This is a genomic window from Streptomyces sp. NPDC002776 (genome assembly GCF_053592195.1).
Window position 1 is genome coordinate 1 of record NZ_JBSFVG010000028.1, and the last position, 43,350, is coordinate 43,350.

At 71.9% G+C, this 43,350-nt stretch carries 28 protein-coding genes and 1 pseudogene; 17 read left to right on the forward strand and 12 right to left on the reverse strand.

The annotated features are described in order from the left end of the window. The first annotated feature begins 420 nt into the window (after nt 1–420). Both ACWD11_RS33220 and ptsP read left to right on the forward strand, forming a co-directional pair. Nucleotides 421–870 (forward strand): PTS sugar transporter subunit IIA, encoded by a 450-nt coding sequence (locus ACWD11_RS33220; protein WP_451287570.1) that lies wholly within the window; start codon nt 421–423, stop codon nt 868–870. A gap of 79 nt (nt 871–949) precedes the next feature. Next, the gene (gene ptsP / locus ACWD11_RS33225) at nt 950–2,620 is read left to right on the forward strand and encodes a phosphoenolpyruvate--protein phosphotransferase (protein ID WP_451287572.1); all 1,671 of its coding nucleotides are present in this window, start codon (nt 950–952) and stop codon (nt 2,618–2,620) included. Between the two features lie 70 nt (nt 2,621–2,690). Here the strand turns inward: ptsP and ACWD11_RS33230 are convergent, their stop codons facing one another. Together ACWD11_RS33230 and ACWD11_RS33235 are read right to left on the reverse strand one after the other, a co-directional pair. Next, a complete protein-coding gene (locus ACWD11_RS33230; protein WP_451287574.1) occupies nt 2,691–3,584 on the reverse strand; it encodes a hypothetical protein in 894 nt (297 codons plus the stop codon). Between the two features lie 132 nt (nt 3,585–3,716). Next, complete coding sequence (locus ACWD11_RS33235) at nt 3,717–5,684, reverse strand: acetoacetate--CoA ligase (protein WP_451287576.1); 1,968 nt, start codon at nt 5,682–5,684, stop codon at nt 3,717–3,719. 212 nt (nt 5,685–5,896) lie between these two features. On the opposite strand from ACWD11_RS33235, the gene ACWD11_RS33240 reads away from it, so the two are divergent. Continuing rightward, complete coding sequence (locus tag ACWD11_RS33240) at nt 5,897–8,263, forward strand: glycoside hydrolase family 31 protein (protein ID WP_451287578.1); 2,367 nt, start codon at nt 5,897–5,899, stop codon at nt 8,261–8,263. Nucleotides 8,264–8,265: 2 nt separating this feature from the next. On the opposite strand, the gene ACWD11_RS33245 is transcribed toward ACWD11_RS33240, so the two are convergent. Continuing rightward, entirely contained in the window at nt 8,266–8,802 is a 537-nt protein-coding gene (locus tag ACWD11_RS33245) for an NUDIX domain-containing protein (RefSeq protein WP_389420609.1), read from the reverse strand. Between the two features lie 159 nt (nt 8,803–8,961). Between ACWD11_RS33245 and ACWD11_RS33250 the strand changes: the two genes are divergently transcribed. From ACWD11_RS33250 to glpK, 5 genes are all read left to right on the forward strand, one after another. Then, nucleotides 8,962–9,384 carry a Zn-ribbon domain-containing OB-fold protein gene (locus ACWD11_RS33250; RefSeq protein WP_451287608.1) on the forward strand — a complete coding sequence of 141 codons (423 nt, stop codon included), beginning with the start codon at nt 8,962–8,964 and terminating at the stop codon, nt 9,382–9,384. 4 nt (nt 9,385–9,388) lie between these two features. Next, nucleotides 9,389–10,579, forward strand: a complete 1,191-nt coding sequence (locus tag ACWD11_RS33255) for a lipid-transfer protein (RefSeq protein WP_451287580.1) — start codon at nt 9,389–9,391, stop codon at nt 10,577–10,579. Between the two features lie 119 nt (nt 10,580–10,698). After that, nucleotides 10,699–12,351: an EAL domain-containing protein gene (locus ACWD11_RS33260; protein ID WP_451287582.1), complete on the forward strand. Its 1,653-nt coding sequence runs from the start codon at nt 10,699–10,701 to the stop codon at nt 12,349–12,351. A gap of 329 nt (nt 12,352–12,680) precedes the next feature. Then, the gene (locus ACWD11_RS33265) at nt 12,681–13,406 is read left to right on the forward strand and encodes an MIP/aquaporin family protein (RefSeq protein WP_451287584.1); all 726 of its coding nucleotides are present in this window, start codon (nt 12,681–12,683) and stop codon (nt 13,404–13,406) included. A gap of 22 nt (nt 13,407–13,428) precedes the next feature. Then, a complete protein-coding gene (gene glpK / locus ACWD11_RS33270) occupies nt 13,429–14,940 on the forward strand; it encodes a glycerol kinase GlpK (protein ID WP_451287586.1) in 1,512 nt (503 codons plus the stop codon). 76 nt (nt 14,941–15,016) lie between these two features. Here the strand turns inward: glpK and ACWD11_RS33275 are convergent, their stop codons facing one another. The 5 genes and pseudogenes from ACWD11_RS33275 to ACWD11_RS33295 form a co-directional block, all read right to left on the reverse strand. Continuing rightward, on the reverse strand, nt 15,017–15,622 hold the full coding sequence (locus ACWD11_RS33275) for a GTP-binding protein (protein ID WP_389420614.1): 606 nt from the start codon (nt 15,620–15,622) through the stop codon (nt 15,017–15,019). Then, nucleotides 15,603–19,221: pseudogene (locus ACWD11_RS33280) on the reverse strand (hydantoinase B/oxoprolinase family protein). The gene ACWD11_RS33275 and the pseudogene ACWD11_RS33280 overlap by 20 nt, the downstream one beginning before the upstream one ends. Before the next feature lie 24 nt (nt 19,222–19,245). Next, nucleotides 19,246–19,641 (reverse strand): DUF742 domain-containing protein, encoded by a 396-nt coding sequence (locus ACWD11_RS33285; protein WP_389420615.1) that lies wholly within the window; start codon nt 19,639–19,641, stop codon nt 19,246–19,248. Nucleotides 19,642–19,650: 9 nt separating this feature from the next. Beyond that, the gene (locus ACWD11_RS33290) at nt 19,651–20,088 is read right to left on the reverse strand and encodes a roadblock/LC7 domain-containing protein (protein ID WP_389420616.1); all 438 of its coding nucleotides are present in this window, start codon (nt 20,086–20,088) and stop codon (nt 19,651–19,653) included. Next, nucleotides 20,085–22,925, reverse strand: coding sequence for a nitrate- and nitrite sensing domain-containing protein (locus ACWD11_RS33295; protein WP_451287589.1), 2,841 nt, complete (start codon nt 22,923–22,925; stop codon nt 20,085–20,087). Before ACWD11_RS33295 ends, ACWD11_RS33290 begins: the two co-directional genes overlap by 4 nt. Nucleotides 22,926–23,345: 420 nt before the next feature. Here ACWD11_RS33295 and ACWD11_RS33300 point away from each other — a divergent pair, with 420 nt between their 5' ends. Beyond that, nucleotides 23,346–23,930, forward strand: a complete 585-nt coding sequence (locus ACWD11_RS33300; protein ID WP_451287591.1) for a hypothetical protein — start codon at nt 23,346–23,348, stop codon at nt 23,928–23,930. Between the two features lie 45 nt (nt 23,931–23,975). Here ACWD11_RS33300 and ACWD11_RS33305 read toward each other — a convergent pair whose 3' ends face one another. After that, entirely contained in the window at nt 23,976–25,160 is a 1,185-nt protein-coding gene (locus ACWD11_RS33305; protein ID WP_389420618.1) for an NAD(P)/FAD-dependent oxidoreductase, read from the reverse strand. A gap of 73 nt (nt 25,161–25,233) precedes the next feature. Continuing rightward, complete coding sequence (locus ACWD11_RS33310; protein ID WP_389420619.1) at nt 25,234–25,557, reverse strand: bifunctional 3-phenylpropionate/cinnamic acid dioxygenase ferredoxin subunit; 324 nt, start codon at nt 25,555–25,557, stop codon at nt 25,234–25,236. 383 nt (nt 25,558–25,940) lie between these two features. On the opposite strand from ACWD11_RS33310, the gene ACWD11_RS33315 reads away from it, so the two are divergent. The 8 genes from ACWD11_RS33315 to ACWD11_RS33350 all read left to right on the forward strand — a co-directional run bounded on the left by ACWD11_RS33315 (nt 25,941) and on the right by ACWD11_RS33350 (nt 37,633). Continuing rightward, nucleotides 25,941–26,771 (forward strand): IclR family transcriptional regulator, encoded by an 831-nt coding sequence (locus ACWD11_RS33315; RefSeq protein WP_389420620.1) that lies wholly within the window; start codon nt 25,941–25,943, stop codon nt 26,769–26,771. A 268-nt stretch (nt 26,772–27,039) separates the two neighbouring features. Continuing rightward, nucleotides 27,040–28,125 (forward strand): S-(hydroxymethyl)mycothiol dehydrogenase, encoded by a 1,086-nt coding sequence (locus ACWD11_RS33320; protein ID WP_389420621.1) that lies wholly within the window; start codon nt 27,040–27,042, stop codon nt 28,123–28,125. 29 nt (nt 28,126–28,154) lie between these two features. Further along, nucleotides 28,155–30,644 carry a GcvT family protein gene (locus tag ACWD11_RS33325; protein WP_451287594.1) on the forward strand — a complete coding sequence of 830 codons (2,490 nt, stop codon included), beginning with the start codon at nt 28,155–28,157 and terminating at the stop codon, nt 30,642–30,644. Between the two features lie 9 nt (nt 30,645–30,653). Continuing rightward, nucleotides 30,654–31,808: an N-methyl-L-tryptophan oxidase gene (gene solA, locus ACWD11_RS33330; RefSeq protein WP_451287596.1), complete on the forward strand. Its 1,155-nt coding sequence runs from the start codon at nt 30,654–30,656 to the stop codon at nt 31,806–31,808. A 43-nt stretch (nt 31,809–31,851) separates the two neighbouring features. Further along, the gene (locus ACWD11_RS33335) at nt 31,852–32,979 is read left to right on the forward strand and encodes an aromatic ring-hydroxylating oxygenase subunit alpha (protein ID WP_451287610.1); all 1,128 of its coding nucleotides are present in this window, start codon (nt 31,852–31,854) and stop codon (nt 32,977–32,979) included. Next, nucleotides 32,960–34,429, forward strand: a complete 1,470-nt coding sequence (locus ACWD11_RS33340; protein WP_451287598.1) for an aldehyde dehydrogenase family protein — start codon at nt 32,960–32,962, stop codon at nt 34,427–34,429. Before ACWD11_RS33335 ends, ACWD11_RS33340 begins: the two co-directional genes overlap by 20 nt. Before the next feature lie 80 nt (nt 34,430–34,509). Beyond that, on the forward strand, nt 34,510–36,063 hold the full coding sequence (locus tag ACWD11_RS33345; protein WP_451287600.1) for an APC family permease: 1,554 nt from the start codon (nt 34,510–34,512) through the stop codon (nt 36,061–36,063). Further along, nucleotides 36,050–37,633 carry a GMC family oxidoreductase gene (locus tag ACWD11_RS33350; protein WP_451287602.1) on the forward strand — a complete coding sequence of 528 codons (1,584 nt, stop codon included), beginning with the start codon at nt 36,050–36,052 and terminating at the stop codon, nt 37,631–37,633. The genes ACWD11_RS33345 and ACWD11_RS33350 overlap by 14 nt, the downstream gene beginning before the upstream one ends. On the opposite strand, the gene ACWD11_RS33355 is transcribed toward ACWD11_RS33350, so the two are convergent. Both ACWD11_RS33355 and ACWD11_RS33360 read right to left on the reverse strand, forming a co-directional pair. Further along, nucleotides 37,584–42,320, reverse strand: a complete 4,737-nt coding sequence (locus tag ACWD11_RS33355; RefSeq protein ID WP_451287604.1) for a hypothetical protein — start codon at nt 42,318–42,320, stop codon at nt 37,584–37,586. The genes ACWD11_RS33350 and ACWD11_RS33355 overlap by 50 nt on opposite strands. Nucleotides 42,321–42,358: 38 nt before the next feature. Continuing rightward, nucleotides 42,359–43,249, reverse strand: coding sequence for a hypothetical protein (locus ACWD11_RS33360; RefSeq protein ID WP_451287606.1), 891 nt, complete (start codon nt 43,247–43,249; stop codon nt 42,359–42,361). Between the last annotated feature and the right edge of the window lie 101 nt (nt 43,250–43,350).

Below are 43,350 nucleotides of genomic sequence, written 5' to 3' on the forward strand. Positions count from 1 at the left end.
ATCTGGCGTTGACTTTTGGCACGCTGTTGAGTTCTCAAGGAACGGTCGCTTCCTTTGTACTCACCCTCTCGGGCTTTCCTCCGGGCTTCCCTTCGATCTTGCGTTTCCGACTCTATCAGGGTTTTTCCGACCCCCTGACCACCGCCCTGCAGGCATGCAGAAAGTGATCCAGAGATAGGATCTGACAAGTTGGATGCTGCCGGGCAAAGACGCTTGGTGTGCGTCACTCAGCCTCAAGCAGGAGTACGACTGTACACGGGGCCGCGGAGCGGGTGCAAATCGTTTGGGGTTATGGTCTAGACCACCAGACGGCTTGCTCATGCGGAACCGGTACTTCATATGACATACCCTGCTGAACAGTGCGCCGTCCGGTACAGGCAGTGACGGCCCATCTAGATCTCCACCCCTGGGAGGCTTCCCATGACCACCGTGACGTCCCCGCTCGCCGGACGCGCCATCGGACTGGCCGCAGTGCCGGATCCGGTCTTCTCCGGGGCCATGGTCGGCCCGGGTACAGCGATCGACCCCGTCCGCGAGCCATCCGAGGCCGTATCCCCGGTGGACGGAGTCATCGTTTCCCTTCACCCGCACGCGTTCGTAGTAGTGGACGAGGAGGGCCACGGAGTCCTCACTCACCTCGGCATCGACACCGTGCAGCTCAACGGCGAGGGCTTCGAGCTGCTCGTGAACAAGGGCGACACCGTCACCCGTGGTCAGGGCGTGGTGCGCTGGAACCCGGCCGCCGTCGAGGCCGCCGGAAAGTCCCCGGTGTGCCCGATCGTCGCTCTCGAGGCCACCGCCGAGGCTCTTGCCGATCTCCGTGACGAGGGCGATGTGAAGGCCGGCGACAGCCTCTTCCTCTGGAAGTGACGCCGGTGCCGTCCCGTGACGGCACGTAGGGACAACCACCGCGGCGGCGGGACCCGCCGCACTAACGGAGACGGGTGAGATGGAGACAACGCTGCGAGGCGTCGGCGTGAGCCACGGTGTGGCGATCGGCGAGGTTCGGCACATGGGCACGGCGGTCCTCGAACCGCCGGCCAAGCAGATCCCGGCACAGGACGCGGAGCGTGAACAGGGGCGCGCCCGCAAGGCCGTGGAGGCTGTGGCTGCCGACCTGCTGGCGCGCGGCAATCTGGCCGGGGGCGAAGCCCAGGCGGTTCTCGAGGCCCAGGCGATGATGGCCCAGGATCCCGAGCTGATGGTGGACGTCGAGCGCCGTATCGCCGTCGGCAGCACCGCGGAGCGGGCGGTGTACGACGCCTTCGCCGCCTACCGCGAGCTGCTGGCGAGTGCCGGTGAGTACCTGGCGGGTCGGGTGGCCGACCTCGATGACGTGCGGAATCGTATCGTCGCCCGTCTGCTCGGGGTGCCGATGCCAGGCGTCCCAGACAGCGACGAGCCTTACGTCCTGGTGGCCCGGGACCTCGCGCCGGCCGACACGGCGTTGCTGGACCCGACCCTGGTGCTCGGCTTCGTCACCGAGGAGGGCGGCCCGACCAGCCACAGCGCGATCCTGGCGCGTGCTCTCGGTGTACCGGCCGTGGTGGCACTCCCCGGTGTCGGTGAGCTCGCCGAAGGCACGATGATCGCCGTCGACGGCAGCACCGGCGAGATCTTCGTGAACCCGAGCGAGGAGAAGAAGGGGCAGCTCGAAGCGGCAGCCGCCGAGCGCAAGGCCGCACTGGCGGCCTCGACCGGTCCCGGGGCCACGGCCGACGGTCACAAGGTGCCGCTGCTGGCGAACGTCGGTGGCCCGTCGGACGTGCCGGCCGCGGTCGAGGCCGGTGCCGAGGGTGTCGGTCTGTTCCGTACCGAGTTCCTCTTCCTCGACGACAGCAAGAACGCTCCGTCGGAGGAGAAGCAGGTCGAGGCCTACCGTCAGGTGCTCGAGGCCTTCCCCGAGGGCCGTGTCGTCGTACGGGTACTGGACGCGGGCGCGGACAAGCCGCTGGACTTCCTCACTCCGGCCGACGAGCCGAACCCGGCGCTGGGTGTGCGCGGTCTGCGGACGCTGCTCGACCACCCGGAGATCCTGCGCACCCAGCTGACGGCGCTCGCCAAGGCGGTCGAGGGCCTGCCGGTCTACCTCGAGGTGATGGCCCCGATGGTTGCCGACCGCGCCGACGCCAGGGCGTTCGCGGACGCCTGCCGTGCGGCCGGGCTCCAGGCGAAGTTCGGCGCGATGGTGGAGATTCCGTCGGCGGCGCTGCGGGCTCGCTCGATCCTCCAGGAGGTCGAGTTCCTGTCCCTGGGCACCAATGACCTTGCCCAGTACACATTCGCCGCCGACCGTCAGGTGGGCGCGGTGTCCCGTCTGCAGGACCCGTGGCAGCCGGCGCTGCTGGACCTGGTGGCGCTGTCCGCGGAGGCGGCGAAGGCGGAGGGCAAGAGCTGTGGCGTCTGCGGTGAGGCCGCGTCCGACCCGCTGCTCGCGTGTGTGCTGACCGGTCTGGGTGTCACCTCCCTCTCCATGGGTGCGGCGTCGATTCCTTATGTACGGGCGACCCTCGCCAAGTACACGCTGGCGCAGTGCGAGCGGGCCGCGGCGGCCGCGCGGGCGACGGACAGCGCCGAGGAGGCGCGCAGCGCGGCGCAGGCCGTGCTGTCCGGCGAGTAGTCGGTCGCTGGGCGCTGTCGCCTGGCCGTAGAGGGGCGCTCCACCTTCGGGTGGGGCGCCCCTCCCCCGTTCAGTGGGTGTGTCCGGAGGCCGTTCCCGTCTCTCCCAGGTCCGGCGGGACGGTGTAGTCGACGTCTGACTCCGGGGAGATGAGTTCGCCGGACTCGACGTCGGTGCAGTAGGCGTCGAAGACCTCCCCTGCGGTCAAGGGTTCGAGGCCGTCTCCGCGCAGGCGCCAGCCGTAGATGGTGTCGGTGGTGCCGGGTGTGCTGGTGCGCATGACGAGTCCGCCTGGGCTCTGGGTGGCGATGCCGAGGGCCAGGACCGTGGTGAATTCGAGGGCTTCGGCCTCGTCGAGTTCTGTGGTGCCGCTCGTGTCCTCGTCGGCGCGGAGGGTGGAGACCAGGGGTTCTGGTGTGCCGGAGACGCTGCAGACGAGATGCCGGTGGCCGTGGCGCGCGGTTTCGAGGATGCGGACCAGCAGTGACGAGGCCCGGGTGAAGGCGGCGCGGCCGATGTCCTCGCCGCAGGTGGCGCAGGCGCCCATGAGGGCCAGGAGGGTGGAGGCGTACTCCCAGGTGGCCTGGCGGACGGCCTCGTCGATGAGGTCCGGGACGAGGTCGGTCAGGGGCCGGCCGTCGTAGGGGAGGCTGGGGCCGGTGGTCGCGAGTTCGGCGGTGAAGCGGGTGCGGGTGGAGGGGATGTCCGGGTCCAGGCCGGTGTCCGTGCAGAATTCGGCGTATTCGAGTGGGTCGAAGAGGGCCACTGTGGTGTGGCTGCCTTGAGAGGCTCGTGTTTTGAGGAGGGCCTCGACCTGTTCGAGATAGGTCGTGTGGTCGTCGAAGGCGAAGCTGCGATAGCGCCGCATGGCGCGGAAGTCGTGTTCGTCGGTGAGCAGGCCGATGGTGCCGGCGATTTCCCGGCGCAGGACGCGTCGCATGGTCTGGTGGTCGGTGTGCGCCATGTTTCCCCCTGTGTGTGCACGGTCGATCTATGCTCACTTACAGTAATCGGCGGCACTGACAATGGCTCTGGCCTCGGACTTTGCCGTCTTGGCGGCGTCCGAGGCCAGGTTGCCGGGGCTGTTGCGCAGGGCTCAGGCGCGCTTGCGGGCGAGGTCCTCGTAGAAGTGCAGGAGGTCGAGGTTGTCGATGGAGCCCGGGTTGACGGCCTTGTCCAGGGGGGTGCCCTGGAGGAGGCGCTTGACGGGTACCTCGATGCGCTTGCCGGTGAGGGTGTGCGGGACGCCCGGTACCTCGATGACCTCGTCGGGGACGTGACGCGGGGAGAGTTGTTCCCGGATGGTCTGCTTGATGCGGTTCAGCAGGGCCTCGTCGAGGACGGCTCCGGGAGCCAGGTGGACGAAGAGCGGCATCCAGTAGCCGCCGTCGGGCTGTTCGATGCCCACGACGAGGGATTCCTTGATCTCGGGGAGCCGCTCGACGACTTCGTAGATGTCGGCGGAACCCATGCGGACGCCCTGGCGGTTGAGCGTGGAGTCGGAGCGGCCGTGGATGACGGCCGAGCCGCGTGAGGTGACGGTGATCCAGTCTCCGTGGCGCCAGACGCCGGGGTAGGTGTCGAAGTAGCTGCCGTGGTAGCGGCTGCCGTCGGGGTCGTTCCAGAAGTGGATCGGCATGGACGGCATCGGGTTGGTGACGACGAGCTCGCCGACCTCGTCGATGAGGGGCTTGCCGCTCGGGTCCCAGGACTGCAGGTCGGTGCCGAGGCCGGCGGCCTGGAGCTCTCCGATGTGCACGGGCACGGTCGGCACGGCTCCCGCGAAGCAGGAGCAGACGTCGGTGCCGCCGCTGACGGAGGCGATCCAGAGGTTCTCGCGGACCTCGTCGTGCAGCCAGCGGAAGCCGTCGGGCGGCAGGGGTGAGCCGGTCGTGGCGACGCACTGCACCGTGGAGAGGTCGAAGTCGCGTCCCGGGTGGACGTCCGCCTTGCGGCAGGCCATGACGTAGGCGGCGGAGGTGCCGTAGAGGGTGGCGCCGGTGCGTTCGGCGATGCGCCACTGGGCGCCGGTGTCGGGGTAGCCGGGGCTGCCGTCGTAGAGGACGATCGTGGTGCCGGTGAGGAGGCCGGAGACGAGGAAGTTCCACATCATCCAGCCGGTCGAGGTGTACCAGAAGAAGGTGTCCTCGGGGCCGAGGTCGCAGTGCAGGCCGAGTTGCTTGAGGTGCTCGACGAGGATGCCGCCCTGCGACTGGACGATGGCCTTGGGCAGGCCGGTGGTGCCGGAGGAGTAGAGCACCCACAGGGGGTGGTCGAAGGGCACCTGCTCGAAGACGGGCTCGGTGTCGGCGCCGGTGAGGGAGGACCATTCCAGGGCGCCATCTGGGGCCTCGGTGCCGAGGAGCGGGATGTGGACGACGGCGCGCAGGGTGGGCAGTTCGCGGCGCAGCTCGGTGACGGTGGCGCGGCGGTCGTGCTCCTTGCCGCCGTAGCGGTAGCCGTCCACGGTGAACAGGACGACCGGTTCGACCTGCTGGAAGCGGTCGAGGACGCTGCGGGCGCCGAAGTCGGGGGCGCAGGAGGTCCAGACGCCGCCCACGGCGGCCGTGGCGAGGAGGGCGACGACGGCCTGGGGGATGTTCGGGAGGTAGCCGCTGACGCGGTCGCCGGGGCGTACGCCGAGCGCACGCAGTTCCGCGGCGAGGGAGCCGACCTGGCGGCGGAGCTCGGCCCAGGTCACCGGGCTCGGTTCGTGGGTCTCGTCGACGTGGAGGAGAGCGGGTTCGGCCGCGCGGGTGGCGGCGGCGCGCAGGGCGTGCTCGGCGTAGTTGAGGGTCGCTCCGGGGAACCACTGGGCGCCGGGCATCGCGCGGCTGCCGAGCACGCGCGTGGGGGGCGTCGAGAACCGTACGTCGAACCACTCGGTGACCGCTTGCCAGAACGTGTCCAGCTCGTCGACGGACCAGCGGTGCAGTGCCGCGTAGCCGCCTTCGGCCGGTGCTCCGTGGCGTTCCGCCGCCCAGGCCTGGAACTTCGTGACCTGCGCGTCGGCGATGCGGTGCGGATCCGGCTGCCAGAGCGGCTCGGGGTTCAGGGTCGACATGGGGCGGCTCCCGGACTGTGCGCGTGGTGTGCGTCGTCCGCGCACGAGCGGGGTGTGCGCGTGACGCGGCTGACACGGACGATGCCATGTGATCGACTCCCGCACCAGGGTGCCCGCCACATAGTCCGCGTCGTGAAGATGTGGTCCCGGCACGGGTGAACGGCAGTTGAACGACACACCCGGGTGGGGCCGCCAATGGCAGGCTGAGCAGCATGGACGGTCGTGACCTGGTGCGTTCGGTGAAGGTGGTCGGTTCTACGGGGGCGGCGCAAGGGTTGCGTGCCGTGCGGGCGGCGTGGCGCAGGCGGCGCGCGGACGCCGCGGGGCTGCCGCCCAAGGGGGCGGAACGCGCGCGCGTGCCCGGTCCCGTGCGCGATGTGGAGCCCGGCCCCGGCGGTGGGGTTCTCCGGTTCAGCAGGACGCGGCTGCGCGTCACGGTGACCGTGAACGGCGCCGTCTTCTGGGGCTGGGACGGGGCGGCGCCGGAGCCGTCGTACGCGCTTGCCGGGTGTTGTCCGGAGCCGGATCCCCGGGTCGTGCTGGAGCCGGACAAGGACGGCGGCTGGCGGGTGGTGGCCGAACGGGTGACGGTGGTGGTCTCGCGGCACGGCGCCGTGGAGGTGCGTACGCCGGGTGGCGTGACCCTGCGCCGGGATCTGCCGCCTCGGTGGTGGGAGCCGGTGGGGGGCGGGCCCGCGCGCTGGATGCAGCGCTCCGCAGTGGCCGCGGACGCGCGCTTCTTCGGGCTCGGCGGGCGGGCGTCGGGGCCCCGGCTGAGGGACGGGACGTACCGCCTGTGGAACACCGACCCCGGTCATGCCTTCGGGCCGGACGCGGATCCGCTGTACATCACGATGCCGGTGCAGATGGTGGTGGCCGACGCGGCCACGCATCTGGTGTTCCACGACACCTCGTGGGACGGCACGGTGACGCTGCGGGAGGGCGAGGAGGGGGCGGGTTCCGGACACGACAGGGCGGGGACCTGCGAGGTGCGCATGGAGGGCGGGCCGCTGCGCTGCTGGGTCATGGTGGGCACGCCCGCGCGCGTGCTGCTCACCTGGGCCTCGCTCACCGGGGCGCCGGCGCTGCCGCCCGCGTGGGCGCTCGGGCACCACCACGCGCGGTGGGGCTTCGGCAGTGAGCAGGAGGTGCGGCGGATCGTTTCGGGGTATCTGGAGCGCGGTCTGCCGCTGGACGCGGTGCATCTGGACATCGATCACTACGACGGCCATCGGGTCTTCACCGTCGACCAGGACCGCTTCCCCAAGCTGCCTCAGCTCGCGGAGGAGCTGCGACAGGACGGGGTCCGGCTGGTCTCGATCGTCGGCCCGGCGGTCAAGGCAGCTGCCGGCAACGTCGTCCACGACAGCGGAGCGGCGGTGGACGCGTTCGTGCGGGATGCCTCCGGCCGTCTCGTCGAGGGGGTCGCCTGGCCCGGGGAGGTGGTGTACCCGGACTTCACGCACGCGCGCGTGCGGCGGTGGTGGGGCGGGCTCTACGAGGAACGGCTGGCGCAGGGGTTCGCGGGTTTCTGGCACGACGTGAACGAACCCACGTCGTTCACCGCCTTCGGGGAGTCGACGTTGCCTCGCTCCGCCCGGCATTCCCTGGAGGGACGCGGCGGGGATCACCGCGAGGCGCACAACGTCTATGCCCTGTGCATGGCCAGGGCGGGGTACGAGGGGCTGCGCGAGCTGGCTCCCCGTGAGCGGCCGTTCGTCTTCTCCCGCTCCGGGTGGGCCGGTCTGCAGCGTTACGGCGGGACCTGGTCGGGGGATGTGGCGACGGGGTGGCCGGGGCTGCGCGTCTCGCTGTCGCTGGTGCTGGGGCTGGGGCTGTGCGGGGTGCCGTACTCGGGGCCGGATGTGGGTGGCTTCGACGGGAGCCCTTCGCCCGAGCTGTATCTGCGGTGGTTCCAGCTGGGCGCGTACCTGCCGCTGTTCCGTACGCATGCGAGTCCGCGGGCGGGGCGCCGGGAGCCGTGGGAGTTCGGCCCGGAGGTGTTGGGGCACGCGCGCGTGGCGCTGGTGGAGCGCAGGCGGCTGCTGCCGTACTTCCTGACGCTGGCGCATCTGGCCCGGCGTACCGGGGCGCCCTATGTGCGGCCGGTCTGGTGGGGCGCTCCCGAGGACCGGGCGCTGCGTGACTGTGAGGACGCCTTCCTGCTGGGGGACTGTCTGCTGGTGGCGCCGGTGCTCGATCCGGGCACGGACCGGCGTGCGGTGCAGCTGCCGCGGGGGCGGTGGTACGACACGGTGACGGAGCGGGTGTACGAGGGTCCGGGTCAGGTGCTGGTCGACGCGCCGCTGTCCCGTATCCCGGTGCTCGCGCGCGCGGGTGCCGTGCTGCCCGTGCGGGGTGAGGACGGCGGGCTGGAGCTGGAGGTGTGGGCGCCTGCCCGGGGCAGGACCGGCGGCGGGCTGGTCGTGCCGGACGCGGGCGACGGCTGGGACGAACCGGAGATCGAGCGGTACGTCGCCCGCTGGGAGGGCCGGCAGGTGGTGGTGGAGCGGGAGGGTGACGACGGCGTGAGCGAGCCGCCCCATCCGGTGCGGATGCGGGGGCTCGCGCAGGCCTGAACTCAGATGTAGCGGCCCTCGAACCAGGCCCGTACCGCGACGGTGTGCAGGGGGAAGGCGAGCTCTTCCGGGCGGCGCAGGAGGTGCCAGCCCTCCGTCTCGTCCGTCTCGGCGGACGCCGGGAGGTTGTCGGCCGGGCGCTCCGGGAGGAGACCGAAGAGCAGCAGATGGCCGTCGGGCGAGCTCATCACGTCCACCAGCCGTACGTCGCGGGCGGCGGCGTCGATGCCGGTCTCCTCCTTGAGTTCGCGGACGAGGGCCTGCCGCCAGTCCTCGCAGTCGTCGAGGTAACCGCCGGGCAGTGCGATGCCCCCGCGCGCGGGGGCGACGGTTCGGGTGATGACGACCAGGGCGGTGCCCTTGGTGTCATACACGGGCTGGAGCGCGACGGCGACCGGGAGCGGGTTGCGGTAGGCCACGGTGCCGCAGACCGGGCAGGTGCGGGGCCAGCCGGTGACGCCCTCTCCAAAGGGCGCTCCGCAGCTCGAACAGTGGGAGCCGGGCGCGGAGTTGGGGTTGGGATGTTGAGTTTCGGACACGCGGCGGACTGTATCCGATCACGGGAAGGACGTCTTCCGGGGGCGGGTGCCGCACAGTGGCGGGCGGACCGCTGCCCTTTCGCGGATGCCCGTGACACACTTCTGACGTTTCGTCAGATCTGCTTGTGGGGAGGGCCTTTGTCGCGTACACGTACGCCCGTGGTCGCCGGGTGGTTCGCCGGGGACGGAGACGGCTTCCGGCTTCTCGGGACGCGCTGCTCCGCCTGCGCCTCGGTCTTCTTCCCCCGCGAGGACGTCCACTGCCGCAACCCCGGGTGCTGCGGGGGCGATCTGGAGGAGGTTCCGCTGTCCCGGCGGGGCCGGGTCTGGTCGTATACGGACAGCCGATATCGGCCACCGTCACCCTATGTGACCAATCCGGAACTTCCGTGGGAGCCGTACACGTTGATCGCTGTGGAACTGGCCGCCGAGCGGCTGGTGGTGCTGGGGCAGGCCGTTCCCGGGGTCACCGTCGGTGATCTCGCGGTGGGCATGGAGGTGGAGGTCGTGCCGGGCGTGCTCCATGAGGACGCGGAGGCCGTCTGGACGACCTGGCAGTGGCGGCCGACGAGGGGGCGGTGAGGACGTGACGGAGGATGTGGCGGTACTGGGGGTGGGCATGCACCCGTGGGGGAAGTGGGGGCGCGGCTTCGTCGAGTACGGGGCGGTGGCCGCTCGGGCCGCGCTGGCCGACGCGGGGGTGCACTGGCGGGACGTTCGGTCGATCGTCGGCGCGGACACCGTACGGGGCGGCTATCCGGGATACGTCTCAGGAGCCACCTTCGCGAAGGCCCTCGGCTGGCAGGGGGCCCGGGTCACCAGCGTGTACGCGGCTTGCGCGTCCGGGGCGCAGGCCATCGGCGCCGCGCGGGCGCAGATCCTGGCGGGCCTCGCCGAGACGGTGCTCGTGGTCGGGGCCGATGCCGCCCCCAAGGGCTTCTTCCGACCGGCGGGAGGGGATCGCCCCGACGATCCGGACTGGCTCCGCTTCCGGGTGCTCGGGGCGACGAATCCGACGTACTTCGGGCTGTACGCGCGCCGGCGCATGGCCGTGCACGGGGACACGCCCGAGGACTTCGCGCGGGTCAAGGTGAAGAACTCCGTCATGGGGGCGCTGAATCCGTACGCGCGTTATCGCAAGCGGGTCACACCGGAAGAGGTGGCCGCCTCCGCGACGGTCGCCGATCCGCTGCGGCTGCTGGACGTCTGCGCGACCTCGGACGGCGGGGCCGCACTGGTGCTGTCCAGCATGGAGTTCGCGCGGCGGCACGGCGTGGCGGAGCCGGTGCGGATCCGCGCCGTGTCCACGGTGACCCCGCGCTTCCCCAACACCGTGCTCGACCTGCCGGACATCGCGACGGACTCAGCGGTCGCGGTGGAGCCGGGCACGGAGTCGTTCCGGGCTTCGATCGCGGCCGCCGCCTACGAGGAGGCAGGCATCGGAGCCGAGGATCTCTCGCTCACGGAGGTCTACGACCTGTCCACCGCACTGGAGTTGCAGTGGTACGAGGATCTGGGGCTGTGCGCCGAGGGCGAAGGCGCGAAGTTGCTGAGGGAAGGGGCGACAGGTCCGGGCGGGCGCATACCCGTGAACACCAGCGGCGGGCTCGCCTCTTTCGGCGAGGCCGTGCCTGCCCAGGCCGTGGCCCAAGTGTGCGAGCTGGTATGGCAGTTGCGGGGGGCCGCGGGCGACCGGCAGATCTCGGGCGCGCGCGTGGGCCTCTCGGCGAACCAAGGGCTGTTCGGGCACGGTTCGGCAGTGATCGCGGTGCGCTGACCCGGTCGGCGGCAGGGGCGTAGGCGGGAGGTTTCCACGCTCTGTGACCGTCCCGGAATGCTGCGTGAACGTCTCATGAACTGGGCTCGGGTGCGCGAAGGGAGGGCGATGATGCTGCCGTGCACTCCTGGTCGGATACGCTCCGCTTCGCCTTTCAGCCGGTGGTCAATCTGACGACCGGTGGAGTGGCGGGGCTGGAGGTCCTTGCCCGCCCGGAGACCGGCGACATCCTGGCCGAGGCCCGGCGGGACCCCGAACTCGACAGCGGCCTCGCCGTATCGGCGGTCCGGGCGGCGGCCCGCAAGGAGACCTTGCTGCCGCTGCACGTCAACGTCTTCGCCGGTACCCTCGCCGACCTCGGCGGACTGGCCCGACTGGCCGAGGCGGTCCGGGAAGTGGGGCGGATGCCCTGGGAGGTGACCCTCGACATCGTCCCGCCGTACACGCACGTGCCGCAGCAGGCGTTGCTGGAGGCGGTGGCCGCGGTGCGGGAGCAGGGCTTCCGGATCAGTGCGGACGGCGTCGGGGACGGTGACGTACCGCTGCGGCTGCTCGTCGATCTGGCGCCGGACCTGGTGAAGCTCGACGCGTCGCTGCTGGCTCGGTCGGCGGGCGTGCGCGCGATGCGGACCCTGTGCGACGCGCTGGGGGCGCTGCTGTGCGTGGAGGGCGTCGAGACCGAACTGCAGTGCGCGGCCGCGGTTTCGGCCGGCGCGCAGCTGGCGCAGGGCGAGCTGTTCGCGCCGCCCGCCCGGCTGCCCGCCGCGGACGTATACGTTCCGCCCCGCCGTCCCGGTGGCGGGGCGCCCCAGCCCTCGGGGCCGGTCGTCCGCGAGTTCGTCCGGCCCGCCGCGCTGCTGCCGGCCACCGCCTCGGCCGGCCAGGTGCGCACCCTGCTGACCGGGTCACCCGAGGTGTCCGGGGTGCTGCTCGTCGACACGCGCGGGGTGCCCGTGCGCTCGGTGCACCGCTCCCGCTTCCTGCTGTCGATGTCGGGGCGCTACGGCCATGCCCTGTACGCCGACCGGCCGGCGTCCAAGCTCGGTGATCCGCCCCGGACGGTCGGCGTCGACGCCACCGTCTGGGAGGTGCTGGACGTCGTGGCGGTGGGCGACCGGGACCGTACCTCCGACGACGTGGCGGTCGTGGACCGGTACGGGCGGTGTGTGGGCGTCGTACGGCTCGCGGACCTCGTGCGGGCGCTGGCCGAGTCGCGGGTCGAGGAGGCGGCCGGGCTCAACCCGCTGACCCGGCTGCCCGGATCGGACGCGATCACCGGCGAGGTGGACCGACGGATCGCGGACGGGCGGACGTTCGCCCTGAGCTGGCTCGACGTCGACCACTTCAAACAGGTCAACGACGGAGCAGGGTTCGCCGCGGGCGACGAGCTGATCCGGGCCGTGGGGCGGACACTGCAGCACGCGGCGTCCGGCAGTACGCGCGTAGGCCACATCGGCGGTGACGACTTCCTGGTCCTCGCGGATCCGGAGGGCCTTGATGCGCTGGCCGCCACCGTGCTGGACGCCCCCTGGTCGGCGGGCGGGCGTCCCGTCACGCTCTCCTTGGCGACGGTCCTGTGCGCGCCGGGGAGCGTCCTGGACCACCGGCAGGCCGCCGCCTGTCTGGCCCCCCTGAAACAGGCCGCGAAGTCCTTGCAGGGGGCCAGTTGGGTGTTGGGCCGCGCGGGGCTGCCGGGTCATGAGATCCGGCGCGGGGCCGGAGCCGCGGTCGCGCAGGCGCAGTGGGCGGTCGTGGAGCCGGGCAGGGGCTGAATCCGGGCCCGGCGGTGCAGCTACGGCCGTACGGGCATGCCCTCAACGGTTCCCGTCCGCGACCTTGACGCCCTTCGGACACCGGTGAACACTTCCGGTGTCAGTCGACATCGCCGTACATTCACGGCGTACCAGGCACCGCGCCGTGCGGGCTCCGCCTGATCCAGCCACGGCCATCCCCAGGGGCGATGCGACGACGACGGCACGCTCGTCACGGACGCCGGGCGGGGCGCGGGTCCTTCCCTGCCTTCGGCTGAAGTCGCCATGGGAAACGCACCCTGCACGGAGGAACGGGGTCGATCACCCCGGGCCAGGGCCTAGGAGCCGCCATGAGCAACGGAGACATCTTCCTCGGCGAGGTCATCGGAACCGCGATCCTGATCCTCTTCGGCGCCGGAGTCGTCGCCGCCGTCGTACTGAACGACTCCAAGGCCAAGGACGCGGGCTGGGTCGTCATCGCCTTCGGCTGGGGCTTCGGAGTGCTGGCCGGGGCGTACACGGCCGCGCCGCTGTCCGGCGGGCATCTGAACCCGGCGGTGACCTTGGGGATCGCCATCGACACCGGGGAATGGGACACGGTGCACCTCTACGTCGCGGGCCAGCTGGTTGGGGCGGTCCTCGGCGCGGTGCTGTGCTGGCTGGTCTACTACGCGCAGTTCCAGGCCAACGCGGAGGAGGACGAGGCACAGCCGACCCTCGGGATCTTCGCCACCGCGCCCGCGATCCGCCATCCCGGGGCGAACCTCATCACCGAGATCATCGCGACCGTCGGACTGGTGCTGCCCATCCTGGCGTTCGGGCTGACCGAAGGGCTCGGCCAGTCCGGTACGGCGATCCTGATCGTCGCCTTCCTGGTGGTCGGCATCGGTCTGTCGCTCGGCGGTCCCACCGGATACGCCATCAACCCGGCCCGCGACCTGGGCCCGCGGTTGACGCACGCCGTGCTGCCGATCCCCAACAAGGGCACCTCGGACTGGGGTTACGCGTGGATCCCGGTGGTGGGACCGCTGATCGGCGGGGCGCTGTCCGGGCTCATCTTCAACGCAGCCTTCTGAAGGAACCCACGAAGGGGACGTCATGACGGAGAAGTTCGTCGCCGCTATCGATCAGGGCACCACGTCCAGCCGCTGCATCATCTTCGACCGGAACGGCGCCATCGTCGCCGTCGACCAGCGCGAACACCGCCAGATCTTCCCCAAGCCGGGCTGGGTGGAGCACGATGCCACCGAGATCTGGTCCAAGGTGCAGGCCGTGGTCGCCGGGGCCATCGCCAAAGCGGGACTGCGCGCCGACCGGATCAGCGCCCTCGGCATCACCAACCAGCGCGAGACGACCGTCCTGTGGGACCGCTCGACGGGCAAGCCCGTGCACAACGCGATCGTCTGGCAGGACACCCGCACCTCCGCGCTGTGCCACCGGCTCGGCGGCCCGGACGGGCAGGACCGGTTCCGCGAACAGACCGGGCTGCCGCTGGCCAGTTACTTCTCCGGACCCAAGGCGGCCTGGCTGCTGGACAACGTGCCGGGGCTCCGGGCACGCGCCGAGCGCGGCGAGATCGCCTTCGGCACCATCGACTCCTGGCTGATCTGGAACCTCACGGGCGGCACGGACGGCGGTCGGCATGTCACCGACGTGACGAACGCCGGCCGCACCATGCTGATGAATCTGGAGACCCTCCAGTGGGACTCCTCGATCCTCTCCGCCATGAACGTCCCCGAGGCGGTTCTGCCCGAGATCCGCTCCTCCGCCGAGGTGTACGGCACCGCTGTCGGCCATCTCGCCGGCGTGCCCGTCGCCTCCGCGCTCGGCGACCAGCAGGCGGCGGTCTTCGGGCAGGCCTGCTACGACGTAGGCACCGCGAAGAACACGTACGGCACGGGCAGCTTTCTGCTGCTCAACACCGGAAACCGGCCGGTGCCGTCGAAGAACGGCCTGCTGACGACGATGGGCTACAAGATCGGCGGGGAGGCGCCGGTGTACTGCCTGGAGGGGTCGATTGCCATAACGGGCGCGCTGGTCCAATGGTTCCGCGACCAGCTCGGCATCATCCGCTCCGCGGACGAGATCGAGTCGCTGGCGGCGAGCGTCGAGGACAACGGCGGCGCGTACATCGTGCCCGCCTTCTCCGGCCTGTTCGCGCCGTACTGGCGCTCCGACGCGCGCGGCGTGGTCACCGGGCTCACCCGGTACGTCACGAAGGCGCATCTCGCGCGCGCGGTGCTGGAGGCGACGAGCTGGCAGACGCGCGAGGTCGTGGACGCCATGTACCAGGACTCCGGGGTGCGGATCACCACCCTGAAGGTGGACGGCGGCATGACGCAGAACAACCTGCTCATGCAGCATCAGGCGGATGTGCTCGATGTGCCGGTGATCCGGCCCAAGGTGTCCGAGACGACCTGTCTGGGCGCCGCGTACGCGGCCGGGCTCGCGACCGGTGTGTGGAACGACCTCGACGAGCTGAAGGCCCACTGGCAGAGGGACGTCGAATGGACGCCGTCGATGGACCCGGCGGTGCGGGACCGGGAGTACCGCAACTGGCGCAAGGCGGTGGAGAAGAGCTTCGGCTGGCTGGAGGACGGCGAGGAGTAGGCACGCGCGCGTGCGGCCTCCACGAGCCGCGGCCCGTACCCCGGTCGGCGGGGGTACGGGCCGTGCGCACGCGGGGTCAGGTGGTGACGGCCTGCCTGCGGTCCGCCGCGTGGGCCATGGCGTGCTGGACGACGCCGATGAGGACTTCCTTCACGGACTCCCGGTCGCGTGCGTCGCACAGCACGACGGGTACGTCCTCGTCGAGGTCGAGGGCCCGCTTGATGTCGTCGGCCGGGTAACGGGCGGACCCCTCGAAGCAGTTGACACCGACGAGGAAGGGTATGGAGCGCCGCTCGAAGTAGTCGACGGCGGCGAAGCAGTCCTCCAGGCGGCGTGTGTCGGCCAGCACGACGGCACCGAGCGCGCCCTCGGAGAGCTCGTCCCACATGAACCAGAACCGCTCCTGTCCGGGTGTCCCGAACAGGTACAGCACGAGGTCCTCGCGCAGGGTGATGCGGCCGAAGTCCATCGCCACGGTGGTGGTGTTCTTGCCCTCCACCCCGCGCGTGTCGTCGATGGGGCGGCCGGCCTCGGTGAGGAACTCCTCGGTGCGCAGCGGCCTGATCTCGCTGACCGCGCCGACCAGGGTGGTCTTGCCCACCCCGAAGCCGCCGGCCACCAGGATCTTGAGCGTGACGGGCTCGACCGGGGGCTTGCCGCGCTCAGAACGCCCGAAGATCATCGTTCTCTTCTCCTGCTTGATGGGGGGTCGGGCGGCGGTGTGCCGTAGCCTCCGCCGCCGGGGGTTTCGATGACGAGTACGTCGCCGGGACCGACGTCCGCCGCGTCGCTGCCGGCAAGTAGGGTGACCGTGCCGTCCGCCCGTTCCACGCGGTTGGCGCCGAGCGCGCCGGGGGCACCGCCCGCCAGACCGTACGGCGGGATTCTGCGGTGCTGGGAGAGCGTGGAGACGGTCATGGGCTCGAGAAAGCGGATCCGGCGCACGGCACCGTCCCCGCCGCGCCACCGTCCGGCCCCGCCGCTGCCGCGCCGGACGGCGAATTCGTCCAGGCGCACCGGCAGGCGCCATTCCAGGACCTCGGGGTCGGTGAGCCGCGAGTTGGTCATATGGGTCTGGACGACGGGCGCGCCGGGGAAGCCGTCGCCCGCACCGGATCCGGAGGCGACGGTCTCGTAGTACTGGTGGCGTGCGTTGCCGAAGGTGACGTTGTTCATGGTGCCGGAGCCCTCGGCCTGGACTCCGAGCGCCGCGTAGAGCGCGCCGGTGATCGCCTGGGACGTCTCCACGTTGCCCGCGACGACCGCGGCCGGCGGTTCGGGGGCGAGCATGGAGCCGGGCGGTACGACGATGCTCAGGGGCCGCAGGCAGCCGTCGTTGAGCGGGATGTCGTCGGCGACGAGGGTGCGGAAGACGTACAGGACAGCCGCGTCGACCACCGAGCCGGGGGCGTTGTAGTTGGTGGTCAGCTGCGGTGACGTGCCGCTGAAGTCGACAGTGACGGAGCGGTTTTCGCGGTCCACGCGCACGTGGACGCGGATGACGGCGCCGGAGTCGGTCTCGTAGGCGGACTCGCCGTCGTCGAGGGCGTCGATGACACGGCGGACGGCCTCCTCTGCGTTGTCCTGGACGTGCCGCATGTAGGCCTGGACGACATCCAGGCCGAACTCCTCGATCATGCGGGCGACTTCGTCGGCTCCCTTGCGGTTGGCCGCGATCTGAGCGCGCAGGTCGGCGAGGTTGGTCTCGGGATTGCGGGACGGGTAGGGCGCCTCGGTGAGCAGGCGGAGGGTTTCCTCCTCGCGGAAGCGGCCGCCCTCGGCGAGCAGCCAGTTGTCGAAGAGGATGCCCTCCTCCTCGATGGTGCGGCTGTTCGCGGGCATGGAGCCCGGGGCGATACCGCCGATCTCGGCGTGGTGGCCGCGGGAGGCGACGTAGAAGAGGATCCGTTCACCCTGCGTGTCGAAGACCGGGGTGATCACGGTGACGTCGGGCAGGTGGGTGCCGCCGTGGTACGGGTCGTTGACCGCGTAGGTGTCGCCGGGTCGCATCGAGTCGCCGCGGCGCCGGAGGACCTCCTTGACGCTGGTGCCCATCGAACCCAGGTGGACGGGGATGTGCGGGGCGTTGGCCACCAGGTTTCCGTCGGGGTCGAAGAGGGCGCAGGAGAAGTCCAGGCGCTCCTTGATGTTGACGGACTGGGCGGTGGACTCCAGGCGGGCGCCCATCTGTTCGGCGATCGACATGAAGAGGTTGTTGAAGACCTCCAGCAGAACGGGATCCGCTTTCGTGTCGAGATCGGAACTCTCCGTAATCGCCGTGCGTTCCATGACCAGATGCCCGTCGCCGGTCGTCGCGGCCCGCCAGCCGTCGTCGACGACGGTCGTCGCGCCGGCCTCGGTGATGATCGCGGGGCCGGTGACGGACTCGCCGGGAGGAAGGTCCTCGCGGCGGTGGAGGGGTACGTCGCGCCAGGCGCCGCCCGTGTGGAGGCGGACGGTGCCGGGGGCGGAGGCGCGGCCCTGGTGGGTGGCCAGGGTGGAGAGATCGGGGGGTTGGGTGATGCCGGTGGCTTCGACGGAGAGGGCTTCGACGACGATCGGGCGGTCGAGGGTGAAGGAGTACGTGGCGCGATGACGTTCTTCGAAGGTGTGGCGCATGGCGTCGGGCTCGGCGAGCTCGACGGTGAGGGTGGTGTCGGTGCCGTCGTAGCGGAGCTGTGCGCGGCGGGTGACCCGTACGCGGTCCTCGGGGACGTCTTCGGCGAGGAGTTCGGCGCGGGCGGCAGCTTCCAGGTCGTCGGCGGTCTTGCGGACGCCGGGCATCGAGGCCGCTTCGAGGGGGGCTTCGACCGACCGTTCGCGCATGGCGGTGGTGTCGGCGAGGCCGATGCCGAGCGCGGACAGGACACCGGCCATGGGCGGGACGAGGACGGTGCGGATGCCGAGCGAGCCGGCGACCGCGCAGGCGTGCTGGCCGCCCGCACCTCCGAAGGTGGTGAGGGCGTAGCGGGTGACGTCGTGGCCCTTCTGCACGGAGATCCGCTTGACCGCGTTGGCGATGTTGGAGACGGCGATCCGCAGGTAGCCCTCGGCGACCTGTTCGGGGGTGCGGTCGTCGCCGGTCCGCTCCCTGATCTCGCGCGCGAGGGCGGCGAACCGGTCGCGGACGAGGTCCGCGTCGAGCGGCTGGTCGCCGTCCGGGCCGAACACCGAGGGGAAGTGGGCCGGGTGGATACGGCCGAGCATGACATTGGCGTCCGTGACGGTGAGCGGGCCGCCGCCGCGGTAGCAGGCGGGGCCGGGGTCCGCGCCCGCCGAGTCGGGTCCCACCCGGTAGCGGGAGCCGTCGAAGTGGAGGACGGAGCCACCGCCCGCCGCCACGGTGTGGATGTCGAGCATGGGGGCGCGCAGCCGGACACCGGCGATCCGGGTGGTGAAGACGCGTTCGTACTCGCCCGCGAAGTGCGACACGTCGGTGGAGGTGCCGCCCATGTCGAAACCGATGACCCGGTCGAAGCCGGCCAGCTGCGACATGCGGGCCATGCCGACGATGCCGCCGGCGGGGCCGGAGAGGATGGCGTCCTTCCCGCGGAACTGCCCTGCCTCGGCGAGGCCGCCGTTGGACTGCATGAACATCAGCCGCACCCCGTGGAGGGCGTCGGCGACATGCCTGACGTAGCGGCGCAGTACGGGCGAGAGGTAGGCGTCGACCACGGCGGTGTCCCCGCGCGGGACGAGCTTCATCAGCGGGCTGACCTCACTGGACAGCGAGATCTGGGGGAAGCCGGTCCGGGCGGCGAGCTGTCCGACGGCCTGTTCGTGGGCCGGGTGGAGGTGGCTGTGCATGCACACCACGGCGACGGCGCGGATCCCGTCGTCGTAGGCCTGGCGCAGCGGCCCGGCGAGGGCTTCGAGGTCGGGGGCGCGCAGGACGGTGCCGTCGGCGGCGATGCGCTCGTCGACCTCGACGACCCGCTCGTACAGCAGCTCGGGGAGTTCGATGCGGCGGGCGAAGATGCGCGGGCGGTCCTGGTAGGCGATGCGCAGGGCGTCGCGGAAGCCGCGGGTGACGATCAGGAGGGTGCGTTCGCCCTTGCGTTCCAGGAGGGCGTTGGTGGCGACGGTGGTGCCCATCCGGACGGCCTCGACGGGCTCCGTCGAGCCGTTCATCAGCCGGTGTACGCCCTCCACGGCCGCGTCGGCGTAGTGTGCCGGGTTCTCCGAGAGCAGCTTGTGCGTCAGCAGGCGGCCGTCCGGTCGTCGCGCGACGATGTCGGTGAAGGTGCCGCCCCGGTCGACCCAGAACTGCCAGCCAGTCACGTCAGTACCCCGCTTCCGCGCCGGTCACAGGGCCCTGAGGCCGTTGATCACGTCGCGCAGAATACTCTCGTCGACCAGTTCCGCCGGGGGAACGGGCCGGTTCACATGGACGAGTTCCCCGTCCACCAGATCCCCGACGAGGACGCGTACCACGCCGATGGGAAGGTCGAGTTCGGCGGCGAGTTCGGCGACCGACTGCGGGGCGTCACGGCACAGGTCGACGATGTCCACGTGCTCCGGGGAGAGGGTCGAATCCGGTTCCGGATCGTCCGCGCGCGACTCCGCGACGACCACCGCGATGAGATCGAGGCGGTGCTGGGCCGCACTGGTGGTGCGGCCACGCGTCATGGCGTACGGACGGACCACCGGTCCGGCCTCGTCGTCGAACCAGTGGCTTCTTCCCTGACCGTCTGCACTCATGTCATCCCACTACCCGCCTGCGGGCAGGTCGGTGCGTGGAGCGGTGCCCAGATGCACCCCGACCCGCTTGACCAGGAGGGTCATCTCGTACGCGACCTGGCCGACGTCCGAGTCGGCATCCGAGAGGACGGCCAGGCAGCTGCCGTCGCCGGCGGCCGTCACGAACAGGAAGGCGTCGTCGAGCTCGACGACCGTCTGCCGCACGCTGCCCGCCTCGAAGTGGCGGCCCACGCCCTTGGCGAGGCTGTGGAAGCCGGAGGCGACGGCGGCCAGGTGCTCGCTGTCCTCCCGGGTCAGGTCCTTGGACGCACCCGTCGGCAGGCCGTCCCCGGAGAGCACGACGGCCTTGCGGATGCTGGCGACGCGGTCCACCAGGTCGTCGAGGAGCCAGTTGAGCTCGCCGGACGCGGTGGTCGCGGTATGGCCGGTCGCCTTCGGTGCGGTCATCGACCGTCCCCCTTTGTCGTTCCTCGTGGTGCTGTGCCGCTGGGGGCGTCGTCGCCCGCGGCGTTCTCCTCGCGGCCGCGCTGCCAGCCGCGCTGGAGCGAGGCCATGCGGTTGCGTACCTCGTCGGCATCCCGCTCGGTGGGCTCCGTCGAGCCCTCGGTCGGTCGGGCGGGATCCCGTTTGAGCTGTGGTGCGAGATTGGCCTGGCGTACCCGCCGGGGCAGCGGTCCGGTGCCGGAGCCGGGCTGCTGCGGCCTGGGGGCGGGGTGCCGGTCCGGCGCGCCCGGGTTGCTGGACTCGATCTCCGCGCGCCGGGTGCGCCGGGGAAGGGGGGAGGGCTCCCCCGAGGAGTCCCGGCCCGTGGCCGGGCCGGTCCGCTCGCCGACCGGGTCGGAGGTGCCGGGACCGCGACGCGGGGGCGCGTCCCCGCGCCGCCGGCTCGGCAGCGGTGCCGGGGTGGCCGGCTCGTGGCGGCCGGCGCCCGCCGGGTGCTCCTCGGCCTCGTCGCGTCGGGAGCGCTGGTCGGTGACGGGGCGCCCGTGCGAGCTGACCAGCTTCGGCGTCCGGCGCCGGGGCAGCGGAACCGCGGCATCCAGGTGGTCCTCCGCGGCGGCGTGGTCCGGGTCGGCGGAGTCCGGCGGGTCGTGGCGGGCGGTGGTGTCCTCCGCGCGGGCGAGGTGGGAGCGGCGCGGGCGGAAAAGACCGCCGCGCTCGCCGTCCTCCTCGTCCAGTCCGTCCGGGAAGTCGCCCAGGGCGTGCAGATCGACGGGCGCCTCCAGCTCGACCGGCCCGTCGAGGAGCTGGGTGGGCAGCCCGGGCAGCTGTACGGGCACCTGGGCGAGGGCGGCTCGGCGGCTCTCCTCCAGTCGGCGGGCCTCCTCCAGCTCGGCCTCCTTGGAGGGGCCGGGCCGGTCCAGCCGGAAACCGAGACCGTTGGTGTCCGGTACGTCGTCCGTCAGCAGCGCGTCGGGGATGAACACGACGGCGGTGGTGCCGCCGTACGGGGACGGCTGGAGGGAGACCCGGACGTTCTGCCGCTGGGCGAGCCGGCTGACCACGAAGAGACCGAGCCGGTCGGTGTCGGAGAGCTCGAACTCGGGGGTCTCGGCCAGCCGGAGGTTGGCGTCCAGGAGCGCGTCGGCGGCCATGCCGAGTCCGCGGTCGTGGATCTCGAGGGTGAAGCCGTTGGCGACGCGTTCGCCGAGCACATGGACGGCGGTGTGCGGCGGGGAGAACACGGTGGCGTTCTCCAGGAGTTCGGCCACCAGATGGGTGAGGTCCGCGACGGCCGGGCCGGTGACGGCCACCCGGGGCAGCCGGCGGACCTCGATGCGCTCGTAGTCCTCGACCTCGGCGACGGCGGCCCGCACCACGTCCATGAGCTGGACGGGCTTGCGCCACTGCCGGGAGGGGGCGGCGCCGGAGAGGATCACCAGGCCCTCGGCGTGCCGGCGCATACGGGTGGTGAGGTGGTCGAGGCGGAACAGGTCGGCGAGTTCGTCGGTGTCCTCGGTCCGGCGTTCCATGGTGTCGAGGAGGGTGAGCTGCTTGTGCAGGAGTACCTGGCTGCGGCGGGCGAGGTTGACGAAGACCTCGGAGACCCCGGCGCGCAGTTCGGCCTGTTTGACGGCGGCCTCCACGGCGGCGCGCTGGAGGGTGTTGAGGGCCTGGCCGACCTCGCCGATCTCGTTCTTGTCGTACTCCAGGCGGGGGACCTCGGTCTCCACGTCGACCTGCTCGCCCGTCGACAGGCGGCGCATCACGCTGGGCAGCCGGACGCCGGACGCCTCGTGGGCCTCCAGGCGCAGCTGTCGCAGGTCGCGGATGAGGGTGCGGCCGATCCGGACGGACAGGACCAGCGAGACCAGCAGGGCGACGAGACCGAGCACACCGGCGATGGCCGCCTTGGCGATGACGCCCATCGCGACCGGCCGGACCCGGTCCTGGTAGCGGTCGGCCGCCTGGTCGTTGAGCTCGGCGAGCTCGTCGAGGACGTTGCCGGCCGCGGAGTCCCAGCTCTTCGCGGTGACGCCGCTGGGCGTGCCGGCGCCGGTCGAGACGGCGGATTCCTCGGCGACGCGCAGCGGGGCGCTCGCGGCGTTCTTCCAGAAGCGGGTGAAGCGGTCCCGCTCCCAGGAGGGCAGCAGGGGGAGGTTGACGTCGTAGATCAGGGTGCGCTGGGCGGCGTAGTCGGAGACCGCGCGGAGTTCGTCGTGCGAGAGCCTGCCGACGATCAGCGCGGAGCCGAGGAGGGCGTCCTCGCGGGAGAGCAGCTCGCGGGCGCGCGCCAGGTTGACCAGGGCGCGGTACTCCTTGTCCATCTCCACGTTGTCGACGACGTGGAGGTTGGCGAGGAGCACGTAACAGGGGTCGATCAGGCTGTTGTAGAGGTTCAGCGCGGTGGCCCGGTTGACGGTGCCGTCCTCGACGCTGCGGCGCAGGGAGTCGATGCCGTCGAAGGCGTCCAGGACGGCGGTGAGGCGTTCGTCCGTGCCCTGACCCATCGCGTCGCGCACGTCGGGATCCTGGGCGTTCTTGCGGATCTCGGCGACGGCTTCGTCGGTGGCGCTGCGGCTGCGCCTCAGGGTGGCGAGCCCGTCGGAGGCGCGCGGGTCGGCGAGGTGGACAAGTGTCTGCCGGCGTTCCTGCTGGAGGACACGGACCGTGTCCTCGATGGGGTAGCCGATCTTTTCCACGACGGACGACACATTGAACAGCTGCTGTGCCTCGCGACCCGTCAGTACCGTGGCGAAGCCCCAGATCGCGGTGAGGGACACCAGCGGCACGAGAAGCAACGCCACGATCTTCCGGCGGATGGACTTCCCGCGAAAGCGCATGGCCTCCCCCAGCTCGACCCCCACCGGACGGGGGTACACATGTGCGTCAACAAACGGCGCGAGCCTACTACCGACGCACACGTAACTCGAAGAGCCGTCCGGAAGCTGAACTTCCGTACCGGGGGCGAGACATGGGGAGTTGTCCGGCCATTGGGGGAGATTGCCTCCCGGATCCCGGCACGGGCCGCCGGGACCGGCCCGGCTCGTCCGCAATATCAATTGGCTGGAATTTTTCCCTCGTTGGGAATCTTCGGGCGAGGTCGTTCGTCTTTCTCCATGGGAAACGGGGGCAGAATCGGCCACAGGAGCCGCATCTCGCCTCCCGGCGGCGTAAAACAGCGCAAGCCGGGCAGCCGTTGGGGAGCCGGGTCTTCGGACACGGAAGCGAGCGGTCTGCTGGCGGTGGGGAGTGACACGGTGATGGGCACGGCTCAGCGGCGCAAGGCGCCTGAGGACGGCGGCGCGGCGACGCGCCTGACGGTGCGGGAGGGTCCGGAGGCGCCGAATCTCGACATTCCGGCGGCCCGGACGGGAGTTCCAGCGGCCCCGGAGGAGAAGGCGGTGACGCCTCCGCGGGTCACCTCGCACGAGCGGGAGGAGCGCGAGGAGGCGCTGTATCCCCCGCTGTGGGTCGAGGAACCGGCGCGTCGCCGTCGGCTGCCCGATCCGGTGCGCACGGCGGCGGTGCGGGCGGTGCTGATCATCGCCGTGACGCTGATGCAGGCGATGGTGGCCTTCCTGTGCACCCTGGCGGGCTCGTGGCTGGCGTTCCCGATGGTGCTCAGCAGCGTGGCCAGCACAGTGGTCGCCACCTGGGCCGCGCTGGACGTCTGGGTGACCCGTCAGGTGTGGAACCAGCGCCACGGCGTGGTGTCGACACCGGCCAGCACCGCGCGTCAGTTGCGGCGGGAGCGGCGCCGGGCGCAGCGCCAGGCCAGGGCGGCCGGGCGGGGCCAGGAGCGGATACACGGGCGGGGCGGCGCGGGGCAGTTGTCGCACTCCTGAGGCGAGGCGGGGGCACCCGAGCATCGGTACCCGGAAAGCGCCCCTTCAGGACACCGACGCCCCCATACGCCTGTCCCCTCCCCCCAGTTCACGACGTAGCCGCATGAAGGGGCGCGGTCTGTCCACGGCGAGGACCGCGGTCGTACGGCCGTCCCTCTCGTACACCGCGAGGAAGCCTCCCTCGGCCGGTGCCCCGTCGGACAGAGCGCCCTCGGCGATACGGACGGTGTCCCCGTCCCGGCGGTGGCCGGCGAACTGGATGCGGGCGCCGTACTGGTCGGACCAGAAGTAGGGCAGCGACCTCACCGTCCGGGAGGTGTGCCCGGCGAGCAGGTTGGCGACGGCGACCCGGGGCTGTTCCGTGGCGGAGGTCCAGTGCTCCGCGCGGTGGCCGCCGACGCGGGCGACGTCTCCGACGGCGACCACCTGGGGCAGCGCCGTCATACAGCCGTCATCGCACAGGACACCGTCCTGAAAGGCGAGCGTGGACCCGGCCAGCCAGGCCGTGTTGGGGACGGCACCGATGCCGACGATCACGACGTCGGCCGGGAGGTCACGGCCGTCGGCGAGTGCCACGCCGCTGACGGCGGCGATGCCCGTCAGCCCGGCCACGCCGGTAGCGGTGACCAGTTCGACTCCGCCCCGGCGGTGCAGGGCCGCGCACACGGCGGCCATCTCGACGCCGAGCTGGGGCACGAGCGGCAGCGATGCGGCTTCGACCACGGTGACCGTGTGGCCGAGGGCGGCGCAGGAGGACGCGGTCTCGGCGCCGATGAAGCCGCCACCGATGACGACGACACGTCGGGGGCCCTGGGTGAGTTCCTCGCGCAGGGTTCGGGCGTCGTCGAGGGTGCGCAGGGTGTGGACGCCGGCGAGTTCGGCCCCGGGGAGGCGGCGGGGCGAGGCGCCGGTGGCGATGACGACGCCGTCGGTGGACACCGTACGGCCGTTGTCGAGCAGAACCGCGCGTCCGCGGACGTCGAGGCCGCGGGCCCGGGTGCTGAGGCGCCACTCGGCGTCGAGTTCCGCGGTCTCCTCGGCGTCGGTGAGGGCGAGTCGGTCCTCGTCGATCCGGCCGGTGAGGAAGTCCTTGGAGAGGGGAGGCCGGTCATAGGGGCGGTGGGATTCGTCGCCGACGATCACCAGTCGACCGTCGAAGCCCTGGGCGCGCAGTTCCCGGGCCGCGTACAGCCCGGCGAGGGAGGCGCCGACGACGGTCACGGTCCTCATGCGGTGCGCCTCCTCTTGGCCAAGGTCGCGCACGAGTCAGCACAGTGGCCCTGCGTCGGCCGGGTCACGGCGTTCATGCGGCCGTACCCTCTTCCCGCGCCAGGTGGACGTGGATGACTCCGTCGTCGACCGTGACCCGGTGGGTGCGGACGGCTCGGCGGGCCGGGAGGCAGGTCGGTTCGCCGGTGCGCAGGTCGAAGGAGGCGGCGTGCAGCGGACATTCGACCAGGCAGCCCTCCAGCCAGCCCTCGGAGAGGGAGGCGTCCTGGTGGGTGCAGGTGTCGTCGATGGCGTACAGCTCGCCGTCCTCGGTGCGGAACACGGCGACGGGTGGTGTCGTCCCGATGCGGACGGACTCGCCCTCGGGGAGGTCTTCGAGGCGGCAGACGGGAATCACGGGCCCCCCTTTCGGTCCGGAGCGCTGGTCCGGACAGGTGTGGTCCAGGTGCGGCAGGGAGTCAGGAGCGCGGGCCTTTGTAAGGCGGTCCGCGGAGAGACAGCCCGGAAGCGGGGTTCCAGGGCCGGAGTGCTGCGTTGCGCGACTGCGTTGCTGCGGTGCCGCGGTGCGCCCGGGGTTCCGGGACGCCGTCGGTCCGGAGCCGGGTGCGGCCGCATGTGCTGTTCGGCCCCTACCGGGGACCGGACGCTTGGTAACATGATGTTTCGCATGGCGCACGAGCGAGCGCTATGCGCAACAGAATCCGCGCGGGGCGACCGTCGCGTCAAGGGTTTCCCGCAGATGCGGCCCGAATCGGGCCCCCAGGTGGTGAGAGTTGAGCCATGACCCGCACGCAGAGGCAGCAGTCCGTCCCAGGTGCCAGCACGCCCAGCCCGGAGAAGCAGGGCGGAAGGGGCGCGGCGAGCGCGGTGCAGTCGGTGGACCGCGCCGTGAGCGTCCTGGAGATCCTGGCCCGGCACGGGGAGGCGGGCGTCACCGAGATCGCCGACGAACTGGACGTGCACAAGTCGACGGCCTTCCGGCTGCTCGGCGTCCTGGAGAACCGCGGCCTGGTGGCCCAGGCGAAGGACCGCGGCAAGTACTACCTGGGCGCCGGCGTCCTGCGCCTCGCGGGGGCGGCGGCAGTGCGCCTCGACATCTCGCAGGAGGGTGTCCCGGTCTGCCGGGAACTCGCCGACGAGCTGGGCGAGACGGTCAACATCGCCGTGCTGGACGACGACGCGGCGGTCAACATCATGCAGGCCCGCGGCACGGCGTCGGTGACGGCGCAGAACTGGCTGGGCCGGCGCACCCCGCTGCACGCCACCTCCAGCGGCAAGGTGATGCTCGCGCACATGTCACCCACCCTGCGCGAGGGGCTGCTGGCCCGCCCGTTGCCGCGGTTCACGGAGCGCACGATCACCGGCGCCTCGGCGCTGCGCGGGGAGTTGGAGGCCGTGGTGGAGCAGGGTTACGGCATCACCCTGGAGGAGCTGGAGCTGGGGCTGGCCGCCGTGGCGGCACCGGTGCGTTCGCACGACGGCAAGGTGATCGCGGCGATCAGTGTCTCGGGCCCGGTCTACCGGCTGAACAGCGACCGGCTGCCCGAGCTGGCCAAGCGCACGGTGGCGGCCGGGGCCGAGCTGTCCCGCCGTATGGGATACGGCTTCTGACCGAAAGCCTCCGAACAGCAGCAAGCCGAACGAGCGGATCACGGCGCGGGACCAGGTTCCTCCTGCTCCCGCGCCGCCTCTGTGTCCGACGGCCCCCGCCGTCCCGTGTCCGACGGCCTCCGCCGCCATGTGTCCGACACGTTTCGCCTCGCGGATTCCTTTTGCCAAGGGTTAACTCGCGCCTCTTGACGGCCGCTTGATGGCGTTCTCACTATGTTCCTCATCGCGCAACCCATCGTGCAGTGCGCAACAGCAGAGGAGCCCGGTCGTGCCACACGAGGTCCGTGCCGTAGTCGCTGTGAAGAAGGGCGCACCCGTCGAGGTGCGGACGATCGTCGTCCCCGATCCGGGCCCCGGTGAGGTGCTGGTCGCCGTACAGGCCTGCGGGGTCTGCCACACCGACCTGCACTACCGCGACGGCGGGGTCAACGACGACTTCCCGTTCCTGCTGGGACATGAGGCGGCCGGCACGATCGAGGCGGTCGGCGAAGGTGTCACCGACCTCTCACCCGGTGACTACGTCGTCCTCGCCTGGCGGGCCCCGTGCGGCAGGTGCCGTTCCTGCCGCCGCGGCCGTCCCTGGTACTGCTTCGACTCCCGCAACGCCGGGCAGCCGATGACGCTGCTCGACGGCACCCCGCTCAGCAACGCCCTCGGCATCGGCGCCTTCGCCGAGAAGACGCTGGTCGCGGCGGGGCAGGCGGTGCGGATCGACCCGGCCGCCCGGCCCGAGGCAGCCGGCCTCATCGGCTGTGGCGTGATGGCCGGTTACGGCGCCGCGGTGAACACCGGCCGAGTCGGGCGCGGCGACTCGGTCGCCGTCATCGGCTGCGGCGGCGTCGGCAACGCAGCCATCGCCGGAGCCTGTCTGAACGGCGCCATGAAGGTCATCGCCGTCGACATCGACGACAAGAAGCTCGACCAGGCGGAGAAGTTCGGCGCCACGCACACGGTCAACTCCCGTGGCACGGACCCGGTGGAGGCGGTGCGGGCGCTCACCGACGGCCATGGAGTCGACATCGCGATCGACGCCGTGGGCCGCTCCGAGACCTTCACCCAGGCCTTCTACATGCGCGACCACGCGGGCGTGCTGGTGCAGGTCGGCGTCCCCTCCCCCGAGATGAAGGTCGAGCTCCCGCTGATCGACGTGTTCTCACGCGGCGGCGCGATCAAGTCGTCCTGGTACGGGGACTGTCTGCCGAGCCGGGACTTCCCGTTCCTCGTCGACCAGTACCTCTACGGGCTGTTGGACCTGAACGCCTTCGTGACCGAGACGATCGCCCTCGACCAGGTCGAGGAGGCCTTCGCCAAGATGCACCGGGGTGAGGTGCTGCGCTCGGTCGTGGTCCTGTGAGCCCCGTCGACCACCCCGCAAGGAGGGGCATGTCCAGCACCCCCGAAAGCCAGTCCCCCCGTGTGGTCGTCATCGGTGCCGGCATCGTCGGCTGCTCGCTCGCCGACGAACTGACCGCGCGCGGCTGGACCGACGTCACCGTCCTCGAACAGGGCCCCCTGCCCGCCCCCGGCGGCTCCACCTCGCACGCGCCCGGACTCGTCTTCCAGACCAGCCCGTCCCGGACGCTCTCGGAGTTCGCCAAGTACACGGTCGAGAAGTTCAACGCCCTGACCGTGGACGGAGTTCCCTGTTTCGACCGGGTCGGCGGCCTGGAGCTCGCCACCACCCCGGAACGCCTCACCGAACTGCATCGCAGGGCCGGTTACGCCGCCGCCTGGGGCATCCGCGGCGAGATCGTCGGCGCCGCCCGCTGCAAGGAACTGTGGCCGCTGCTGGACGAGTCGGTGGTCCTCGGCGGCTTCCACACCCCCGACGACGGCCTGGCCCGCGCCCTCCTCGCGGCCCGCGCCCAGCGGGAACGGGCCACTCAAAGAGGCGCCCGCTTCCTGGAACGCCACACCGTGACCGGCATCGAGAAGGAAGGGCACCGCGTCACCGCCGTACTCACCGACCAGGGTTCCTTCCCCGCCGACCACGTCGTCTCCGCGGCCGGTTTCTGGGGACCGGTGATCGGCCGTATGGCCGGCGTCCAGGTACCGCTGCAGCCACTCGCACACCAGTACGCGAAAACCAAGCCGCTGCCGGAACTCGGAGCAGCGACCACACCGACCACCACGACCGCCTCAACGACCTCCACGACCACGGAAGCCTTGAGGCCCATCCTCCGCTTCCAGGACCGCGACCTGTACTTCCGTGAGCACACCGACCGCATCGGCATCGGCTCCTACGCCCACCGCCCGCTGCCCGTCGACCCGTTCGCGGTGCCGCCGTACGACGAGGCCCGCGCCCAGGGCCGGGACATGCCCTCCTCGTACCCCTTCGCCCCGCAGGACTGGGCGCCGGCCTGGGACGACTGCCGCTGGCTGCTCCCGGCGCTGCGTGACTCCGAGATCGAGGAGGGCTTCAACGGCGTCTTCTCCTTCACCCCCGACGGCATGCCCGTCCTCGGCGAATCACGTCACGTCCGAGGCTTCTGGCTGGCGGAGGCCGTCTGGGTCACCCACTCCGCCGGCGCCGCGAAGGCGGTGGCCGAGTGGATGGTGAACGGCCGCCCCAGCCTCGACCTGCACGAGTGCGACCTCACGCGCTTCGAGGAAGCGCAGCGTTCACCGGCGTACATCCGTGAGCGCGGTTCACAGCAGTTCGTCGAGGTGTACGACGTTCTCCACCCCCTCCAGCCGATGGAGCGGCCCCGCCCGTTGCGCGTGAGCCCCTTCTACGCCCGCCAGCAGCAGCTCGGCGCGTTCTTCCTGGAGGGCGGCGGCTGGGAGCGTCCGCACTGGTACGAGGCCAACGCGCCCCTCGCCGACGCGATCCGGCTCCCTCCGCGCGACGCCTGGCCCTCCCGCTACTGGTCGCCCATCGCGGCGGCGGAGGCCCAGGCGACCCGCGAGAAGGTCGCCCTGTACGACATGACCCCGCTGCGCCGCCTGGAGGTCACCGGCCCGGGGGCCCTCGACTTCCTCAACCGCATGACCAGCAACAACCTCCGCAAGAAGCCCGGCGCGGTCACCTACACCCTCCTGCTCGACCCGACCGGCGGCATCCGCTCCGACCTCACCGTCGCCCGGCTCGCCCCCGACCGCTTCCAGGTCGGCGCCAACTCCCCCGCCGACCTGGACTGGCTCACCCGCCACGCGCCCGACAACGTCCACCTCCGGGACATCACCTCCGGCACCTGCTGCATCGGCGTCTGGGGGCCGCTCGCCCGCGACCTCGTCCAGCCCCTCACCCGCGACGACTTCTCGCACGGGGCCTTCGGCTACTTCCGGGCGCAGGAGACGTACATCGGACACGTCCCGGTGACCGCCATGCGCCTGTCGTACGTCGGTGAACTCGGCTGGGAGCTGTACACCACCGCCGATCTGGGCCTGCGCCTGTGGGACACCCTCTGGGAGGCGGGCCAGGGCCTCGGGGTGATCGCCGCCGGCCGCTCGGCCTTCAACTCGCTGCGGCTGGAGAAGGGGTACCGCGCGTGGGGCGTCGACATGACCGACGAGCACGACCCGTTCGAGGCGGGCCTCGGATTCGCGGTGCGGATGGACAAGGACGCCTTCGTGGGCCAGGAGGCGCTCCGCGACCGTCCCGCGCAGACCCGCCGCCTCACCCCCCTCCTCCTCGACGACCCCGCCGACGTCGTCCTCGGCAAGGAGCCCGTCCACGTCGACGGCGCCCCGGCCGGTTACGTGACCAGCGCCTCGTACGGCTACACCCTGGGCCGCTGCGTCGCCTATGCGTGGCTGCCCCCGCTCGCCACCGGCACCGCCGTCCACATCGGGTACTTCGGCGGGAAGATCCCGGCCACGGTCGCCGAAGAGCCGCTCTTCGACCCGAAGATGACCCGCATCCGGCGCTAGGAGACGCAGATGTCCCCCACCTTCGACGTGATCGTCATCGGCCTCGGCGGCATGGGCAGCGCCGCCGCCCACCACCTCTCCGCGCGCGGCGCACGCGTCCTCGGACTGGAGCGGTTCGGCCCGGTCCACCAGCGCGGCTCCAGCCACGGCGGTTCCCGGATCACCCGCCAGTCGTACTTCGAGGACCCCGCCTACGTACCGCTGCTGCTGCGCGCCTACGAGCTGTACGACGACCTGGAGCGGGCCAGCGGCCGGGACATCGCCACCCTCTGCGGCGGTGTGATGGTCGGCCGCCCGGAGACCCGGACGGTCGCCGGTTCGCTGCGCTCGGCACGCCAGTGGGACCTGCCGCACGAGATGCTCGACGCGAAGGAGATCCGCCGCCGCTTCCCGACGCTCACCCCGGAGGACGACGAGGTGGCGCTGTACGAGCGGCGGGCCGGGCTGCTGCGCCCCGAGCACACCGTGGCCGCCCATCTCCAGCTGGCCACCCGGCAGGGCGCCGACCTGCACTTCGAGGAGCCGGTGACCCGCTGGGAGCCGTATCGGGACGGCGTCCGCGTGCACACCGCCGAGAACACCTACACCGCGGGTCAGCTGGTGATCTGCCCCGGCGCCTGGGCGCCCCGGCTGCTCGCCGATCTCGGCGTGCCGTTCACCATCGAGCGGCAGGTCATGTACTGGTTCCAGCCGAAGCAAGGCATCGAGCCCTTCCGCCCGGAGCAGCACCCCATCTTCATCTGGGAGGACCCCCAAGGCGTCCAGGTCTACGGCTTCCCCGCGATCGACGGACCCGGACTCGGCGCCAAGACGGCCTTCTTCCGCAAGGGTGAGATCACCACCCCGGAGACCATCGACCGCACGGTTCACGAGCACGAGATCCGGGCGATGGCGGACCACCTGTCGCGCTGCGTCCCCGACCTGCCCGGCACCTTCCTCAAGGCCGCGACCTGCATGTACTCCAACAGCCCCGACGAGCACTTCGTCATCGCCCGCCATCCGGCGCACCCGGACTCGGTCACCGTGGCCTGCGGATTCTCCGGGCACGGCTTCAAGTTCGTGCCCGTGGTCGGGGAAATCCTCGCCGACCTGGTCCTGACGGGCGCCACCGAGCACCCCATCGGCCTGTTCGACCCCGCCCGCCTCGCCGCCGCGCCCGCCTGAGCCGCCCGCCAACGACAGGAGCACGCACGTGACGACGCCCCCGATGCCGCCCAGCCTGCTCGCGACGCTGCCGGGCCGCTACTACACCGACCCCGACATCTTCCGGCGCGAACAGGAGCACATCTTCGAGTCCATGTGGTTCTGCGCCGTCCGCGGCGCCGACCTCGCCAGGCCGGGCGCCTTCCGTACGGTCCGGATCGGCCGCGAGAGCGTCATCATCACGCGGACCCGCAGCGGTGACCTGCGCGCCTTCCTCAACGTATGCCGTCATCGTGGAGCGCGGCTGTGCATGGAGGACTCCGGTGAGGTCAGGCGCAACCTCCAGTGTCCCTATCACGCTTGGACGTACGACCTTGACGGCACATTGATCGCCGCCCCCAACTTGATCAAGATGCCCGACGTCGACCGGGTCCAGTACGGATTGATCAAGGTGGCCCTGCGCGAGTGGCTGGGCTACGCCTGGGTGTGCCTCGCCGACCGGCCGCCCTCCTTCGAGGAGACCGTGCTGGGCGCTGCCGTCGAACGGCTCGGCGACACCGCGGCCATCGAGCACTACGGCACGGAGAACCTCGCCCTCGGCCGGCGCATCTCCTACGACGTGAAGGCCAACTGGAAACTGATCGTCGAGAACTTCATGGAGTGCTACCACTGCGCCACGATCCACCCCGAACTCACCGAGGTGCTGCCGGAGTTCGCCGACGGCTACGCCGCGCAGTACTACGTCGGCCACGGCGCCGAGTTCGGCGAGGAGGTCAAGGGCTTCACCGTCGACGGCAGCGAGGGCTTCGCGAAGCTGCCGGGAGTGAGCGAGGACCAGGACCGCCGGTACTACGCCGTCACCGTCAAGCCGACGGTCTTCGTCAGCCTCGTTCCGGACCATGTGATCCTGCACCGCATGTTCCCGCTGGCCGAGGACCGCACGGTCGTCGAGTGCGACTGGCTGTACGCACCCGAGGTCGTCGCGTCCGGAGCCGACGTGTCGAAGTCGGTGGAGCTGTTCCACCGGGTCAACGAGCAGGACTTCGAGGCCTGTGAGCGGACACAGCCGGCCATGGCGTCCCGTGCGTACCGCGCGGGTGGTGTGCTGGTCCCCAACGAGCACCACATCGGGATCTTCCACGCGTGGATCCTGGAAAAGCTGGGAGGCGGCCATGCCGGACCTGTTCATTGACGGCGAGTGGCGGGGTGCGCTCGACGAGCGCACCCGGGAGATCCGCTGTCCGGCCGACGGCTCGCTGGTAGGGGTGGTGGACGAGGCGGGCGGCAAGGACACCGTGGAGGCGATCGGCGCCGCCCGTCGCGCCTTCGACACCGGCTCCTGGCCCCGGACGGCACCGCAGGAGCGCGGCGACCTGCTGCTGCGCGTCGCCGATCTCCTCGTACGCGACAAGGAGTCGATCGCCCGGGCCGAGTCGCTGGACACCGGAAAGCGGCTCGTGGAGAGCGAGTACGACGTCGACGACGTGGCCAACTGCTTCCGCTACTTCGGGCGGCTCGTCGCGGGCGAGGGGACCGGCCGGGTCGTCGACACCGGCGCGCGGGCCATCGACAGCCGGGTGGTGCACGAGCCGGTCGGGGTCTGCGGGCTCATCACCCCGTGGAACTACCCGCTGTTGCAGACGGCCTGGAAGGTGGCCCCCGCGCTCGCGGCGGGCAACACCTTCGTGCTGAAGCCGAGCGAGCTGACCCCGCACACCGCGATCCATCTGATGCGGCTGCTGGACGAGGCCGGACTCCCGCCGGGCGCCGGCAATCTGGTGCTCGGTGCGGGACCCGAGGCGGGCGCCCCGCTCGCCGACCACCCGGGCGTCGACCTCGTCTCCTTCACCGGCGGCCTGCACACCGGGCGGCGGCTGATGGCGGCCGCGGCCGGGACCGTGAAGAAGGTCGCGCTCGAACTCGGCGGCAAGAACCCCAACATCGTCTTCGCCGACGCCGACTTCGACACGGCCGTCGACATGGCGCTGACGGCCGTGTTCCTGCACTCCGGGCAGGTCTGCTCGGCGGGTGCCAGGCTGCTCGTGGAGGAGCCGCTGCACGACCGGTTCGTCGACGAGGTCGTACGGCGGGCCGCCGGGATCAGGCTCGGCGGGCCCTTCGACGAGCAGGCCCGGACCGGGCCGCTGATCTCGGCGGTCCACCGCGCCAAGGTCGAGGCGTACGTGGCCAAGGGGCTCGCCGAGGGCGCGGTCCTGCGCTGCGGCGGCGCCCGCCCCACCGGTGCCGGTCTCGACGACGGCTTCTACTACCCGCCCACGGTGCTCGACGAGTGCGCCGCCGGAATGTCGGTGGTCCAGGCGGAGTCCTTCGGGCCGGTGCTCACGGTGGAGCGCTTCACCGGCGAGGAGGAGGCCGTACGCCTGGCCAACGACACCGTCTACGGCCTCGCGGGTGCGGTATGGACGCGTGACGAGGGCAAGGCGGCGCGGGTCGCGGCCGCGCTGCGGACCGGCACGGTCTGGATCAACGACTACCACCCGTACGTCCCGGGGGCCGAATGGGGCGGCTACAAGCAGTCCGGATTCGGGCGGGAGCTCGGCCCCTCCGGGCTCGCCGAGTACCGCGAGACCAAACACATCTGGCGCAACACCAGCCCCACGCCTCAGGGATGGTTCAGCTGATCACCGGGTAGCAGCACGCGGCACCCGGCCCCCGCACGAGCCGCTCCCCCTCCTCCCTCAGGCCCACCAGGAGTCCGCTCATGACCACGACCCACCCACCGAGAGACGCCGACGACGCCGAACTCGCCGAGTTCGGGTACAGACCCGAACTCAAGCGCACCCTCGGCACCTTCCACACCTTCGCCGCCGGCATCAGCTACATCTCGATCCTGACCGGCACCTTCCAGCTCTTCTACTTCGGCTACGGCAGTGGCGGCCCCGCCTACTGGTGGTCGTGGCCGATGGTCTTCGGCGGCCAGTTCATGGTCGCCCTCTGCTTCGCCGAGCTGGCGGCCCGCTACCCGGTGGCGGGGTCCGTCTACAACTGGTCGAAGAAGATAGGCAACCCGCACCTGGGCTGGCTCGCCGGGTGGATGATGCTGATCGCGTCCATCGTGTCCATCGCGGCCGTGGCGCTGGCCTACCAGCTGACGCTGCCGCAGATCTCCGACGCGTTCCAGCTCGTGGGCGACGGCACCGGAAAGTACGACGTGGCGACCAACGCGGTCATCCTGGCCGCGGTGCTGATCCTGTTCACCACCCTGGTGAACGCCTTCGGCGTCAAGCTGATGGCCCGGATCAACACGGCGGGCGTGTTCATCGAGTTGATCGCCACCGTTGTATTGATCGTCCTGTTCGCCGTCCACATCACCCGCGGTCCGCAGGTGGTCATGGAGACCAACGACACCGGCGCGGGCTACGGCGCCGGGTACCTGGGCGCGTTCCTCGTCGCGTCGCTGGCGTCCGCGTACGTGATGTACGGCTTCGACACGGCCGCCTCGCTCGGCGAGGAGTCACTCGATCCCACCCGGAACGCGCCGCGCGCCATCATCCGGGCGATCGTGGCCTCCTTCGTCCTCGGCGGCCTGGTCCTGCTCCTGGCCCTGATGAGCGTCTCCAGCCTGAAGGGGGAGCGGCTCTCCACGGACGGACTGCAGTACATCGTGCTGGACGTGCTCGGCTCGACGGCCGGCAAGGCGATGCTGTGGTGCGTGCTGATCGCGGTCACCGTCTGCGCCCTGGCGGTCCACACGGCCGCGGTCCGGCTGGCGTTCGCGATGGCCCGGGACAACAACCTGCCCGCGTCCTCGAAGCTGGCCAAGTGCCACCCGCGGTTCCACACCCCGGTCCTGCCGACCGTGATCATCGGGATCCTGGCGCTGGCGATCCTGGTGGTCAACATCCGGCAGCCGCAGATCTTCACGGTCGTCACCAGCATCGGCATCATCATGATCTACCTCGCCTACCTGGGCGTCACGGCCCCGATGCTGGTGGCGCGGCTGCGCGGCAGATGGCAGCCGGCCGGCGACGGACGTTTCTCGCTGGGCCGCTGGGGTCTGCTCGTCAACGCGCTGGCCGTGCTGTGGGGCCTCGGCATGACGATCAACCTGATCTGGCCGCGGGCCTCCGTGTACAACGCCAGCGCCCCCTTCCACTGGTACCTCCAGTGGGGCGCGGTCCTGTTCGTCGGGGTCATCGCGGGCGGCGGCTTCGCCTACTACTGGTTCGTCCAGCGGCACCGCACGGGTGTGCTGGCCGAGCACCGGTCGCAGCCCGCTGCGGAGGCCGAGGGAGACCGTCTTGAGCATCGATGAGTTCGACTACGTCGTGGTCGGCGGCGGCACCGCGGGCAATGTGGTCGCGGCCCGGTTGTCGGAGGATCCGGCGGTCACGGTGTGCGTCCTGGAGGCCGGGCCGAGCGACGTCGGCGACGACGCCGTCCTGCGGCTGGAGCGCTGGATGGGCCTGCTGGAGTCCGGCTACGACTGGGACTACCCGGTCGAGCCGCAGCCCAGCGGCAACAGCTTCCTGCGGCACGCCCGCGCCAAGGTGCTCGGCGGCTGCTCCTCGCACAACTCCTGCATCGCCTTCTGGGCCCCCGCCGAGGATCTGGACGACTGGGCGGCGGGCGGCTGCTCGGGCTGGAGCGCGGCCGACCTGTTCCCGCTCTTCCGGCGCGTGGAGAACAACGACGCCCCCGGCGACCACCACGGCCGCACCGGCCCGGTGAAACTGCGCACGCTCAAGGGCGAGGATCCGTGCGGCACGGCCCTGCTGGAGGCGTGCGCGCAGGCGGGCATACCGACGACGGCCTTCAACACCGGCCGGACGGTGATCCGGGGCGCCAACTGGTTCCAGATCAACTCCGACGAGAACAACATCCGTCAGTCGTCATCGGTGGCCTACCTGCACCCGGTGATGGGCAAGCGTCCGAACCTGGAGGTCCGTACCGGCGTACGGGCCAAGAAGCTCCTCCTCGACGGCCGGCGCTGCGTCGGCGCCGAGTACCTGGACCCCGACCTGATCCACAGCCGGACGGTACGGGCCCGGCGCGAGGTCGTCGTCTCCTGCGGGGCGATCGACTCCCCCAAGCTCCTGATGCTGTCCGGCATCGGACCGGCCGCGCACCTGCGCGAGGTCGGCGTCGAGGTGGTGGTGGACGCCCCGGGCGTCGGCGAGAACCTCCAGGACCACCCCGAGGGCGTCATCATGTGGCAGGCCCGGCGGCCCATGACCACCGCGTCCAGCCAGTGGTGGGAGGCGGGCATCTTCTACGACACCGAACCGGGCCTGGACCGGCCGGACCTGATGTTCCACTACGGCTCCGTGCCGTTCGACATGAACACGGCGCGCCACGGCTACCCCACCTCCGAGAACGCGTTCTGCCTCACCCCCAACGTCACACGGGCGAGGTCACGGGGCACGGTCCGCCTGCGCACCCGCGACTACCGGGACAAGCCGCGGGTGGACCCCCGGTACTTCACGCACGAGCACGACGTGCGCGTGATGACGTACGGCCTGAGGCTCGCCCGCCGCATAGCCGGGCAGCCCGCGCTCAGCGGCTGGGCGGGAGCCGAACTGGCCCCCGGACCGGACGTCCGGTCCGACGACGAACTGCTGGACTACATCCACCGGACCCACAACACGGTCTACCACCCGTCCTGCACGGTGAAGATGGGCGCGGACGACGACCCCACGGCCCCGCTCGACGCGCGGCTGCGGGTCAAGGGGGTCGAGGGGCTGCGGGTGGCGGACGGGTCGGTGATGCCGGATCTGGTGACCGTCAATCCGTGCATCACGACGATGGTGATCGGCGAGAAGTGCGCGGATCTGATCAAGGCCGATCGTCGGCCGGGGGCCGTCGGTACATGCGGGTCGCCGTGATCTCGCTGTGCACCGCGTCCTCCCCCTGGGACTGCTGGGGCAGTCCCGGGCGGAGGTGTTCCTCGACGCTGATGTACTTCAGTCCCGCCCTCAGGTCGGCGTCGTTGCGCAGCCGGATGACCAGCGGGAACTCAGCCAGCGCGGTGGTGTCGAACAGGCCGGTGGTGTACAGCAGCTGCACGCCGAGGGCGTCGGAGACCGCGCGCTGCAGCTCCAGCAGGTAGGTGGCGTTGGCACGGCCGATGGGGTTGTCCAGGAACAGCGTGCCGGCGTGGCGGTGCTTGTCCCGGCCCCGGTCGTTCGAGCGCAGGGCCGCCATCGTGCAGTACAGCGCGATGGCCGCGGTGAGCAGCTGCCCCCCGGAGAACACATCGCCCATCTGCCCGACGGGCACCCGCTCCGCACGCAGCACCGCGTCCGGCTTGAGGATCTCGACGGCGACGCCCTTGGGCCGGAGCGCGGCGCCGACTCCGCGCAGCAGCAGGGACATCCCGTCCCGCCGCAGATCGGAGTTCTTCTTCACCGCCGCGCGCGTGGCCTCGTCGATGACCTCGCCGAGTCGCTCGGTGAGCGTGGCCTGGTCGGGTTCCTCGAACCGGATCCGCAGGAACTCCTGTCCGGACCACTCGCCGAGGCCCTCGGGCAGCCGGGACAGCCGCTGCGCGGACCGGAGGGTGGCGAGCGCCGACTCCACCAGTCCGCGCAGCCGGTCCACGATCGAGTCGCGGTTGCGCTCCAGCTGCGCCAACTCGTCGGTGAGGACGCGCAGTCGGGGTGCGAAGGCGTCCGCCCACTTCTGCGCGTGCTCGGGCAGCGAGGCGGCGGGCAGCTCCCGGATCTGCTGCCGCGCGGGGGTGCGTACCTGCTCGTACCGCGTGGAGTTGGCGTGCCGCACGAGCACATCGCTCGCCTCGCGGACGGCCGCCTCGGCGGCGGACAGGTCGGCGGCGCAGCCGCGCAGCGACCGGCGGGCCTCGGCGGCGGACTGCCGGGCCTCGTCCGGGCTGCCGGGATAGGGCTCGGTCTCCTCCTGGTCCTCCTCCGGGGTGTGCTCGCGCAGCAGGTCGCGGAGCATCGCGGCGATCTCGTCGAAGCCGCCGGCCGCGTCCTCGGCGGCGCGGTGGGCCGCCAGCAGCTCGGCGTGCGCCTCCCGGGCCTGCCCCAGCGCCTCGGTGCGCGAGGCCAGTTCGGCGGTCGCCGTGCGCAGCAGCGCCTGCGCATGCTCGGCGTCGCGCGGCTGCAGCTCCTCGGCCAGCTCGGTGTGCGCCTCCTCGCCGTCCTCGGGCGCGTGCCGCTCGGCCTCGCCGCGCAGCCGCCCGAGCTGCTCGCTCGCCGTCGACATCCGGGTCTCCAGGAGCTGCACCAGCTCCTCCGCGCGGGCGACGGCCGCCTGCCGGGACGGCCCGTCGGAGCCGTCGGGGGACTGGAGCAACTGCTCCGCGCGGGTGCGGACCTTGTTGCTCAGCCGGTCCAGCTCCGCGCGCGCCGCGCTCTCGTCGCTCTCCGCGCGGGCCTGCTCGGCCCGCAGGTCGGCGCCGACGCCGACCTTCTCGTACACCTGCGAGGCGGCCCGGTAGGCCTCGCGCAGGGCCGGCAGCGACGCCTTGGACGCCTCGGCGCCGGTCTCCGGTACGTCGTCGGGGGCGCCCGCGATCTCGGCGCGCTCGGCGCGCAGGGCCCGCGCGGTGCGGCGGGCGTCGTCCGCGGCGCGCTGGGCGGCCCGCCGGTCCTCGTCGGCGGCTCGGGCGCGCTCCAGGCAGGCCTGGGCGCGGGCCTCCGACTCGGCGGCCTCGTCGGCGAGTTCCCGCAGCTTGGCCTGCCAGCCGGCCCGCTCGCGCAGCCGGAAGGCGAGGCCGGCAAGGGCGTCGGCGGCGCGCCGGGCCTTCTGCGCGGCTTCCTGCCGCTCGTCGCGGACCTGGGCGGCCTCCGCGGCGGCCTCGTCGGCCTCCGCGCGCACGGTCCGCGCCTCGGCGAGCTCGGCCTCGGACTCCTCCGCGAACGCGCGGGCCTCCCGGGCCGTCTCGGCCAGTTCGACCAGCCGTCCGGCCGGGCAGCCGGTGCGCCAGGAGGCGAGCCGCGCGGCGAGCTCCCGGTCCTTGCCGAGCCGGGCGGCGAGGGTGCGGATCTCCTGGTCCCGCTCGGCCGCCCGCGCGCGCAGCGCCTGCCGCTCCTCGTCGGCGGCGTGCTCGTCGTGCATGGCCGGGTTCGGCGGTACGAGGAAGACGTCACCGGTGTGCGCGTCGGTGCCCGGTGTGGGGGCGAGGAGCGCGGCGGCGGTGCCGACGGCCACGGCGGACCGGGGCAGCAGGGCCGCTTCGCCCAGCACCTCGCGGGCCCGCGCGTGCGTGGCGGGGTCGGTGATGATGACGCCGTCGACCAGCTCGGGCCGGGCGGCCAGCACACGCGCGTGGTCGGCGGGGTCGACGGCCTGGGCGAGGTAGCGCCAGCCGGGCAGGGCGGGGATGCCGTGCTCGCCCAGGAACTCCACGGTGGCCAGCACGTCGGGTCCCGGCGGCAGCAGTCCGCCGTCGCCGAGGGCGCCGAGGATGCGGGAGTCGTCGGCGGCGGCCGTCCGCAGCTCGAAAAGGTGCCGCTCGGCGGAGGAGACGGCGTCGTCGAGGAGTTCGCGCAGTTCGTCGGCGAAGCGGTCGAGCTCCTCGGGTGTCAGCGTGCCGTCCGGGGCGAGGCGCGGGCCGAAGGCCCCTCCGGTGCCGGTCGTCCGGCCGCGCGGGGTGGTGCCGGCGTCGGCGTGCGGGCCGGCGCCGCCGACCGCTGCCCCGCCGGATCCGGCGTCCTGCCCGGCCCGGGGCCCCGGCAGGCCCGCCCGCGCCCCGCCGGGGGCGCCCGGCAGGCTCAGCAGCTCGGCCAGCCGCTCCTCGGCCGCCAGCGCCTCGGCGAGCCGCTGCTCCGCCTCGTAGGCCCGTTGCGCGGCCGTCGCCGCGTCGGCCGCGCGGGCCGCGGTGAGTTCGGCGCGGGACTCCGTGGCGGCCGCCTCGCGCGCGTGCTCCGACGCCCGCCGGGAGGCCTCCCGCGCGGTGTCCCAGGCGGATACGGCACTCTTCTCGGCGTCACTCGCGGCGAGGGCCGCGCGGGCCGGATCGGCGTCGGGGGCGCTGTCGTCGAGCCAGCCGGCGCGCACGGCCTCGGCGGTCTCCTGCTCGACCTCGGACAGGCGCTGCTTGAGGTGGCCGATCTCGCTGCGGGCGCGCTGGGCCTCGGTGGCGGCGGAGGTGGCGTCCCGGTGGGCGGCCTCGCCGACCTCCTGGAGCGCGGCCGACCGCTCCTCCCCCTCGTTGGCGAGGGCCTCGGCGCTCTCCGCGGCCGCGTGCAGCGCCCGTACGAGATCGACGGCGGCCTTCGCGCGGGCGGCGAGGGCGGGGGCGGCGTCCCGCTCGGCCTCCTGGATCGCGGCGGCCACCCGCGCGACCCGGTCGGCGGCGGCGCGGTGCCGCAGCACGGCCTCGGCGGCCTGCCAGGCGGAGTGCAGGGTGCGGGCCTCGGCGAGCTCGCGCTTCTGCGCGGCCGCGGACTTCTCGGCGGCCGCGAGGGCCAGCGAGGCGTGCCGGTAGGCGAGTTCGGCGGCGATCGACGCACTGCGCTCCCGCCCCGCCTCGGCATGCGTGACGGCGTACGCGGCGGCGGTGACCCGCTGGGCGAGGTCGGCCGCCCGCACCCGCTCCCGGGCCCCGCGCGCGGACAGCCGCCGGGCCAGGGTCCGGGTCCGCCGCTCGGCCCCGGTGTGGATGTCCCGCGCGCGGGAGCGCGCCTCGGCCGCCTCCACGATCCGCCCGAGCAGATCGACGGACCCGGCGGTGAAGTCCCGCTCGGCGATCAGCTCGGCGCGCCGCCCGAGCTTGTTGCCGAACCCGCTGACCAGGTCGGCGAGCCCGTCGGTGTCCCGGGTGTCGGTCACCGCGCGCAGCAGCAGGTCGGTGAAGTCGGAGTCCTTCTTCACCGCGAACAGGCCGGCGGCCTCGCCCTCGTCGGCGTTCATCTCCCGCTGGTAGCGGAAGAGTTCGGGGTCCAGGCCGAGGTCGCCGAGGTGCTCGATCCACCGGTCGTGGATCTCCTCCCAGTGCACCTCCAGATGCGGGTACGCCTTGCCCGCCTCGGTGAGGGCGTCCCGGAAGCCCTTCATGGTGCGGCGCCGGCCCTGGGCGCCGGAGGCGCCCTCGACGGGCGGGCGTACGGCGGTGGACTCGGCGACCGGCAGGTTGTCCAGCGCGAGCCCGGGCCCGGGCCGGAAGGAGTACCAGGCCTCGGCGAACTTCCGCGGGTCGTTGGAGACCTGCCGCCCGCGCCACTCGCTCACCTTGCCGACCACCACGCACTCGCCGGTCAGCGTGTGCTGCCACTCCAGGGCGACGTGTCCGCAGTCGTCGGCGAGCAGGAACTTGCGCAGCACACCGGAGCTGGCGCCACCGAGGGTGTTGCGGTGGCCCGGCAGCATCACCGAGAAGATCAGCTTGAGCAGCACCGACTTGCCGCCGCCGTTCTCCAGGAACAGCACGCCGGCGGGCGCGGGCCGGCGCGGCGGGCCGACGGGCTCCTCCGCGAAGAACTCCGCCTGCGCGGGCGCGGGGTCGGGCACGGGCTCGCCCACGCCCCGCAGGTCGAGCACGGTGTCGGCGTAGCGCGCACCGGCGGGACCGATGGAGTAGAGGCGGATGCGGGACAGCTCGTACATGGCGGACTCTCGTAAGTCTTCGGCAGGTGGGGGGAAGGTCAGGACCGGGCGGACGCGTGGAAGGGCAGTCCGGCGTCGGCGACCAGCTCCAGGTCGTCGCCCTCCTCGGGCGGCAGCAGGGTCGCCGTGCCGTCGGTGACCGGAACCACGCCCAGCTCCAGCAGCTCGGCCATCGCGGAGCTGCCCGCCATGTCCCGCACCTGGAGCTGGTAGCGGGCGGTCGTGCGGTACGTACCGCCGTTGTCGTCGCCGGTGCGCTGGAGGAAGCCGGAGTCGGTGAGGAAGGCGACGGCCTTGCCGATGATGCCGGTGGTGGACCCGGCGAGTCTGCGGGCGTCCTTGGTGGCGCCGGTGGCGGTGCGTCGGGCCCAGATCCGCCAGGCGGCCTCCAGACCGGGCGCGTCGCTCGCCGGGTCGGTGTTCTCGCCCTGCTCCTCGGCCCGTTCCTCCAGGCGCCGGCAGGCCTGCCGTACGAAGGCGTCGACGCCGTTGACGGAGACGCGCCCGATGTAGCCGTCGTCGGCGAGGTCCTCGGGGCGGGGGAACGCCAGGGCGGCGACGGCGAGATGGGCGAGCCCGTGCAGGAAGCGGTCGCCGGAGTCGGCGGAGGTCCGCCGGGCGTAGTCGCCCATGCGCACGGCGAACACCGAGTCCTCGGCGGCGGTCACCGCCATCCCCGCGCGGGGGGACACCTCCAGCACCACCAGGCTGAGCCCGGCGGCCACGGCGTCCGCGAGCCGCGCGAACGGCGGGTCCTCGCGGTAGCGCCGCAGCAGCTCGGTGTACTCCTGGTCCCGCGCGGGCTGCAGCTTCGGCTGGAGCCCGAAGGCGACGAGCCGGGCGGCGTCGGCGGCGTCCGCGGGCGTGACGGCGGCACTCGCGGAGGGGGCGGTGGCCTCCGGCTCGCTCCACTCGACGTGCTCGCTCACGGTTGGGCCCTACCTTTCTAGTGGGTTCGAAATGATCATTCGTAAGATCAGTGGGACCCAGGGGCTCTGGGCATGGCTGATGATTGGGCGACCGTCAGATG

Coding starts and splice junctions, on each gene's coding strand:
- ACWD11_RS33220 (WP_451287570.1), top strand. CDS start 421: ATGACCACCGTGACGTCCCCGCTCGCCGGACGCGCCATCGGACTGGCC.
- ptsP (WP_451287572.1), top strand. CDS start 950: ATGGAGACAACGCTGCGAGGCGTCGGCGTGAGCCACGGTGTGGCGATC.
- ACWD11_RS33230 (WP_451287574.1), bottom strand. CDS start 3,584: ATGGCGCACACCGACCACCAGACCATGCGACGCGTCCTGCGCCGGGAA.
- ACWD11_RS33235 (WP_451287576.1), bottom strand. CDS start 5,684: ATGTCGACCCTGAACCCCGAGCCGCTCTGGCAGCCGGATCCGCACCGC.
- ACWD11_RS33240 (WP_451287578.1), top strand. CDS start 5,897: ATGGACGGTCGTGACCTGGTGCGTTCGGTGAAGGTGGTCGGTTCTACG.
- ACWD11_RS33265 (WP_451287584.1), top strand. CDS start 12,681: ATGAGCAACGGAGACATCTTCCTCGGCGAGGTCATCGGAACCGCGATC.
- glpK (WP_451287586.1), top strand. CDS start 13,429: ATGACGGAGAAGTTCGTCGCCGCTATCGATCAGGGCACCACGTCCAGC.
- ACWD11_RS33275 (WP_389420614.1), bottom strand. CDS start 15,622: ATGATCTTCGGGCGTTCTGAGCGCGGCAAGCCCCCGGTCGAGCCCGTC.
- ACWD11_RS33285 (WP_389420615.1), bottom strand. CDS start 19,641: ATGAGTGCAGACGGTCAGGGAAGAAGCCACTGGTTCGACGACGAGGCC.
- ACWD11_RS33290 (WP_389420616.1), bottom strand. CDS start 20,088: ATGACCGCACCGAAGGCGACCGGCCATACCGCGACCACCGCGTCCGGC.
- ACWD11_RS33295 (WP_451287589.1), bottom strand. CDS start 22,925: ATGCGCTTTCGCGGGAAGTCCATCCGCCGGAAGATCGTGGCGTTGCTT.
- ACWD11_RS33300 (WP_451287591.1), top strand. CDS start 23,346: ATGGGCACGGCTCAGCGGCGCAAGGCGCCTGAGGACGGCGGCGCGGCG.
- ACWD11_RS33305 (WP_389420618.1), bottom strand. CDS start 25,160: ATGAGGACCGTGACCGTCGTCGGCGCCTCCCTCGCCGGGCTGTACGCG.
- ACWD11_RS33315 (WP_389420620.1), top strand. CDS start 25,941: ATGACCCGCACGCAGAGGCAGCAGTCCGTCCCAGGTGCCAGCACGCCC.
- ACWD11_RS33325 (WP_451287594.1), top strand. CDS start 28,155: ATGTCCAGCACCCCCGAAAGCCAGTCCCCCCGTGTGGTCGTCATCGGT.
- solA (WP_451287596.1), top strand. CDS start 30,654: ATGTCCCCCACCTTCGACGTGATCGTCATCGGCCTCGGCGGCATGGGC.
- ACWD11_RS33335 (WP_451287610.1), top strand. CDS start 31,852: ATGCCGCCCAGCCTGCTCGCGACGCTGCCGGGCCGCTACTACACCGAC.
- ACWD11_RS33340 (WP_451287598.1), top strand. CDS start 32,960: ATGCCGGACCTGTTCATTGACGGCGAGTGGCGGGGTGCGCTCGACGAG.
- ACWD11_RS33345 (WP_451287600.1), top strand. CDS start 34,510: ATGACCACGACCCACCCACCGAGAGACGCCGACGACGCCGAACTCGCC.
- ACWD11_RS33355 (WP_451287604.1), bottom strand. CDS start 42,320: ATGTACGAGCTGTCCCGCATCCGCCTCTACTCCATCGGTCCCGCCGGT.